The following is a 57671-nucleotide window of genomic DNA, read 5'->3' as shown; positions in this document are numbered from 1 at the left end:
CCGATGGCGCTGTATCACCATGTGCGGGACAAGGACGAGCTACTGCTGCTCCTGCTGGAGTCGCACGCGCAACACATCCCGCAGCGGGAGTTCCCCGATGACCCCCGTGAGCGACTGCTGGAGGCGGCGTTCACGCTCTACGAGGGTCTCGCCGAGCGCCTGTGGATCATCGAGGTCCTGGCCACCGACCCGGTCATCGTGCCCGCGGCAATGGGAATGGTCGAGATGATCATCGCGGCGGCCGTGGACTACGGTTGCACCCTCGAAGAGGCCGTCGACGTGTACCGCGCTATCTGGTACTTCATCGTCGGCGATCTGACCGTCCGGGCGAGCAGAGATCGCCGACGGGCCCGACTGGCGGCTTCGTCTGCCGCCGAGCCGGGCATTGATCAGCTCGACCTGGCCGAGCTCCCCACGCTGGCCGCCATCGGCGACCAGTGGGTCGAGTCGACCTCCCGCGATATCCATCGGAAGGGCTTGGAGGCCATCGTGAACGGCCTCTTGCCGCAGCGTTAGTCGCTCACCACACCACGACCGAGCGCAGCACGTCGCCATGATGCATGGCGGTGAAGGCCTTCTCGACCTCGTCGAGTGAGATGCGTTCGGTGACAAAGCGTTCCAGGGGGAGTCGGCCCTGCCGGTAGAGGTCGATCAGCATCGGGAAGTCGCGTTCGGGCAGGCAATCGCCGTACCAGGAGGACTTCAAGGCGCCGCCGCGCGAGAACAGATCGATCAGCGGCAGGTCCAGGGTCATTTCCGGGGTGGGGACGCCGACCAGCACCACGGTGCCCGCCAGATCGCGGCCGTAGAAGGCTTGCTTCCAGGTTTCCGGACGACCGACGGCATCGATGACGACGTCGGCACCGAAGCCGTCGGTGAGTTCCTGTATCCGTTCGACGACATCCTCGGTGCTTGCGTCGATACGGTGGGTAGCGCCGAATTCACCGGCCCAAGCCAACTTTCGGGTGTCGCGGTCGATGGCGATGATGGTCTTGGCTCCGGCGAGGCGGGCTCCGGCGATGGCGGCATCACCCACACCACCGCAGCCGATCACCGCGACACTGTCACCGCGCGAGACGTTGCCGGTGTTCATCGCCGCGCCGATACCCGCCATGACACCGCAGCCAAGTAACCCGGCGATGGCCGGGTCGGCCTCGGGATCGATCTTGGTGCACTGCTTTTCGTGGACGAGGGTCTTGTCAGCGAAGGCGCCGATGCCCAAGGCGGGTGTCAGCTCGGTGCCGTCGGTGAGGGCCATCCGCTGGCTGGCATTGCTGGTGTCGAAGCAGTACCAGGGGCGGCCGCGCCGACACGCTCGGCATTCGCCGCAGACCGCCCGCCAGTTCAGCACGACGAAATCACCGACGGCCACATGGGTTACCGCCGCGCCGATCGTCGCCACGATTCCGGCTGCCTCGTGCCCGAGCAGGAACGGGAATTCGTCGTTGATGCCGCCCTCGCGGTAGTGCAGGTCGGTGTGGCACACCCCGCACGACTGGACGCGCACCACGACATCGTGCGCCCTGGGGTCGGGGATGACCACGTCGACGATCTCGACCGGCGTTCCTTTACTGCGAGCGATGACGCCGCGCACGGTTTCGGACACGAATCCTCCTACAGGGTTGCGATGGCCGCGGGCCGCCGCTCGATCTGCTTGCGGTACCGGGTGAACAGGCGGGCATTGTCGATGGCGAAGACGGCCACCGGCTCGCCGTCACGTTCATAGAGGGCGGTGCACGACGGCGTCGACGGGTCGCCGTCGATGAAGCGCACCGCGTCGTCCGGGCGGCGGTGGCCCGCGAACTGGATCATTCGGCCGTACTGCCGTGACCAGAAGTAGGTGGATGGGATGTGCGCGAACGGCGCACCCATGATGGCCGCCGCCGCGATGCGGGCCTGGGCGGTCGCGTTCGACCAATGCTCGCTGCGGTGGTGGGTACCCAACGCGTCCTGGTAGGCGCGGGCGCAGTCGCCGATGGCGTAGATGTCGGGAATCGTTGTGCGGCAGAGGGAGTCGGTGACGAATCCGTTGTCGATGTGCAGCGGGGAATCCTGCGCCCATTCGGTGTTGGGGATCGCACCGATACCGATGATCACCGCATCGGCGGCGAGCAGCGTGCCGTCGGTGAGACGCACCGCGCTGACGTGTTCGTCGCCGAGGAACTCGGCCACGGCGACCCCGGTGCGCAACCGGACACCGTTGGCCGTGTGTAGATCCGCGCACAGCGCCCCGAGCTGTGGGCCGAAGACGCCGGACAGCGGATCGATCGCGAGTTCGACAATGGTCGCCGCCACTCCGAGAGTGGCTGCGGTCGAGGCGATCTCGGCACCGATGAGACCCGCACCGATGATGACAATGGTGCGCGCGGTGCGCAGTGCGGCGCGGATCGCGCGTGCATCGTCGATGGTGCGCAACGTGTGGATGCCATGTAGGCCTCGCGCGCCCGGTAGCGAGCGGGCGCGTGCTCCGGTGGCCAGCACCAGCGATTGCCCGGCGACTGCTGTCCCGTCGTCCAGGGTGACGCCGGGACCTATTGCGGTGGAGGTGATTCCGACCGCGCGGCGTCCGAGAATCCAGCGTGTGCCGGGATCTTCGGTGTCGCCCAGCGCGATATCGAGATCATCGTGCAGGAATTCCTTCGACAGCGGCGGCCGGTCGTAAGGCGGGTGGATCTCGTCGCCGACCACGGTGATGCCGCCGTCGTAGCCACATTCGCGGAGGTCTCGTACCAGGGAGAATCCGGCCAGTGACGCGCCGACGACCACAACACTCATGGCGTCACCTCACCTGGCTCTGTCGCGCGCGACACCGCGGTTCGCGCGTTCATGACGGCACCTCGGTAACCACGACGTCGCCGTCGAGCACCCGCACCGCATACGTGCGCACCCCGACCTTGGCGGGCGGCCCGGAAACTCGGCCGGTGCGCAGATCGAAACACGACTCGTGCAGCGGGCATTCGACAGTGCAGTTCTCCACCCACCCGTCCGCGAGAGACGCGTCCTGATGGGTGCAGGTGTCATCGATCGCGAACAAGCCCTCCTCGGTATGGAATACCGCGATCGGCGTCCCACCGTCCGGCCGTACGGTGGCGGCCTCGCCGACCGGCAGGTCCGCAAGGCGTGCGATGAACAGTTCGGTCCCGGAGGTGGCCGTGTGCTTCGCAAGGGATTCCATAAACCCTCCATGAGTTGCTTAGAGCGCAACAGGTATCGCGATACGCAACAGTGTGCATCGGCGCCGAGTCGCCGTCAACCCCTGAATCGCCCTGTTAACAAGTGGTTTCCAGTGGTTGACAGCGTGCCACGACAGGCGGACTATTTGTTGCGTAATACGAATTCGTTGCGCTACTAGCAACAACGGAGGCACCCTTTGGCTCACCCGAAAGTCGTCATCATCGGAGCCGGGATCGTCGGGGCATCGCTGGCCGACGAAATGGCTGCCCGTGGTTGGGCCGATATCACCGTGCTCGACCGGGGACCGCTGTTCAGCACCGGTGGATCTACTTCGCACGCACCAGGTTTGGTGTTCCAGACGAACCCGTCCAAGACGATGACCGAGTTCGCCCGGTACACCACGGAGAAGTTCGGCGCGCTCGATCATCCGGCCGGACCCGCGTTCGATGCGGTCGGCGGGTTGGAGGTGGCGACCACGCCGGCGCGCTGGCGCGATCTGCACCGCAAGTTCGGCTGGGCGCAGTCGTGGGGGATCGAGGGGCGCCTGCTGGATGCGTCCGAATGTGCGGCCTTGTACCCGCTGCTCGATATCGACCATGTTATCGGCGGATTCCACACTCCCGCAGACGGTTTAGCGAACGCGGTGCGCGCGGTCGAGGCCCAGGCGCGGTCGGCGACCGCCCGCGGTGCGCGGTTCCTGCCCAACCAGGAGGTGCTCGGCATCGCCGAGAGCGGCGGCCGAGTGGTCGGCGTACAGACGGCCGACGGTGTCATCGACGCGGACATCGTCGTGTGCGCCGCCGGATTCTGGGGTGCGGAGCTGGCGAAGAAGGTCGGACTCGTGCTGCCGCTGGTGCCGATGGCGCATCAATACGCCAAGACCGGGCAGCTGACGGCCTTGATCGACCGCGCTCCAGGCGCAGCGCGCCTGCCGATCCTGCGACATCAGGACCAGGACCTCTACTTCCGCGTGCACGACGACCGGATGGGCATCGGCTACTACGGCCACCGGCCGATGCCGGTCGACATGTCCACGCTTCTGTCGGACACCGCGGGCGAAGAGATGCCCTCGATGTTGCCCTTCACCGATACCGACTTCGCCCCCGCCTGGCGCGAATCGATGGAACTGCTGCCCGCACTGAGTGATTCGAAGCCGGAAGAGGGATTCAACGGGATCTTCTCCTTCACCCCCGACGGCTTCTCCATCATGGGCGAGCACCGCGACCTCGCGGGCTTCTGGGTCGCCGAGGCCGTATGGGTCACCCATTCGGCCGGGGTGGCCAAAGCGACGGCGGAATGGATCATCGACGGCGCCCCGAGCACCGACGTACACGAGTGCGATCTCTATCGTTTCGAAGACGTCGCGCGCAGCAGCGAATTCATCATGGAGACCAGTTCGCAGGCCTTCGTCGAGGTGTACGACATCATCCACCCGCACCAGTTTCGGACAAAGCTGCGCGGTCTGCGCACCAGTCCCTTCTACGCCCGTCAACAGGAGCTGGGCGCGTTCTTCTTCGAGGGCGGCAGCTGGGAGCGCCCGGCTTGGTACGAGGCCAATGCCGCACTGACACAACGTCTTCGCGACGACGGGCTCCCGTTCCCGGACCGGGACGAATGGTCGAGGAACTTCTGGTCGCCGATCTCCATCGCCGAGGCGCGCTGGACCAGAGAACGCGTCGCGATGTTCGACATGACACCGCTGACCCGGTACGAGGTGTCGGGTCCCGGCGCACTCGACCTCTTGCAGCGGCTCACCACGAACAATCTGGACAAGAGCGTCGGCTCGGTCACCTACGCGCTGCTGCTCGACGAAACAGGCGGTATCCGTAGCGATGTCACCGTCGCCCGGCTCGATCCGCAGCGTTTCCAGGTGGGCGTGAACGGCCCGATGGACTTCGACTGGATCACCCGGCACCTGCCCGGCGACGGTTCGGTGACGTTGCGCGACATCACCGGCGGCACTTGCTGTATCGGCGTGTGGGGGCCGAATGCGCGGGACCTGTTGCAGCCCTTGTGTTCCGACGACCTTTCGCATCAGTCGTTCAAGTACTTCCGGGCGCTGCACACCTACCTCGGCGCCATCCCGGTCACCATGATGCGTGTCTCGTACGTCGGCGAACTCGGCTGGGAGATCTACGCGACCGCCGAATACGGCAACGCCCTCTGGGATCTGCTGTGGGCGGCCGGCCAGGCGCACGAGGTGATCGCGGCGGGCCGGATCGCGTTCAACAGCCTGCGCATCGAAAAGGGCTACCGCAGTTGGGGAACCGACATGACCGCGGAACACCAGCCAGCCGCAGCCGGTCTCGACTTCGCGGTACGGATGACCAAGCCCGACTTCATCGGCAAGACCGCGCTCGAGCAAGCCGAGCCACCGGCAAAGATGCTGCGCAGCATCGTCTTCGAGGACCCGTCGGCGGTCGTCCTCGGCAAAGAGCCGGTCTACGTGTACGGCCTGCTCGGCGGGTATGTGACCAGCGCAGCATATTCGGCCACCATCGGACGCAGCATCGCCTACGCGTGGCTGCCCGCGTCCGTCGTCGTCGGCGACGCGGTCGAGGTCGAGTACCTCGGCGACCGCTACATCGCGACGGTGCACGCCGAGCCGGTGGTGGATCCCGAGATGTCCAGGATCAGGAGGTAGCGGCATGGCCACGGCGACAAAGGGTTACGACGTCATCGTGATCGGCGTCGGCGGGATGGGCAGTGCCGCCGCCGATCACCTCGCGGCGCGCGGGCAGCGGGTGCTCGGGCTGGAGAAGTACACCCCCGCGCACGATCGCGGCTCGAGCCACGGCGGTTCGCGCATCGTCCGGCAGTCCTATTTCGAGGACCCCGCCTACGTTCCGCTGCTGCTGCGCTCCTACGAGCTCTGGGAGAAGCTGGTCGCAGATGCCGACCGGGAAGTCATCCGGCTCACCGGCGGCCTGTACCTCGGCCCGCCGGACAGCCTGACGGTCGCGGGCAGCCTGCGGGCGAGCCGCGAATGGTCACTGCCGCACGAGGTCCTGGATGCCGCCGAGATCCGGCGGCGCTTCCCGAACTTCACCCCCGCCGACGACGACATCGCGGTGTACGAGCCCAACGGCGGCTTCGCCCGCCCTGAACTGACGGTGCAGGCGCACATCGACCTGGCACTGCGAGCAGGTGCGACGCTGTCGTTCGGGGAGGAGGTACTCAGCTGGGCCGAAACCGATTCCGGCGTCACCGTGACAACAGCCCGGGCCACCTACCACGCGGACCAGCTGCTCATCTGCCCCGGCGCGTGGGCGCCGAAGTTGCTGGCCGACTTCGGCATTCCGATCACCATCGAACGCCATGTCCTGTACTGGTTCGATCCGATCAGCGGCCCAGCGGCTTTCGAGGGCCAGCCGATCTACATTGCCGAGGACGACTCAGGGATGCAGATATACGGCTTCCCCGCCATCGATGGACCGGCAGGCGGGGTGAAGACGTCGTTCTTCCGAAAGGGCACCGTCTGCACGTCCGACACCATCGATCGCGTTGTCCATCCAGACGAGATCGACGCGATGCGAGACCGCGTCGCCGCCTTGATCCCGGCGATGGCCGGACCGTGCGTCCACACCGCGACCTGCATGTACTCCAACACCCCCGACGAGCACTTCGTCATCGCCCGTCACCCCGGCGGCAACCGCATCACCATTGCCTGCGGCTTCTCCGGCCACGGCTTCAAGTTCGTCCCGGTGGTGGGGGAGATCCTGGCCGATTTGGTCATCGATGCGACGACCAAGCACCCCATCTCGCTCTTCGACCCGCAGAGGCTGGTGACCAATGAAGACAGCATCGCATAGCGATTCCATGGGGGGTGGTGGCCGGGCGACGGGTGGGCCGACGGCGGACATGCCGGTGACTACACCGGCCCTGATCCCCACCCTCGGTGGCAAGTGGTACGTCGACGACGCCATCTTCACGGCCGAACAGGAACAGCTCTTCGAGCGAATGTGGTTCTGCGCCATCAGAACCGGCGATCTCGCCCAAGCCGGTCAGTTCAAGCGGGTCCAGGTCGGTCGGGAGAGCGTCCTGATCGTCCGCGGCCGCGACGGCGCCTTACGCGCGTTCCTGAACATCTGCCGCCACCGCGGCGCGATGCTGTGCACCGAGGACCAGGGCCAGGTACGACGCAACCTGCAATGCCCGTACCACGCCTGGACCTACGGCCTCGACGGCAAATTGCTCGCAGCACCGAACATGGCCGCCCTGAAGGACGCCACCGGCGCCGACATCGATCGGGTGGCCTACGGACTGGTCCCGGTCGCCCTGCGCGAATGGCTCGGTTACGCCTGGGTCTGCCTGGCCGACGAGCCGCCGGTGTTCGAGCACGAGGTGATGGGCGCGGTCACCGAACGCCTCGGCGACCCGGCCGCGATCGACGCCTACGAGATCGACACGCTCGAAGTGGGCCGGCGAGTTGTTTATGACGTCGCGGCCAACTGGAAGCTCATCGTGGAGAACTTCATGGAGTGCTATCACTGCGCGACCATCCACCCCGAACTCACCGAGGTGCTCCCCGAATTCGCGCAGGGACTGGCCGCGCAGGTGTTCGTCGGCCACGGCGCGGAATTCGGTGCCGATATCGCCGGATTCACTGTCGACGGTTCGCCGGGTTTCGATCGGCTGCCAGGGGTTACTCCGGAACAGGACCGTCGCTACTTCGCGATCACCATCCGGCCGACGGTTTTCGTCAATCTGGTCCCGGACCACATTATTTTCCACCGGATGTTCCCGATGTCCGCGGACCGAACTATCGTCGAGTGTGATTGGTTGTACACCAAGGATGTGGTCGCCGCGGGACGAGATGTGTCCCGTTCTGTCGAATTGTTCCACCGGGTGAACGAGCAGGATTTCGCGGCATGCGAGCGAACGCAACCCACAATGTCGTCGCGCGCCTACCGTAAGGGCGGGGTGTTGGTGCCCGCCGAGCATCACATCGCGGAGTTCCACGAGTGGTTGTCCTGTCGTATCGGTGACGTGAGGTGACGTGAGATGAATGGTGATCCGGATCTGCTGATCGGCGGTCGATGGGCGCATGCCGCGGACGGCGGGGTACGGCAGATCATCGATCCGGCCAACGGCGCCGTCGTGGCGACGGTGGACGAGGCAACACCGGAGGACGCGCGCGACGCCGTTGCCGTCGCGCGGACGACCTTCGACGAGGGGAGCTGGGCCGCGACGCCGGTCGCCGAACGCGCGGCGTTACTGCTGCGGATCGCCGACCTGCTGGCCCGCGACAAGGATCGGTTGGCCCGGCTCGAAACAGCGGACACCGGAAAGACATTGGTGGAGAGCGAGATCGACATCGACGATGTGATCTCGGTGTTCCGCTACTACGCGGGCGCCGTCGCGGTGCAGGCGGACCGGCTGATCGATGTCGGCGATCCGGCGGTGATCAGCCGGGTGATCCGCGAGCCGATCGGCGTGTGCGTGCTCATCGCACCGTGGAACTACCCGCTGCTGCAGATGTCGTGGAAGGTCGCGCCCGCGCTGGCCGCGGGCTGCACCATGGTGCTCAAGCCGAGCGAGGTCACCCCGCTCAGCACCATCGAGTTCGCGCGGCTGGCCGAGGAGGCGGGCGTACCCGCCGGGGTGCTCAACCTGGTCCAGGGCAGCGGCGCGGTGCTGGGCACGGCGCTGACCGACAACCCGGCCGTCGACTTCATCTCGTTCACCGGCGGTCTCGCCACCGGCCGGACGATCAGCAAGGTCGCCGCCGAACACGTCACCAAGGTGGCAGTGGAGCTCGGCGGCAAGAACCCGCACATCGTCTTCGCCGACGCCGACTGGGAAACCGCCGTCGACCATGTGCTGACCGGCGTGTTCCTGCACTCCGGTCAGGTCTGCTCGGCGGGCACCCGGTTGATCGTCGAGGAGTCGATCGCGGAGGACTTCGTCGCGGAACTGGCGAGCCGGGCCGAGCGGATCCGGGTCGGCCCCGGCCTCGACCCGGCGACCGAGACCGGACCGCTGGTCTCCGAGGAGCATCGCGCGAAGGTGGAAGCCTATGTCGCGCTTGGTATTTCGGAGGGCGCGAAGCTGGTGACCGGCGGTGCGCGGCCGAGCGACCCCGCATTGCAGGAGGGCAGCTACTACCTGCCGACGATCTTCGATCGGTGCGACCGATCGATGCGCATCGTGCAGGAAGAGACCTTCGGCCCGATCCTGACGGTGGAGCGATTCCGCACCGAGGCCGAGGCGATCCGGCTCGGCAACGACACCGAATACGGTCTGGCCGCGGGTGTGCGCACCTCGGATTCGGCCCGCGGCGAGCGGGTGGTGCGCGCGCTGCGGCACGGCACGGTGTGGCTCAACGACTTCGGCTATTACACCGCTGGTGCGGAATGGGGCGGGTTCAAGAAGTCCGGCAACGGACGTGAGCTCGGCCCGACCGGATTGGCCGAATATCAAGAAATCAAACACATTTGGCACAACACGGCACCTAAGCCGGCGGAGTGGTTCAAGGGCGTCTGATCGTAAGTAACAATTCTCGGCCGGACAGCCCGTACGGCCGCCCGCGGAAGGCACGGTAAGCAATGGTGGTCAAGGAACAGGGTCTGTCCGACGACAGCGGAATGGAGGATTTCGGATATAAGGAATCCCTCGACCGAAGTATCGGCAAATTCGCCAGCTTCGCGGCGGGGGTCAGCTATATCTCGATCCTCACCGGCACGTTCCAGCTGTTCTATTTCGGTTTCGGCAGCGCGGGTCCCGCGTATCTCTGGTCGTGGCCGATCGTTTTCGTCGGACAGCTGGCCGTCGCACTGTGCTTCATGGAGCTCGCCGCGCGCTATCCGGTCGCCGGGTCGGTATACAACTGGTCGAAGTCGCTGGGCAGCAGAATCGTCGGGTGGTCGTCGGGTTGGTTGATGCTGACCGCCTCGATCGTGACGCTGGCAGCGGTGGTGCTCGCGCTCCAGCTGAATCTGCCACGGCTGTGGAGCGGCTTCCAGATCATCGGTGACGGCACCGGCGAATACGACTACGCCACCAACGCGGTGGTGCTCGGCACGATCATGATCGTGTTCACCACCACGATCAACGCGCTCGGCGTCCGGCTGATGGCGATGATCAACAGTGCGGGCGTCTTCATCGAGCTCATCGCGGCGGTGCTGATCGCGATCATCTTGGCGGCCAACGCGACTCGTGGTCCGCAGGTGTTCTTCTCGACGCACGGTTACGGTGCGGGGGAGTCCGGTGGTTATCTCGGCGCGTTCCTGGTGGCCTCGCTCGCGTCCGGCTATGTGATGTACGGCTTCGACACCGCGAGTTCGCTCGGCGAGGAGACGGTGGAGCCGCGGCGCACCGCGCCCAAAGCCATCCTGCGCGCCGTGCTCGCTTCCTTCGTGATCGGCGGCGCGATTCTGGCCTTCGCGGTGATGGCGGCCCCCGACCTCGACGATCCGAAGATCGGCAGCTCCAGCGGCGGCCTGCAATACATTGTCGAACAGGTGATGTGGGGTCCGCTCGGCACGATCTTCCTGTGCTGCATCGTGATCGCGGTGACGGTGTGTTCGCTCGCCGTGCACACCGCCGCCATCCGGTTGACCTTCGCCATGGCCCGCGACAACGCGCTGCCCTTCGGCGAGCGGCTCGCCAAGGTGCATCCCAAGACCCAGACGCCGGTGGTTCCCGCCATCCTGATCGGCGTGCTCGCCGCGCTCATCCTGGTGGTCAATATCGGTCAGCCGAAGATCTTCACGGTGCTCACCTCGATCGCGATCATCATGATCTACCTGGCCTACCTGATGGTGACCGGGCCGATGCTGAAGAAGCGGTTCCAGGGTCAGTGGCCGCCTAAAGAGCTCGCGGCGGGTGGCTATTTCACGATGGGTCGCTGGGGGATGATCGTCAACATCATCGCCGTGGTGTGGGGCGTCGGAATGGCATTGAATCTGGCGTGGCCACGCGAATCCGTTTATGGCACACCCTGGTACAACACCTGGGGTGCGTTCGTCTACATCGGCGCGATCCTCGGGGCCGGGCTCGCCTGGTATGGGATCAAGGGCCGCAAGCGAATCGGCACTCTTGCCTCACACGCCGCGGAGGTGCGCAGCAATGTCTGACACGGTGTTCGACTATGTGATCGCCGGTGGCGGGACGGCCGGGTGTGTGCTCGCCGCCCGGCTCAGCGAGGATCCGACGGTGTCGGTGTGCCTGCTGGAGGCAGGTCCGTCCGACGTCGGCGATCGCGCCATCCTCGAGCTCACGCAGTGGATGCATCTGCTCGATTCCGGCTACGACTGGGACTACCCGGTCGAGCCGCAGGAACGCGGGAACAGCTATCTGCGCCACGCTCGCGCGAAGGTGCTCGGCGGATGTTCCTCGCACAACTCCTGTATCGCGTTCTGGCCGCCCGCGGAGAATCTGGACGAGTGGGCCGCACTGGGCGCGAAGGGCTGGGGCGCGGCCGATGTGCTGCCCTACGTGACCCGGCTGGAGAACAACGACGCACCCGGCGATCAGCACAGCCGCACCGGCCCGGTCCGGCTGCGCGACGTGCCGCCGGACGACCCGTGCGGCGTCGCGGTGCTCGAAGCGGCAGCGGCGGTCGGACTGCCGACGGTGCAGTTCAATCGGGGCGCGACTGTGCGCAACGGGGCGGGCTGGTTCCAGATCAATGCGGCGGAGGACGGCACGCGCATGTCGACATCGCACGCGTACCTGCACCCCGTGCTGGATTCACGCCCCAATCTGGAGGTGCGCACCGGCTGCTGGGTCAGCGAGATCCTGTTCGACGACGCACGCGGCGCGACCGGAGTCCGGTACCAACGTCCCGACGGCATCGGCTACGACACGGCCTCGGCGCGGCGCGAGGTCATCGTCACCGCCGGTGCCATCGATACGCCGAAGTTGTTGATGCTGTCCGGGATCGGGCCCGCCGAGCACCTGCGGGAGATCGGGATCGAGGTGCTGGTCGATTCGCCCGGCGTGGGCGCCAACCTGGACGATCACGTGGAAGGCCTGGTGTTCTGGGACGCGGCGCGGCCGATGGTCGAGACCTCGACGCAGTGGTGGGAGATCGGTCTGTTCGCCACCACCGACGACGCGCTGCGCGTGCCGGACGTGATGATGCACTACGGCAGCGTGCCGTTCGACATGAACACGCTGCGTCGTGGCTACCCGACCACCGACAACGGCTTCTGCCTGACACCCAATGTCACGCAGGGCCGGTCGCGGGGCACGGTCCGGTTGCGCAGCCGCGACTTCCGGGACCGGCCGAAGGTGGACCCCCGCTACTTCACCGATCCGGACGGCCACGACGAACGGGTGATGCTCGCCGGAGTTCGGTTGACGCGCAAGATCGCCGAGCAGGCGCCGCTGCGCGAGTGGGTCGCCGCCGAACTCGCCCCCGGACCGGACGCGACCACCGACGACGAGCTGATCAGCTACATCCACGCCACCCACAACACTGTGTACCACCCGGCCGCGACGGCACGGATGGGCGCGGTCGACGATCCGCTGGCGGTGCTCGATCCCGAACTGCGGGTGAAGGGGGTGTCGCGGCTCCGGGTGGTCGACGCGTCCGCGATGCCGAAATTGCCCGCGGTGAACCCGAACATTACTGTCATGGCCATGGCGGAGAAGTGCGCGGATCTCATCAGGACAACGTGAGTCGGCCATGTCTGCGGAGGGCGAACTACAGCGTGGCTCCCATTCGGTGAGGTTTGGAAGGCACCGTCCTTCTCGGACGTCCTCGGCTCACACTAGTACAGTGTGAGTGTTGGTTTCCGCGTCATCCGGGCTGGTTTCGCCCACACAGGTGTGTTGGCCAGTGCCTTCCTGTCGGCGGACGTTGGTGACCGGGGCTCGTGCTTCGGGCTCCCGGACCTAGGAAGGGTGATGTTGTTCGCCCCAGGTGGCGAGGTTGACCGCGGCATTGTGGTCGCGGTCGAGTTCGTGTCCGCATCCGCACCGGAAGACCCGGTCGGTGAGAGTCAGTGTGCTGTTGCGGGCGCCGCAGCGTGAACAGAGCTGACTTGACGGATACCAGCGGTCCGCCACGACTACTGTGCCGCCGCGCCAGGCCTGCTTGTAGGTGATCATGCGTGCGAATTCGGCCCAGCCCGCGTCGCTGATTGCCCGCGCCAGACGTCGGTTGTGCAGCATCCCCGCGATGTTCAGGTCTTCCAGGACGAGCCGGTCGTGGGTTTTGACCAACTCGGTGGAGACCTGGTGCAGAAAATGCTGTCGGATATTGCGGACACGTGCATGGTGACGACCCAACCGGGCCACCGCCGCACGTCTGTTGTTGGAGCCCTTCGCCTTCCGCGCTACCTCCCGCGCGAGACGGCGCTGCTTACCGAGCCCGGCCACCAACGCTTTGGGCGGATCCACGATCCGGGCGACCTCCCGGCCGTCACCTGTCGCGGCGACCAAGAACGCCGATAATCCTCGATCGACCCCGACCCAGCCACCACGATCGGTGCCCCCGCGAGTCCGGTGACACATCTGCGGATGCAACTCGGCGGCTTCCACGTTCACCGTGACCCACCACCGCCCAGCCCGCCAACTCACTGTGGCGAACAGGATCTTCGCCCGACCAGACGCCACCATCCGCCGTAACCGGCGCGTGTCGTCATGGACCCTGACCGTCCCGATCCCCGGCAACGCCACCGATCGCGCACAGTCGTTGTTACCCACCCGGATCGACGGCCGTCTACCTCGGGAATCCTTGTTGCGCAGGCGGAATGATCGGTCCGATGTGCCCTTCCTCTTGAAGCGAGGGAACCCGACCCGGCGCCCCTTGCGGGTGCCGCGACGCGAGTTCGACCATGCTGCCAGCGCTCGACCGCAATCGATGGCCGCTTCCTCGAATACCTGCTGGGATACTTGAGCGCGCCAGGCGAGTCCGGTCACCGCGACTTCGGTGGTACCGGTCCTATCTACGGTGAAGACCCGTCCAGCGTCCTCGGTTTTCTTCCATCGGTTGAAATGGTTGATCAGATCGAACCCCGACCACGGTATTGACACGGCTGGGTCGGTTGTGTGGACGGTCAAGGCTGATTTCACCGCACCCAGGCACTGATTGAACGCAAACCTGGCTGCCCCGGCATGCCGCGACAGCACCTTCTGCTGCTCGACCGTGGGGTCCAAGCAGAACTGGAATGATGTGTGCCGCACCACACCCGGCAGTATCCCACCAGCCACCGACAAGAACGGCAGGTGGCGGTCCCGTCCCTGTCCGGCGACGGCCACGTGATCGATACCGCCGAGGTCCGATGAGATCCTCGGCTGTGTGCGCCGAGGCGCCGAGCGAACGGTTCGCCTGGTGGCCCCTCGGCAGGGTGCCTGTCGTGAGGCACTGCAGCCCTCGGATGTGGACAGCGCGCTGGCCTGGGCCGATGAAGTATCCAACGCCAGTCGATGACCGGGAGATCGCGGGTGTGCAGCGACGCGTCCGCGGCATCGCGATGACGTCGGCTTAGAATGACGGCGTCATGGCGAAACACGATGGTGAGGACACAGGCCGGACCGCTGCGGTGCAGTCGGTCGATCGCGCACTGCTCGTACTGGAGATCATCGCCAAGCTGGGCCAGGCCGGGGTCACGGAGATCGCCGCCGAACTCGGTGTACACAAATCTACCGTCTCCCGGTTGATCGCCGTGCTGGAATCGCGCGGTTACGTCGAGCAGCTTTCCGACCGCGGCAAGTACCGGCTCGGCTTCTCCATCGTCCGGCTGGCCGGATCCACCAGCGCGCAGGTCGATCTCGTCGGGCAGAGCCAGGGCGCGTGCAACGCGCTGGCCGCCGAAACGGGGGAGACCACGAATATCGCTGTGCTGGACGGTAATCGGATAATCAACATCGTTGAGGCGGCCGGGACGGGCTCGATCGCGCTGCGGTCCTGGGTGGGGCAGAGTTGTCCGGCGCACGCCACGTCGAGCGGCAAGGTGCTGCTGTCCGGTCTCGAGCCAGCGGCGATGCGCAAGCAGGTGGGCCCGAAGCTGGAGGTCTTCACCGCCAATACCCTGACCAAGGTCGCCGACCTCGCCGCCCAGTTGGTGGATGTCCGTGAGCACGGATGGGCAAGTGTGCGTGAGGAACTGGAGATCGGGCTGAATGCCGTCGCGGCTCCGGTTTTCGACGGTAGTGGGGAGATCGTTGCGGCATTGAGTGTTTCGGGCCCGTCCTATCGGCTCGGCCCGGATCGCTTCGCCGCGACGGCCGAACAGGCGATCGCGAGCGCCGCGGACATCAGTCGCCGGCTGGGCTACTTCGGCTGACGAGCCAGAGCGCGGTTCGCCATTGACAACGCGAGCGGCCGCCGACAATACTGAGTCCCGTGTCGCGCGATTGTTGCGCAATACGCAACAGCTGGTAAACAACTGCATACTCGCCGCACACGCAGCGGGAGATCTTCATCCAGGTGATGAAGAGCCGAAGGAGCAACACCTCCCGGGAATCTCTCAGGCCCAGTACCGCTGCGCATAAGGCAACTCTGAAAAGTAGTGCACCACGCACTCGCCGACGGGGCAAACGCGAATGCGTGAATCTCTCAGGCCCTAGGACAGAGCGGGAGGAGCCACACCCAACGCGCGCGCGTGCGCGTCGACGAAAGGCTCCCCATGGCTGATCCTGACTCCGCCCTTCGTACCGAACTGGACGTTTCGCTGCGCGAATTCGACCCGGTCGTCGCCGCACTGGTCGATCAGGAGACCGGCCGCCAGCAGCGCGGACTGGAAATGATCGCCTCGGAGAACTACGCGCCGCTCGCGGTGATGCAGGCCCAGGGCACGGTGCTGACCAACAAGTACGCCGAAGGGTATCCGGGACGCCGGTACTACGGCGGCTGCGAGTACGTCGACGAGATCGAGACGCTGGCCATCGAACGGCTGCGCGGGCTGTTCGGCGCCGAGTACGTCAACGTGCAGCCGCACTCGGGTGCGCAGGCGAACGCCGCGGTGATGCACGCGCTGCTGCGGCCCGGCGACGGCATCCTCGGGTTGGCCCTGGACCACGGTGGTCACCTCACCCACGGCATGAAGGCCAACTTCTCCGGACGGCTGTATAACGTTGCGGCATACCATGTTCGGGCCGAAGACCAGTTGGTCGACATGGCCGAGGTGGCGCGTCTCGCCCACGAGCACCGGCCGAAGCTGATCGTGGCGGGCTGGTCGGCCTATCCACGGCACCTCGACTTCGCCGAATTCCGGCGTATCGCCGATGAAGTCGGCGCGTACCTGATGGTAGATATGGCGCACTTCGCCGGACTCGTTGCGGCGGGGCTGCATCCGTCGCCGGTGCCGCACGCGCACGTCGTCTCCTCGACCACGCACAAGACACTGGGCGGGCCGCGCGGTGGATTCATCCTCGCCACAGCGGATTTGGGGAAGAAGCTGGATTCGGCGGTCTTCCCCGGCCAGCAGGGCGGGCCGCTCGAGCATGTGATCGCCGCCAAGGCGGTCGCCTTCAAGATGGCGGCCGAGCCTGCGTTCCGCGATCGGCAGGAGCGGACCCTCGCGGGCGCGCGGCTGCTCGCCGACCGGCTGCTTGGCGAGGATTGCCGGGCCGCGGGTATCGGCGTGGTCAGCGGTGGCACCGACGTGCACCTGGTGCTCGTCGATCTGCGCGATGCCGAACTGGACGGCAAGCAGGCCGAGGATCTCCTGCAGACCTTGGGAATCACGGTGAACCGCAACGCGATTCCGTTCGATCCGCGGCCGCCGATGATCAGCTCCGGGCTGCGGATCGGCACACCCGCGCTGGCCGCGCGCGGCTTCGATACCGCCGCGTTCACCGAGGTGGCCGACATCATCGCCTCGGCGTTGTGCGGCGGGCCCGCCGCGGAGCTGACCGCCCGGGTGGACGCGCTGGCGAAGCAGTTCCCGCTGTACCTCGGGATGCGGAACCCGGCGTGACGATCAGCGTCTTCGACCTGTTCCGGGTCGGCATCGGGCCGTCGAGCTCGCACACGGTCGGACCGATGCGTGCCGCGGCCGCGTTCGTTGAGCGGCTGAAGGACGCCGACGTGCTGCACGAAGCGGTCGCGGTTCGGGTTCAGCTGTACGGATCGCTCGGTGCGACCGGGCGTGGGCACGGCAGCGTCGAGGCGATCGTGGCCGGGTTGTCCGGTGCGCAACCGGAGAGCATCGAACCGGACACGATGAGCGCCATTGTTGCCGCGGCGCGCGATACCGGTCGGCTGTATCTCGGCGGTGCGCGTGGGATCGTGTTCGCCGTTGACAGTGACGTCGAGCTGCTCGGACTGACTCGGCTGGCATTCCACACCAACGGGATGCTTTTCGGTGCGTACGACGATGCGGGCAAGGTGCTGCTCGAGCGTCAGTACTTCTCTGTTGGTGGCGGTTTCGTCCTGGACGAAGAGGAGATCGACGGTCGCGTGGGCGACGCGCCGGTCGCCGTCGCGCACCCGTTCCGCTCAGCAGACGAACTGCTGGAGATCACCTCGGCAACCGGCCAGTCGATCAGCGAGGTTGTGCTGGCCAACGAACTGTCTTGGCGCAGTGCGGATCAGGTTCGAGCGGACCTGCTCGACATCTGGCAGGTCATGCGGGGCTGCGTCGAACGCGGGATGTCGACGGGTGGCGTACTGCCCGGGTCCCTGCGGGTGCGGCGGCGCGCGGCGACCCTGGTCCAGCGGCTGGACGCCGAGGCGGAGGAGAACGACCCGCTGCGCGCGATGGAGTGGGTCACGCTGTACGCGATGGCGGTCAACGAGGAGAACGCCGCGGGCGGCCGCGTCGTCACCGCGCCGACCAACGGTGCCGCGGGCATCATTCCCGCTGTGCTGCACTACATTCAGCGTTTCATCACCGACGACGAGGACACCGTTGTCGAGTTCCTGCTGACCGCGGCCGCCATCGGCCAGCTGATGAAGGAGAACGCCTCGATCTCCGGCGCCGAGGTCGGCTGCCAGGGTGAGGTCGGATCCGCCTGCGCAATGGCCGCCGCCGGACTTGCCGCCGTGCTCGGCGGGACGCCGCAGCAGATCGAGAACGCCGCCGAAATCGGGATGGAACACAACCTCGGCCTCACCTGCGACCCGATCGGCGGACTCGTCCAGATCCCGTGCATCGAACGCAACGGCATCGCCGCGGTCAAGGCAATCACCGCCGCCCGCATGGCGATTCGCGGTGACGGTATGCACCACGTGTCGCTGGACCAGGTCATCCAGACCATGCGCGCGACCGGCGCGGACATGCTCGACAAGTACAAGGAGACCTCGCGCGGCGGCTTGGCGGTAGCGGTCGTCGAGTGCTGACCCGCCTCAGCGGGCCGGGAAGCGGATGATCCGGTCGTCGCCTGTGCGGACATCACCGCGACCATCGGTGTTGGAAGTGGTGAGCCACAGTGCGCCGTCCGAGGCCACCTGCACGGTGCGCAGCCGACCGTACTTGCCACGCAGCTGCGCCACGGGAGTGCCCAGCGTGCCGTCTGCTCGCTGCGGTATCGTCCACAACCGCTCGCCCCGTAATGCCGCGACGTACAACGTGTTCGCGGTGATCGCGAGGCCGGACGGCGAGGCTTCACTGGTGGTCCAGGTGATCAGCGGGTTGGTATAGCGGCCGCCCTGGGTGTCGCCCTTGCCTTCGACGACGGGCCAGCCGTAGTTGCGCTTCGGCTGGATCAGGTTGATCTCGTCGTAGGTGTCCTGACCGAATTCGGCCGCGTACATGCGTCCCGTCTGATCCCACGCCAAGCCCTGCACATTGCGATGACCGAGGGTGTAGACCGGCGAATTCGGGGTGGGGTTGCCTGGCGCGGGTTTACCGTCCGGGTCCAGCCGGAGAATCTTGCCATTGGGACTCGCCGGATCCTGTGCCCGATTCGACTGCCCGGCGTCGCCGACTCCGACATAGAGCATGCCGTCCGGCCCGAATGCGATTCGGCCGCCATTGTGGATAGTGTTCTTCGCGATGCCTTTGAAGATCACTTCCGGCTGCCCGTCGAGGCGGAATCGCACGATCCGATTGTCCCCACTGGCGGTGAAATAGGCATAGACGTAACCATTTGCGGCGTACTTCGGGGACACCGCGATACCGAGCAACCCACCCTCGCCGCGCGCGACCACCCCCGGCACCCGATAAGCCTGAGTGGGCTTGGAACCGGGCGTGATCCGCGAGATCACACCGGTATTCCGCTGTGCGACCAGCGCATCACCGCCCGGCAGGAACGCCAGCCCCCACGGCACAGCTATGTCACGAGCCTGCTCCTCAGGAGCATTGAGGTCAGGAACACCGGCCACCGGTTGCGCGACAGAACCGGGCATGGCAACCAGAAATGTCGCCGTCAACGCGATTACGGCGGCACCGGCGAAATGGGCCGCACTTCGAAATGCCGAAGTCATAACTAGAGTAGAACCCCCTTCAGCTGATCAACTCGACTGGAGAACGACTGGGGAGCAGATGAACGTGATGACACGCCCGAGTCGGTCGCCACACCGGGAGCGAACCAGATGTTTGCCGGGACGGCGCGGGTACCGGTGTTCAGCGTCTACCGTTTTTGTACGTTGTTCGACCGAGGATGAGGGGAATCTTGCATGAACGCTAGAGAATTCACGCCCGTCCGGAATCCGGGCAAGCCGGTGTCGCCGACTCCGTACCAACAATCCATCGGGCCGAGGGGCGTGGGCACTTCGGCCGCGCAGACACTCCTGTCCACGCTGCCGAAGGGCCTGGGCACTTCGGCAGCGCGCGCATTCCGGTCCACGCTGCCGAGGGTGTTCGACCACGAACCGGATGAGGGGTACATCGATCGGTCGTGGGGTGATGGGTCCGGACCGCCGCTGTACCTTCCCGCTCCGGAGCGGATCGACACAGCACTCGGCGATCTGCTCGACGCACGGGTGGGCGAATGGGGAGCCGAGTGCGGGTTCGACAAGGAGGGGTCCGAGGAGTTGCGCGACAACGGGTTCGGTCGCCTCGCGATGCTCGCCCACCCGGATTCGGACGATACGGATCAGTTGATGATCGCGGCCTGGCTGAACGCCGCCTGGTGGGCCGCCGATGACCGCTACGCCGACGACACCGACAAGGGTGCACTGCCGGAGAAGCTGCCGCCGCGGCTGATGGTGGCCATGATGGCGTTGGATCCCCTTGCGCCCGTTGGTGAATTCGACCCTCCGCTGGCAGAGCGGATCCGATCCGAACCAGTGCTCGCGGCGTTGCAGTCCGGAGTGCGATACCTGGCCGAGCGTGGCACCCCCGCCCAGGTGCAGCGCGCCTGCTACGCCAGTTTCGCGATGTTCGTGTCGTGGACGGCCTACGCCGCCTGGCGGCATACGGAGAAGTATCCCCCGACGTGGGAGTATCTGGCCGCCCGCCAGCACGACAGCTTCTTCACCTCCATGACGCTCGTCGACCCGGTCGGCGGATATGAGTTGCCTGCCAACGTTTTCTACGACCCGGACGTGCGGCGATTGGCCAATCAGGCGGGCCTGGCATCGGTGGTACTGAACGACCTGGTTTCGGTGACCAAGGATGCCGCCGACGAGAAGCCGTTGCCCAACATGGTGTTACAGATCGCGGCCGACCGACGCTGTTCGCTTTCCGACGCGACCGAGATCACGGTCGATCTGCACAACCAGCTCGTGCGCGACTTCCGTGACGGTCACCGGCGCATGCGGGAGGTCCCGATGCCGGAGTTGCAGCGCTTCCTGCGCGGTGTGCGTGCCTGGATGGGCGGGGGTGCCGAGTGGCACATCACCGCCGCACGCTACCGCTGAACGGCACCTGAGCGCGTTCGGTGGACAACGTTGCGGCGGTAGCGCACGGCGAACACGAGGAGGTTCAGGACTGTGGGTCCGGCACGATGACGACCTTGCCGGTGACGGTGCCGGACTCGGCGAGTTCGAGGGCTCGTGCGGCCTGGGAGAGCGGGATGCGGGCGGCGACCTGGGCGCGCAGGGTGCCGTTGACGGCGAGGTCGAAGACTGCGGCGAGGTCTTCGGTGAGGTGGTTGCGGAAGCGGGTGAGGTTGCGCTTGCCTGCCCAGATGTTGTAGAAGTGCGCATTTCGCTTGTTGGGCAAAGTGTTCCACAGCATCAGCTGCCCGAACAGTTTCAGGACGGGCAGGCGCGAGTTGCCCGTATCGTCCTTGGTCGACGCGGTGCCGTAGGACACCAGTGTGCCGTGCGGGGCGAGCAGGCCGAACGAATCGTAGATGCCGGGGCCGCCGACGTGATCGAACACCGCGTCGACGCCCTCGGGGGCCAGCGCCCGAACCTGTTGCGCCACATCGCCGCGGTAGTCGACGGCGGTGGCGCCGAGCGCCTCGACGGCCGCCGCGTTCCGGGCGGACGCGGTGCCGATCACCCGGATGCCTGCGGCACGGGCGAGCTGGACCAGAGTGGAGCCGACGCCGCCGTTGGCGCCGTGCACGAGAATGGTCTGACCCCGCTTGACCTTGGCGATCCGGTACAGCATCTGCCACGCCGTGATCCCGTTCACCACAAAGGTTTCCGCCTCGGCCGGGTCGAGCGCCGACGGCACCGGGACGAGATCCGCTGCGTCCAGCACGATGTGGCTGCTCCAGCCACCGACCTTGGTCAGCGCGGCGACCCGGCGGCCGATCAGCGCCTGGTCGACTGCCGAGCCGGCCGCGGTGACCGTGCCGACGAGGTCGTAGCCGGGCACGAAGGGGAACGGCGGCTGGTCGTAGTACTTGCCGCGACGCATCTGCTGTTCGGCGAACGAGACGCCGGACGCCTCGACGCGGACTAGGACCTGGTCCGGTCCTGGGGCCTGCAGCGGACGCTTGGTCACCAGCAGGCCGTCCGGCTCTACCTGGCCGGGCAGGATGATCTGTACTGCGGTGACGGGCTGCGTGGGGATGGTCATCGGAAACTCCTAGTGCGTGACTGGTCAGTCACTCGTTGGGCTGAAGATGAGCCCCTGCGTAGGGGCTGTTTTTGTGGATCTAGTGAGCGTTGGGGTGGCGCATGCCGTCGGTGAGTACCGCGGCCCAGTCGCCATCGTTGCTGTCGAGGTCGAGGGTGACGATCAGGTGGCAGAGCTGGCCGTACGCCATGAATAGTTGGACAGCGCCGTCCCCGGCGCCGGATCGCGTCTTGGCGAAGCTCGTCACCCGGGCAATGCCGCGCCGCATCGCGTCCGCGATCTCCGGAATGTCCGAGGCCGAGAGTGCGTGCACCTGCAGCATCAACAGGCTCTTGTCCGCGATGAGTTGTGCGTACGCGCCGCCCATTTCGTGCAGGACTGCGTCCGGGTCGGCACTGTCGGCGCGGACGGCGCCCGCCGAAAGGGCCTGTTCGACCAGTTCGAAGCAGCGGTCGAGCGCCGCCACGAACAGAGCGATCTTGCCTGGGAACAGCTTGAACACGTAGGCCGGTGAGATCGCCGCCTTCGCTGCCACGTTGTTGATCGGCGTGCCGTGGTAACCGGTCCGCGCGAATTCGGTGATCGCGGCATCGACAACGGCATCCCGTCGAACCTCCGAGGTGGAGAGTGTTGCTCCGCGCCTTGTCATGTGAGTGACTGTACACTCACTCTCGATTTCCGGTCAAGCGCTGGCCTGGAATTCACGCTTCGGGGGAGCGAATGTGCTGGCAGCGCAGCTATGTTCGGCTAGCGCGATGCGCGTCCCCGCCAGCCCCACACGGCCAGCAGCACCCCGGCGATCAGCACGATGGGGCCGATGATCGACCAGGTGACGGTGTTGCTCATCGGGCTTCCCGAGACCACACCGAAGCCTTGCAACGACCAGAGAAGTCCGGCGAGTCCGATGATGACGCCGAGCGCGACGAGAATAGGGCTGCGCATGAGGCTGCCTTTCGTATGTACCGCTTGATGGCGGTTTCGACGCAACAGTAGCGCCGGTTGGGCCGCGGTCGGGGGAGTCGGTGGATAGTAGAGGTGTGCCCGTCGACGAGAGTTCCGATCAGGAGCGCCTCGGCGCGCCTGTCGGGCGCCGGGTGGTGCTGGGATTGCTGGCCGCCGGTGCCGCGGGAGTGCTCGGCGGCGCCTCGCTGCAGAAGGGGCTGGCGGCGGTGCTCGGGCCGATCGGCAACCGCGATCCGACCGGGCTGGTCGGACTCTTCCCACTGGGCAACACCTTTCGCTTCTACTCCGTCACCAGCAGCGTTCCGAAGCGGGACGCGAGCGACTATCGGCTCGACATCACCGGCCTGGTAGACGCGCCTCGCAGCCATACTCTCGGCGATCTACAGGCGATGCCGCAGCAGGAGCTGGTGCGCGACTTCCAGTGTGTGACCGGTTGGCGGGTGCCCGAAGTACGGTGGCGCGGTGTTCGGCTGGCCGATCTGCTCGACGATGCCGGGGTGGACAGCGCCGCGAAGGCGGTGCGGTTAACCTCCTTCGACGGCGCGTATTCCGAGAGCCTCACCCTCGAGCAGGCCAGGCGTGCGGATGTGCTCGTCGCACTGGAGATGCTCGACGGTCCGGTCACGCACGATCACGGCGGACCGGTTCGGCTCTACGTCGCGCCGATGTACGGCTACAAGAGCTGCAAGTGGCTCTCCGGAATCGAGCTGACCAAGGACGTCGTGCCCGGCTATTGGGAGCATCGGGGCTACTCGATCGACGGATGGGTCGGCCAATCGAATGGGCGCAACGATGACCCGACCAGCTGACTCGACCGAGCGCGACCTGCACCGGTTCAGCCGGGCCGAGCGCTGGGTGCATTGGCTGACCGGCGTGCTCGTCCTCATCTGCATCGTCACCGCGGCGATCCTCTACAACGGCTCGCTCGCGGTGCTGGTCGGCAACCGGCACATCGTCGAAATCGTGCACGTCTATTGCGGTTTCGCGCTGCCGGTGCCGATCGTTGTCGGCCTGGCTTCCCGCGCGTACCGCGCCGACCTGTCGAGGCTCAACCGTTTCACCCGATCCGACTGGCTGTGGCTTCGGTTCAAAGGCCGTCGCCTGTCCGGCGAAGACGTCGGGAAGTTCAATGCCGGACAGAAACTCAACGCGGCGTTGAGCGCCGGATCGATCTTCGTGCTGCTCGGCACCGGCGTGATCATGTTCTTCCCGGACTGGACCCGGCTCGCCTGGCGCACCGGTGCGACATTGATGCACGACTGGTTCGCGCTCGCCTTCGGCATCCTGGTGGTCGGCCACCTGATGTACGCGCTACGCGACGCCGAAGCCATGCGCGGCATGCTCACCGGGAAGGTATCGAAGCGGTGGGCAGAACAGGAGCACGTGCGGTGGGCGGCGGAAGACGACACTGTCGAATGATGTAGCGGGACTCAGGATCTCGTGCCGGTGCGGCGGGAGCGCGCGTACTGTGCGCAGTCGCGGGTGAGCGTGAGGATGTGGTTCAGGAGTCCGGGGCTGACACCTGCGGTCCCCGTCGAGTATCGGGAATCGTCGGTGTACGCGCCGCCTGCCAGCAGATTGTGCGTGGTGCGAAAGGTGACCAGGCCGTTCATGATTCGAATGACGCCGTCCATCGCGTCGGCGACCCTGGTCGCGGGTGGCCCTGCGGGGTGGTCGAATTCGCGCACGAGCCGGGTGACCAGGGACGGGGCGCGCTCGGTGTGCTGGAACAAACGCCGCCACTGCGGTAGCCCGTATCTGACCAGATCGTTCTGGAAGTACCGCAGGTCGGCGTCGCCGTGGTCGGACGACCACACGAGACGGTCGATCAAGTAGAGCGGGACGTGCACGGGTGCCGGACCGTAGTACTGGCGGTCGGCGACGACCACGTCCGTCATGAACGGTCCCAACCGGGAGGCGTAGAACTTGACCGGATCGACGTTGCGGTAGACGTCGTTCATGATCTCCGGCAGCGTTTCCAGCTGGTCCGCTGCCGCGTGGCAGATCTCGCCGAACGCGACGTCGCGCGGGTGCAGCTGGGCCAATCCGGCCAGCGTCGGAGCGATCTCGTCGATCAGCATCGTGCCGACCCGGACGGCGTCGATCAGCACGTTCTCCTGACGATCGCCGAGGAACATCCGCTGACGCTTGCCCGCGGGGTTCCAGACGCCGTAGTGCAGCACGGTATCGCGCGGGACCATATCCACCGAGAGACCCCACGCCAGCAGCATGTCCGTCGCTTCGGGCACCGCTTCGAGGGGCTCGACGCCGTGGCGCTGCAAGGACGAGAGGAACATGCCGACATCGCGCATTGCCGCCAGCCGGTCGGGAACCCGCAGCAGTTCTACTTCACGGGCGCGCCACACCAATTGCCGAAACGCTTTGGCGAGTTCGCGCACATCGGCCGCGGCATTCATTGCGGGCAGGTTCGCCAACAATGCGTCGGCCGACAATGGATCTTGGTTAGCGACCTGGCGGCATGCCGATTCATCGAGGCGTATCGAGCGGGCTCCGCTACTAACTGGATCGACATGCGGCGACGGCCGGGACCGCTTTCTCAAGGCTGGCATCAGGTCCTATCTTCGTGCTGCGAGTGAGCGTGTCTCGCAGGTGGTCGTGCGTGGATGCCGTCACCATCGTGCGGTCCGAAGGGATTGTGTAGCAAAGCAAAGAAACATCCCATGAGTTGTCGATTGGGAATTGGGCAAACATCCGGTAAACGGCGTTGGTTGAATCTTGGATTTCCCCAGACGACTGGGGAAGTCGAGGCAACTATGTTCGCTTGAACTGGACGTGTGACCATTAAGCCCGTTGTCGGTCACGCGAGCGGAGATGCCAATGCGCAGATTCATGAGAACGACATTGGCCGGGGTGCGGGCGCGCGGGCGACGATGGATAGTCGGTGCCGCGGTCGCGGCGATCGGCAGCGCGGGCCTGGTCGCGCTCCCCGCGCCCGCGCAGTCCGCCCCGGCGGTGCCGTCGATCAGCCAGGTCAAGGCCGAGGGGAGCTATCTCGTCGATGCGCTCGGGCGCAAAGTGCTGCTGCACGGCGTCAACAACGTCGACAAGCAAGCCCCGTACGTCGAACCCGGCGACGGCTTCACGCTGACCGATGCGGACGCGGCGCTGCTGGCGGGGCACGGATTCAACACCGTGCGGCTCGGCGTGAGTTTCGACGGGCTGATGCCGACCCGCGGCGTGGTCGACACCGCGTACCTCGATCGCATCGGCACGGTGATCGATACGCTTGCGGCGCACGGCATTTACACCCTGCTCGACCACCACCAGGACGGATTGTCGAAGATCTGGGGTGGCAACGGTTTTCCGGAATGGTCGCTGAAGTCGCGGCCTCCCGTCTGGGAGCCGAATCCCGGTTTCCCGCTGTACTACCTGATGCCGAGCATGAATCGCGGCTGGGATGAGGTGTGGGACAACAGCAATGGGGTGCTCGACTATCTCGGCCAGGCGCTGGCGGCGCTGGCCGCGAGGACGAACGGACGGGCCGGGGTGCTCGGCATCGAGCTGATGAACGAGCCGTGGCCCGGATCGGCGTTCCACACCTGCTTCCCGAACGGCTGCCCCGGCTTCGACGCCAAATACCAAGCGGCCATGCAGAAACTGACGGACGCGGTGCGGGCTCGCAACACCGGAATTCCGGTCTTCTGGGAGCCGAACGTGACATGGAACGAGACCATGCCGACGAACCTGGGCAAGAACCCACCGATCACCTCGCCCGATATCGTCTTCGCCCCGCACGACTACTGCATCCCCAGCCAGCTGGCGATCTATCTGGGCCTGCCCGAAGAGCTACGCGGAGTGTGCCCGGTGCAGCAGGACAAGACCTGGGGCAACATCGATGCATTCGCCCGTCGTACCGGAATCCCCACATTGGTAACGGAATTCGGTGACGGCGACGCGACGGTGCTGCGCAACACCCTCGTGCGCGCCGATGAGCGATTCATCGGCTGGCAGTACTGGCATTACGCGTCCAGTTTCGGCCCAGGCGGGCCCAAGCCCGACCCGTTCCTCGGCGACATCGGCCGCGACCTGGTCCGCACGTACCCACGAGCGACCGCGGGCACCCCGGGTCGGCTGGTCTTCGATTCCGCCACCGGCGATTTCGCCTATCGCTACACGCCGCGCGCTCTCGCCGCGCCGACCGAAATCTACGTCTCCGACCGGCACTACCCGAACGGCTACGAGATCCGCGTCGACGGCGGCAAGGTCACCTCGCCCCCCGGAGCGCGGGTAGTGACCGTGGAAGGCACCGGTTCCGCACCGGTCACGGTGTATATCAACAGACCCGGTTCGGCAGGCGCGAAAGTGCCAACCGGGCCAGTCAGCGGCGGCTGACCGGCCTGGCCGCTACCGTCATTCGAGTGAGCACCGACCGCGTCGACGGCCGTCGCCTTCGCCATCAGCAGCGACGTCCCGAGTTGCTGAACATGGTCGCCGACTTTGTGCTGGAGCACGGCGTCGGCGGCCTGTCGCTGCGTTCGCTGGCCACGGCGGTCGGCGTCAGTCACGGAACCCTGTTGCACCACTTCGGATCGAAGGAGCGGCTGCTCACCGAGGTGGTCGAGCTGCTGCGGCAGCGGATGGCCGACACGGCGGACGCGGCAGGCACACCGCATCACGTCGAACGGCTGCGGCAATGGTGGCAGCGGACGACAGCGTCGCACAACCTGCCCGTCTACCGGTTGCTGTTCGAGATCTACGCCCAAGCTGTGCGTGAACCGGCCACCTACGAGCGGTACCTACAGCAGGTGGTTCGTGACTCATTGACGCTGATGCAGGACCTCGTCATCGCGGAGGGCTGCCCCGCCGAGCAGGCGCCGCTGGTGGCGTCGATGATCGTGGCTCAGGCACGGGGCCTGCAACTCGATCTGCTGGCCACGAACGATCGCGAACGCGTGGATCAGAGCTTCGCGATGTTCGTCGAGCTACTGACCGAGCTGAAACGTACGTGGCAGCAATGACACTCACCGGATCGCCCGCCACAGGGTGCGGTAGAAGTCGAGGTAGGTGCGTTCGACGTGGACCGCGCGCTGGCGGACCTCGTCGTGCCGGGCGGGTAATTGGTTGAGCGGCACCGACATTGCCGCGTGATGTTCGATGTGCAGGTTGTTGCCGTTGGTGAACCAGGTGGACAGGCGGCTGCCGCGGATGGAGCGGGTGTTGCGGAGGACGTCGGTCGTCTCGGTGTCGCAGAGGATGTGTTCGGGGAGTTCGACCAGGAAGTGCATCGGGACCGCGAACAGCAAGGGTAGCAACCAGAGTCGGAGGACGAGGTCGTGGTGTCCGGCTACGGCCAGGGTGCCGGCACCGAGCAGTAGCGCGCCGAGGATCAGGTGTTCGGTGATGGTCCGGCGGCGCATCGTGCTGCTGATGTCGCCGTGTTCGTACTGCCAGCGTCCGGTCGCCGCGCGCAGCACGTCGCGGACGACCACCACGAGTCGCGCGTAGTCGAACATGCCGCGCAGCAGCAGGCCGATGGTCAGCGGCTTGCGGGTGTCGAAACCGAAGAACTCGGTGTCCCTTGGTGTTCCGAGGTGGCGGTGGTGCTGCAGGTGACGGACGCGGTAGTTGGTGTAGACGACCAGCAGCGGCAGGCCGAGCGGTACGCCGACCAGCCGATGCGGCCATGCGGTGCGAAAAGCGGAGTGGTGCAACGCCTGATGTTGCAGCTCGACGGCGTGAGTGTACATGGCCGCCAACAGCAGCACGCCGACGATCAGCGCGATCGGTTCCGGCCGCAGCGCGAGCACGACGCCGAGCGCGGTCAGCACGGCGAGCAGCGCCAGTTTGGCGAGGAAGACGCGCTCGTCGGCGACAGTGGTCCGGGCACGGGCGAACAGCAGGCCCGGAGCATGGTGGGTCATCTGATCTTCTCGACTCAGGTCAGCGGCCGCTGAGCAGGACTACGTGGGTTCCGGTGAGGGGATTGTTGCGGGCGTGACCGAGCAGTCCGGCGAGGGCGACCGCGCCGGAGGGGGTCGGGTGAGCACCGTGTTCGGCCAGCAGGTCCCTGGCGGCGAGCAGTTCGGCATCATCGGCTCCGAACACCGCACCACCGGACTCGGCCACCGCAGCCATTGCCTCGGGGCCTTGCAGCGCATGCCAATTGACGAGCGGCTGATTGTGATCGGTGGTGACGACACCCTCTGGTGGCAGCATCTGGTACGCACCGGGCCAGCTGGTCACCACGGGATTGTTGGCGGCGGAACCGACGCCGTTGATCGGCACCGACCAGCCGATCGCGCGCAGCTGCCGGTGCACCGCGATGATGGTGGTGCCGTTGCCGACCGGAATCCACAGCGCGGCAGGCGGTTCCGTGAGCGCGACGCGCAGGGCGTGCACGACGACACCGTGACCGTCGAACACCGAGTCCACGTACGGCCCGTCGACGTTCCCGTCGATCGAGCCGTCGATGCGGGCGAGGAGACGGGATTCGTCGACGGCGTCCTCATAGTTGCCCGGAACAAGGTGCACGTCGGCACCGGCATCCCGCATGAACGCACCACCGTCGCTCCACCCGGTGGGCAGCACCACGGTGCAGGCGATGTCGGCCGCGGCACACGCCATGGCCATGGCGCGGCCGTAGTTGCCGCACGTCGCGATGACGACCCGCTGGTAGCCGTCGGCAATGGCACGGGCGACGACCGCGCGGGCGGCCGGCTCCTTGTGACTGCCTGAGGCGTAACGGGTTTCGTCCTTGATCAGGATTCGGGTTCCCGGCACGAGCTCACCGGCATCGATGAGGGGTGTGGCGTACGCGTCGGTCGGCGCGGTGGTCAGGGGTGAGGCGGGCACGGTCGGCCTTTCAGCGGAGAAGTTGAGCGTCGGCGAGGCGTTGCAGGTCGTCCCGGGAGTCGATCTCGGCGGGTGGCAGGGCGTCGGGCAGGTGGTCTTCGAGCAGGCGCAGGCGGGTATCGAGCCAGCCGCGCACCGCCCAGGCGAGTTGCAGCAGGCCGCTGAGGACGACGAGCATGGCCAGCCCGCGTCCGGGACCCACACCGATCACGTGGCCCACGGTCGCGGCCAACGGGCCGTCCGGCTCGAGCAGCGGGCGGATGTGTCGTTCGGCGAGCGGGCCGACCAGCAGGTAGCCCAGCGGCATGGTCAGCATCATCACGGTGATGAAGATGGACAGCACCCGGCCTTGCAGTTCGAAACCGACCTTGGTCTGCACCACGGCAATCCAGTGCCCCTCGGCCAGGGATTCGCCGAAGGTCAGCAGGAACATGCCCGCGATGACGAAGGTCGGGGAGCTACCCAGTCCGACGACGGTCATGCCGAGGCTGCCGATACCCATGAAGATGATCAGTCCGTTGGTGCGGCGAACGGTGCCGCCCCACAGGCCCATCACGAGACTGCCCGCCAGACCGCCGAATCCGCCTGCACCCAGGGCGATTCCGAGCACCGTAGGGGACTGTTCGATCAGCAGCATCGGCGTGATGACGGCGAAGCCGAGGGTGTAGAAGGCGTGGTCGATGACGAAGAAGCGCAGGGCGGCACGCATTCCGGGGCGGCGGGTGATGTAGCGCCAGCCGTTGACGATCTCGCTGCGGAAGGTTTCCTCCCGACGGTGGAACATCAGATTCGGGAACCGGACCAGCAGTAGGGTGACCACGCCGACGGTGAAAGTCAGCATGTCGAGCAGGATTACACCCGCGATGCCGATCAATCCGATCAGCCCGGCCCCGAGCATCGGGGCGAACACCAGTCCGACCCCGACACCGAGTTGGCTGATGCCGTTCGCGTGCCCGAGATAACGCTTGGGCACGAGTTGGGCGACGGCGGCGAGATAGGCGGGCCGCTGGAACGCCCCGGCGATCGAGGTCACCGTGACGGCGAGATAGATCTGCCACAGTTGCAGACCGCCGGTAAACACAAGCACCGCAAGCACACTCATTGCCGCCGCGGCGGCACCATCGCTGATCAGCATCACCCGGCGACGGTCCCAGCGGTCGGCGGCGGCGCCCGCGACCGGGCTGACCAGGATGCCTGGCAGCAGTCCGATCGCGTTGACGACGGCGAAGTCGGTGATCGATCCGGTCTGCTGGAACACCCAGATACTGAGCACCAGGGCGCTGAGCCCGCTGCCCACCATCGAGATGAACTGTCCCAGCGCGACCAGTGCGAACCTGGACAGGCTGGGTGGTGAGCCTTCGGCGGGAACCGCAACCGGCGCAATGGGTTCGGCGTCACGATCGGCGAAATCGACCAGTGCCTCGGCCAGTGGTTCGGCGTGGCTCTTCACGAAGAAGTGCCCGGCTCGGGGTAGCACGGCAAGGTCGAGAGCGCCGTCGCTGAAGTGCCGCCATTCGTGATGGCGTTCCGTGTAGTGCTCGGTGACACGGTCTTTGGCGCCGACGACCGCCAGTACCGGCGTGCGTAGCGGTTTCTGCGGGTCGGTGTACGCGGCGGTGAAGTACTCCTCGGCGTCGCGTGCGTCATGGCGGACATTGCGCAGCACGAATGCCTGCTGCTCCGCGTCGTCGACGTCGACGAAACCGCCGCGACCACGCAGATAGGTCAGGTACTCGCGATCCGAAGTAAACCGATCGGTCGGTACGAGTCGATAGAACCAGTCGAAGAACCGGCCGGGCAGCCGCGCCGTGGGGAACCCCGCGCCCAGTGCGACGCCGACCAGGTCGATATCCGCCGCTTCGGCTTGCCGCGCCAGCTCGACTGTCAACGCGACACCGAGGCAGTGGCCGTACAACAGGATCGGCCCGGTGATCGCCGGTAGCTCGGCGAGAATCAGCTCGGCGACCACCGTGCCCGGCAGCAACTCCTCGTCCGGGCGGGTGCGGTCATGGCCGGGCAGTTCCGCCGCGTACAACGCCCAGTTCGCCGGAAGTGCCTCGGCGAGTGGCTGATAGGCGACGGCGCTGCCACCGGAATACGGCACCGCGACCACCGTGATGCCGTCGGTCGTGGCGTCAGTGTCGGTGAGCCGGTGCAACATTCGGCGTTCCGCGACCAAGCCGGGGGAGCGGCCGTCGAGCAACGCGGCCAGCCTGCGAACCGTGGGGTACTGATACAGCTCGATCAACGCGGGCGCGGGCTCGATCCGCCGGATCACCTTCAGCGCGGCGAACGAGTCACCGCCGAGCGCGAAAAACGTGTCGTCGATACCGAATTCGGCGACGCCGAGTACCTCAGTCCATACGGCCGCGATGTGCTTCTCGGTCGGCGTACGCGGCGCAGGCCCCGCACTCGATCCGAGGTCGTCGGGCGGGACAGGTAGTCGAGGACGATCGAGTTTCGCGTTGGGCGTCAGCGGGAGCGCGGCCAGCGTGAGCACCCGAGCGGGCACCATGTGCGTCGGCAACTCGGTGGCGAGGGCCTCGCGAATCGCGGCCTCGTCGGCGTCCGCGCCATCGCGGGTGACGACGTAACCGATCAGCCGCGCGAGTCCGGACGACGGCGTATGCATCGTGACCGCACACCCGACCACCTCGGGCAATGCGCCGAGCGCGGCCTCGATCTCACCGATCTCGACCCGGTAGCCGTTGACTTTCACCTGACCGTCGAGACGCCCGAGGAAGTCGACCTGTCCGTCGAGCCGCCAGCGCGCCGCATCGCCCGTGCGATACATCCGCGCACCGGGTTCCGGCGCGAACGGATCGAGCACGAACCGGTCGGCGGTCAGCTCGGGCCGATCGTGGTAGCCGGGCGTGACACCGTCGCCGCCGAGGAACAGCTCGCCGACGATTCCGGCGGGCACCGGCGCGCGATGTGCGTCGAGGACGTAGACCCGGTTGTTCGAAAACGGCCGGCCGATCGGCAGCGGAGCATTGCCGGGCAGATGCTCCACCGACCCCGCGAACCAGACGTTGTCGACGCTGACCTCGGTGACGCCGTACGCGTTGACCACCGAGTTCTTCGGCCCGACCAGGCGCTGGGCCAACTCGTATTCCCGTACCCGCCACTCCTCGCCGCCGCCGATCAGCACGCGGACGAAGTCCAAGCTGTGCCCGATCTGCTCGACATGGGTGAGCAAGGTGCGCAGCACAGCGGGAACCAGTTCCGTGCACTGCACGCCTTCCGAACGCATCAACGTGTACAGGTCGGCGGGGTCGAGCAGGGTCTCCCTCGGCACGATCACCAATCGACCGCCGGTGGTCAGCGCGCGCAGCGTCTCACCGACGAACATATCGAACGAGAAGCTGGCCGCCTGCTGATACGTCCACTCCGGGCGGAGATCGTAGGCGTGCCGCCACATTCCGACCGCGTGCACCAGGTTGCCGTGATTCACCACGACGCCCTTGGGTTTGCCGGTGGAGCCGGAGGTGTAGATCAAGTAGGCCGGGTCGTCCGCGGTGTTGCGCAATGGCAAATCGCTACCGTCGTCCGGGGTTTCGCCGTCCAGGTACGCGGCGTCGATGACGAGCTTCGCGCCGCAGTCGGCGAGCATGTAGTCGAGGCGATCCCGTGGATACGCCGGGTCGAGTGGCACGTACGCGGCACCGGCTTTGAGGACCGCCCACATCGCAGTGAACAGGTCGAAGCCGCGATCGAGGCAGATCGCTACCCGCTCGCGCTGCGCGACACCCTCGGCGCAGAGCCGCCTGGCCAGGCGGTTGGCCCGTTGGTTGAGTTCGGTGTAGCTGATCGTGCTGTCGCGGAAGGTGAGTGCCGGAGCGTCCGGAGTTGTTGCGGCACAAAGTTCGAACAGCTGATGTAGGGCGGTCGCATCGATGTGGGGGCGGGCGCTGTCGTTCCATTCGTGCACGATGCGACGGTGTTCGGCATCGGTGAGGATGGGCAGCCGGGCGACCGGGGTGAGCGGTTCGGCGATGGCGGCGGCCAGCACGGTCAGTAGGTGGCCGAGCAGTGCTTCGATTCGTGCGGCGTCGAACAGTTCGGTGGCGTAGTCGATGCTGAGCACCGCGCCGTCGGACGGGAAATCGAGTCCGACGGCCAGGTCCACCATCGTTGCGGCGGGGGCGATTTCACCCGCGTACCGCACGGTGTGGTCGCCGGGCTCGGGCGTGTTGTGCACGGTCAGCATGACCGGGCTGAGCCGATTCCGGTTCCCGCTGCCCGGGCGGGCTAGGGCTTCGATCAGGTCCGGCAAGGCCAGGTCTTGATGGTCCAGGTCGAGCAGTACTGCGTCGCGGACTCGGTCGAGTAGTTCGGCGAATGACGGATCGCCGGAGACGTCGCCGCGCATCGGCAAGATGTTGAGCAGCGGGCCTACAAGCGATTCGAGACCGCTCGCGGTACGGCAGGCGACCGGAGTCAGGATGGTGACGTCGGTTCGGGATGTGTAGCGGGACAGCACTGTCTGCAAACTTGCCAGCAGCGCCATGAACAGGCTGGCTCGTCGGCTCTGCGCGTAGGTCCGCAGGCGATCGAGCAGCGCTGGGTCGAGGCGGGTGGCGACGCGGGCCGCCGCGAACGATCGGGCCGTCGGGCGTGGGCGGTCGGCGGGTAGTTCCACATCGAGATCCGCGCCGTCGAAACGTTCGCGCCAATAGGCGAGCAACGAGGGATCGGCCTTGGCTGCGGCAGCTAGCTCGGCCAGGTCCGGCATAGGTGTGGCCGATGGCAGCGCACGGGGGACGCCGGTGCGGGCGGCCCGATACAGCTGTGCGAGTTCGTCTCCGACGATGCCCGCCGACCAACCGTCGAACGCGAGGTGGTGCACGACGAGCACCATTTCGTCCGCATCGTCACCGCGAACCAGGAATGCCCGCGCGATCGGGCCGGTGCGCACGTCGATGCAGTCGGTGTGCGGAGCGGAATCGAGCAGCGGAATCGTCGCGTCGGGATCGATCACCATGCTCGGTTCCGCGCCGTCGTCGAGGAAGCGGGATCTGAGCAGGGGATGGCGGCGGGCGAGGTCGGCGAGAGCGGTGGCCAGGGCCGCCGTGTCGACGTGCCCGTGCCACCGGTATCGGATGCCCAGCGTGTGCGCGGGCAGTCCGGCGCAGACCTGTTCGGCGACCCAGAAGTCGCGTTGCAGTGGATTCAGCCGCAGCGGAACGTTTTCCGGCAGATCGGTGATCCGAGTCGGGGTGGTGGGGACGTGCCGATCCAGTCGCGCCGCGATCGCCGCGACAGTGGGCGCCGCGTACAACTCGCGCAGCGTGAGCTCGACACCGTACTCGTGGCGGAGGGCGGTGCTGAGACGTACGACGCTGAGCGAATCGCCGCCGAGCGCGAGGAAGTCGTCGTCGGGGCCACTGACGGATACGCCGAGCAGCGACTCCCACAGCGCGGCGATCTTCGCCTGATCCGCGGTGCCCGCCCATGGTGCGGTGCGGACCCGTCCGTTTGCCGCGGCCGATGCCAGTGCCGCGCGGTCGATCTTGCCCTGCGGTGTCAGCGGAAACCGAACGTGCCGAACGATATCGGCGGGCACCAGGTAAGCAGGCAAGGTCCCACGCAGTGCCGTGCGAACCGCGTCCAGGTCGGTGTCGGGCTCGGTCACGACATGGCCGATCAGCACCGACCGCCCGGCGCGCTCATCGACCGATACCACGGCATCATCGATCGACGGGATGGCGCGCAGTGCCGTCTCGATGTCGCCGGGCTCGACCCGGAAGCCGCGAATCTTCACCTGATCGTCGAGCCTGCCCAGGAATTCGAGCTGGCCGTCGCGCCACCGGACACGGTCACCGGTCCGGTATTCCGTACCGTCGGGCCCAGGGCGGAATCGCTCCGCGGTGAGTTCGGGCCGGTTCAGATAGCCCTCGGCGACGGTGTGTCCGCCGATGAGCAGTTCACCGGTCTGTGCCGGGTTGCCGTCGGCGTCGACCACTCGGCAGGTCACCCCGGACAGCGGTGTGCCGATCGGGACCACCTCGCCGACCCATCGGGTCAGGTCCGCGACGGTCGCGACGACCGTGGTCTCCGTCGGCCCGTAGGTGTTGAGCAGCCGCGTTGCACTGCCGACTGCCCGCTGCCAGCGGCGAACCGCTTCCGGCTGGGCCGCCTCGCCGCCGATGATGGTGAGCCGGACCGTCGCGGGCAGCGTGGCCTCGCCCCGGTCGAGGGCGGTGACCAGCTCGTGCCAGTAGGCGGTCGGCAGGTCCAGGACGGTCACGCCCAGCGCCGCGCAGCGATCGAAGAACAGGTCCGGACGGCTGATCATGTCTTCGTCGCGAAGCACCACTGCCGCACCGCAACTCAGCGCCGGGACGAGCTCTTCGATGCTGGCGTCGAAACTCAGCGACGCGAACTGCAACACTCGATCATCGACGCCGAGGCCATACCGGTCCACCGCGGCCGCGCTGAACGCCACGAGCGCCCGTCGCGAAACCACGACACCCTTGGGTCGTCCGCTGGTTCCCGACGTGAAGATCACGTACGCGGCCTCCGGCTGCGGCACACTGCCCGCCAAGGCGACGACACAACTCTCGGTGACCAGTGCGCGGGGCCGGGCATCGTTGATCATCGCGTCGAGTCGCGCCGCCGGATACGCCGGGTCCAGCGGCACATACGCCGCCCCCGCTCGCAGCACGGCCAGGATCGCGACGACTGCGGCTCGGCCGCGGGGCAGCTGGATCCCGATGAGATCCCCGGCCTGAATTCCGCTCGCGCTCAACGATTCCGAGCAGTCGTCGACGAGATCGGCGAGTTCGGCATACGTCAGGCTGCCGACGTCATCGATGAGTGCCGCCGCTCCCGGCCGGCGGCTCACTTGCCCAGCAAAGGACTGCCACATCCCGTCTGTCACATCGGATCGGAATGCCTCACCGGCAGCACTCACCGGATCTCCTCGCCTCGGTCGAACTCCGGGGCAGATGTTATGGCTGGAAGTATCCGCGGCGGCTGCGGCGGAAAGCCGCGATGATGTTCTGATGACGCCCCATGTCCGGCGGATTCGGGGCATTTTGACCATTCCGCATCGGCCATGAAGACGGCTCGATCACCGCTCCACGGCGCGTGAAAAGCGGTGGGTACCAGGCAATTGCGCGATACGCATTCAGGTCGTTACCGCTCGATCGGTTGATGGCTATGTCGCCATTCCGGACAGCCGCCGATGATCCAACGATGATGGATCCGAGCCGCCGCCCCACCTCGCGCGCTCGAAAACGCGAGTGCCGCAGGGATGTTCGGCCGGTTCTTCAGCACGGCAAGCAGCTCCGGACGTTTCGGTACGGTGGGTGGCGTGCGACCGCCGTTCGCGGTGCACGGGTGGGCGCGATCGATCCCGGTCGCGAGACGTAGGGAGGGCCGCATGACCGACATCGACGCGCAGGATCGGATCGAAACGCTGGGCAAGGACTTCTTCGACGACCCGCAGGCGTATTACCGGCGGTGGCGCGAAGCGGGTCCGGTGCGCCAGGTGCGGTTTCCCAAAGGCATACCGCAGTGGGTGGTCATCGGGCATGCGGAGGCGCGGGCCGTGCTCGCCGATCCGCGCATGCACAAGAGCCTGGCCGGGATCGTCGAGGTGACTCGCCAGAAAGATCCGACGACACAGCTGGATTCGCAGGCGATGACACTGGCCGGCCACATGCTCAACACCGATCCGCCCGACCACACCCGACTACGCAAGATGGTCAACAAAGCCTTCACCACCCGCCGGGTAGCAGCCTTGCGGCCGCGCATCGAAGAGATCACCGCCGCGTTACTCGATCAGATGGCCGAACACGACGAGGTCGACCTGTTGGAGGCCTTCGCGGTGCCGCTGCCGGTCACCGTGATCTGCGAACTGCTCGGCGTGCCGTTCAGCGATCGGGAGGACTTCCAGCGCTGGACCAAGATCATGGTCGGGGTGAGCAGCGACCTGGATGAGCGCAGGCGCTGCTCGGCCGAGATGGGGCAGTACCTGGCCGCCCTGGTGCAGACGAAGCAGACCGATCCGGGCGATGATCTGCTGTCCGGTCTGACGGAGACGCGCGAAGACGGTGACCAGCTCAGCGAGCAGGAAATCATCGCCATGGCGTTCCTGCTGCTGATCGCGGGGCACGAAACCACGGTCAATCTGATCGCCAACGGCACGTATGCGCTGCTGCGCAACGAGTCCCAGTTCCGTGCGCTGCGGGAGGATCTGTCGGGAGTGCCCGCCGCGGTGGAGGAGTTCCTCCGCTTCGACAGCCCGGTCGACTGGGCCACCGTGCGCTATACGGCGGAACCCGTGCAGGTCGGCGACACCGAAATCCCGGCAGGGCAGTTCGTTTACGTCGCCCTCGGTGCCGCGAACCGCGACCCCGCTCGATACCACGACGCGAACGAACTCGACGTCAACGGCGATACCTCCGGCCACGTGGCCTTCGGGCATGGCATCCACTTCTGCGTCGGCGCCCCACTGGCGCGGGTGGAAGCGGAAATAGCGTTCACCGCACTACTACAACGATTCCCGGACATGACGCTTGCGCCGCAAGCCGCCCCGCTGCAATGGCAGCCCAGCCTGCTGATTCGAGGGCTCACCGCATTGCCTGTGCGGTTACGCGGGTAGGCGGCAAGGACCGCTGGTCCGTCGTCCTTCTGCCCATGGTGGAGTGTCAGGTATGACGGACGAGAAACGAACGGTGGGCGCGCTGTCGGGGATTGTGGTGGCGGACTTCGGGAGGATTCTTGCCGCGCCCTATCTGACCATGTTGCTGGCCGATTTGGGGGCCGAGGTCATCAAGGTGGAGCGGCCTGGTCCGGGGGATGACACTCGAGGGTGGGGGCCGCCGTTCGTGGATGGGCAGGCCACCTATTTCCAGTCGGTGAATCGGAACAAGACGTCGGTGGCGCTCGATTTGCGGAGCGAAAAGGGGCAGCGGTACGCGCGGGAATTGGTGCGGCGCGCCGACATCGTGGTCGAGAACTTTCGGCCGGGGACGATGGCGAAGTTCGGGTTGTCGTATGAGCAGGTGCAGGAGCTCAATTCGGGGATCATCTACTGCTCGTTGTCCGCGTTCGGTGCAGGGAAGGGGGCGGAGCTGCCCGGTTATGACCTGCTGATTCAGGCTGCGGGCGGGTTGATGAGCATCACCGGGCCAGGAGAGGGGGAGCCGACGAAGGCCGGTGTGGCCGTGGTGGATGTGCTCGCCGGTCTGCACGCGACGGTGGGAGTTCTTGCCGCGCTTCGGCATCGAGAGGCGACCGGCGAGGGGCAGCTGGTCGAGGTGAATCTGCTGTCGAGTCTGCTGGCGGGCATGGTGAATCAGAGCACGGCCTACGCGGTGGCCGGGGTCGTGCCGACCATTCTTGGCAATCGCCATCCGTCGATCGCCCCGTACGATGTGTTTCCCACCGCTGACCGGCCATTGGCGGTGGCTGTGGGCAGTGACGGCCAATTCGGCGCGCTGTGCCGGGCCATCGGCGCCGAACGTCTGGCCGACGATCCGCGATTCGCCGACAACACCACCCGAGTCGCGCATGTCGAGGTGCTGGCAGCGGAGCTCGGGGACATCCTGAAAACCAAGTCCGCCGCTGACTGGGAAGCGCTGCTCACCCCGCTCGGTGTTCCGTGCGGTCCCGTCAACGACATGGCGGGCGCGTTCGCGCTTGCTGACCGGCTCGGGCTGCAACCCCGCATCCCATCGGACAACGGCCTGCCACCTCTGGTTGCCAACCCGATCACGTTGTCACGCAACCCGGTTCGTTACCTCAGTGCACCGCCTGAGCTCGGCTCCGGTACCGATCGAATCCTCGACTGGCTGGACGAGCCCGGAATCAGTTCGCGCTGACAGCCACGGGCAGCCGGGTCGCCATCCGCTTCGCCAACAGGATCACCACATGTGCCCGCATCATTCCGATGGTGCCCGCGCAGATGTCCGCGCGGGCCATCGCGGTGTAGTCGTGCACGTTCTCCGGATCGCTCAACAGTTCGTCGAGTTCCATTCCGGCCCTGGCCTGTTCGAGGGTGAGCGCCCGGTCGGGCAGCCAGCTGAGCCGCCACACCGCCCGGCCCCGATCGCCGATGCGCGACGCGCATTCCGGACTGGCATCACTGGTGATCGACCACTCGGTGAAGTAGAGCGCCATTTGAAACTCCTCCAGGCAGCATCATCGAATTCGCAGGCGCTGATTCACATTCGGCGCGCACAATCGACAGACGGGAAGCTCGAGGCGAGGCAGCCTTATTCGGTCTATCTCGTCGGTATCGACGGATTGTCGATCCCAGATCCAAGGTAGAACTTGCCGACCCGATATACGACTCGTGTGCCGCATTCTAAAATCGAGTTCAGGTCCGATTAACTGGCATATCACGGCCGATCACAGCAAGATTACGTCCTGATCATGGGTGATGTCGTCCCAGGCCCCACCTGTGGCAGCCGGGCCGGGTGGTCGTGGTTCGAAAGCTATAGCCATACGTCATCACTAGCCCGCACGACGTGCCCGTTGGCGTCATCGCCGCCCTGATGTTCGTGCCCGGCCGTGGGACGAACCCTCGGTGATCTGGCTACGGCCAACGATTCTGGACCAAGGGTTAGCCGACCGGTGGCCGTGGTCGTCGAATTGAACTGCGATTGATTCCTCTGGTGTCTTCGTATTTGGATTTGCTGCGCGCATTCGATCTGTTTCGGATATTCGAATCACTGTGCCACTGCCAGTCGGGGAATTCATTTCTATTTCGTCGGCCAGATGGCCTGCCCGGCGGTCGGAAGACCGGATTGCCGAGTGGCTCAGCATGATTCGCGAGGAGGGCGCGGCGAACTGTGATCTTGGCGCATGTGCGGAAAGTTGCTCGGTTCCGGGCGATTGTCGGCGGCACGGTAGTTGGGACATCGCACACTCCGGTTCACCACGATCGTCGAACGATGACCGTGGGTTATTGACTGGCCCTCTGGCGGGGAGTCTCATTGATGCACGGTGCTTTATACGAACAACAGGGAGGCGCACCGATGGACGCCCAGCAATCACGCACGAGGATCGCCAACTACGCGGCAGTCGCCGAGGAACCCGGATTGGAGCCGGCGGCCGCACGCGCCGCGCTGGAGAAGGCCTTGGCCAGCATCCCGGACGAAGAACTACGCAACTTCCGGGGCGGGCAGATCCTGATCGTCATGTAATTGCCGCAAGATCTGTGGTCGGCGGGCTGGCTGACGGACCTGGGCGCGCTCGCGCTCGATGATGTTTCGCCACCCGCCGATCCGCTGCTGTGCCGCCGGTGGGTGCTGGACTGGCACGACGCGGTGCGTAGCGCGCGGGCGTGGCGCGAGCGGCGGGTGTTGTTGAATGCCGCGCGCGCCCCGGAACAGGCCTTCGCGGCGGCCCTGCGGTGGGCTCGTCACGAGGTACCGCACTATCGCGACCTGGATCCGAACTTGCCGCCCGGGGAACTGGAACCGTTTCAGCGCGGCGACTACGACCGGGATCCGACGCGATTCCGCGCGGCCGAGTTAGCGGCTCGGCCGAAGAAATCCAGCGGCACCACGGGCACGTCGCTCACCGTATTCTTCGACGACGCGGCCTGGTTCGAAGCGAACCAGGCAACGTTTTCCATCCTGCACGAGTGGTCGCCCGCACCGCCGGGGCCGCCGGTCGTCGTGCTGGTCACCTTCCGCACCGATGCCGAACGGTTCGTGGTGCCGATGCCACTGCTGCGGGGCACGCACCGCAGGGTCTCGATCGGTCGCGATGGCGACGAGGACGATGCCGTCGTCGCTCAGCTGCGCGCGCATCCGCCCGCGATTCTGCACGGCAAACCATCCGCCCTGCTCGCGCTCGCGCGTGCGGACGCGACGCCCACCGGCGAACACATCAGGCCCGTGCGCATTTTCACCAGCGGTGAGAACCTCTTCGCCGACGACATACGCACTCTCGCCGACTGGTTCGGCAGCCCGATCACCGATGCCTACGCCAGCGTCGAGGGCGGGCTGATCGCGCTTCAGTGCCCGCTCGGTTCCGGTCTGCACGTCCCGCCGGAGCGGCTGCTCGAAGTCGAGCCGGAGCCAGGACAACTCCGAACCCGTGGCAGCGGCAGACTGATCCTGACCAACCTGACGAACCGGGCCACCGTCTTCCTCCGATACCGCACAGACGATTCCGGCACCCTCACGGATGGCGCCTGCACGTGTGGCCATCGGGGACAGACGATTTCGGAGTTCCACGGCAGGGAGGCGACCGAGTTCCGCGACGGCAGCAGGACTGTCGAGGTCACCGCGCTCACCGCGGCAATGGATCGGCTCGGCGTGCCGGGCTTTCAATTCTCCTGTCACGATTCGGGATACGTCCTGCGCCTGGCCATCGACGATGGTGAGCCGGATCTCGACACCGAAATCCGCACCGCGCTGCGCCCCGTTCTCGGCGCCGCCCACCTCGACATCGTGCGCGCACCGGCACTGACCCCGCCGCCGGGCGGCAAGGCGTGGCGCTTCCGCGACTACTCGTCCGCCGCCTTCGATGTCCCGCGACGGTGAGGTGCCCGCATGGCGATCTACCTGCCCGCTACCGACACGTTGCTGCTCGAGGTGCCCAAGACCGGCAGTAAGTGGCTGCGCGCTGCCATCGCCGCCGCTGGTGTCGAGCATCGGCAGGTCGGACCCGAATCCTGGCGCGGGCACGGCGATCTCACGGTGCATCCGGAGCCGCACGTGATGGTCGCCTGTTTCGTGCGTGATCCGGCGCGGTGGTACCGGTCCTACTTCGCCTGGCGTACCGAGCGTGGCTGGCGGCCCAAGTACGACCTCGACCGACTCTGCGCCGCAGACTCTTTCACTTGGTTCGTCCGCCGGTCCGCCACCACGTTGCCCGGATTCCTCGGCGGGTTCTATCGCCGCTACACCGGACCGCCCGGTGCACAGGTCGATTTCGTCGGCCGGACCGAGCGGCTCGCCGACGACCTGGTCCGGCTGCTGCGACTGGCGGGCGCGGATTTCGACGAGGCGGCATTGCGAGCCACACCACCCGCCAACACCACCAGCATCAGACCGCCGATCACCGCGGAAATCGAAGACCTGGTGCACATTTCGGAATTCCACGCCATTGCCCGGTTCGGGTACGAGGACGGGTATCCGGATCCGCTCGGACTGCGCGAACTCGCCAGCGGCTATCCGGAGCATCTCGATACCTTCCGGCGACTCGCGCTGTGGGCAGAGCAGAATCACTGGAAGTACGACGATGCCAGATCGCCCGACCGGCTCGCCGCTGCGAATGGCACGCGGCACGCCCGCAACCTGACCAACTTCGGTCTGTACGCCCAGTTCGAGTTGAGCGATGTCGAACTCGCGGGCAGGCTCTACCGCGGCGCCGTCGCCGCAGATCCGGCGCACCCGCGCAGCCTCGGCACCCTCGCCCTGTTCCTGGAGCAGGTGGAAGCCGATCTCGAAGCGGCCGACCGATGCTTCCGCGAGGCCCTGCGAGTGCGTCCGCGTCATCCGGAGATACTGGGCAACTACGCGTTGTTCCAGAAGAACGCGCGGCAGGACTTCGCCGAGGCGGAGGCGCTTTTCCTCAGGGCGATTGCCGCTAAACCCGACCACGCCCGCAACCTCGGTAACTACGCGACGTTCCTACACACCGTGCTGGCCGACTACGTGCGTGCCGAAACCTACTATCAGCGCGCGATTGCCGCAGATCCCGACCGTGCCTCGTTCCGGAACAACTACGCCCAACTCCGCCGAACCATTGCCCAGTCCGACCTCGAGGCGTAAGAGCCGACAAGCGTTGTCGCGGAAGCAGTTTGCCCCGGGCGGTCAGTTGTTCGGCTCCGGGAGGGTGACGGAGGCTCGATAGTTGGGGCACTGTTCGAGATCGCCTTCATGTGGGCAGGTGAGTAGCCAGTGGAGGTAGTGGCGGGCCGTTTCCAGTTCGTGCATGCGGTCGTCGATCGCTGCCATGTGGGTGGTGACGGTCGCGCGCCAGTCGCCGGTGGCCGATCTCGCGGTGAGCAGAGTGACGATCTCGTCGAGGCTCATCAAGCCCGTGGTCTGCCACTGCTTGATCAGCGCGATTCGGTAGAGCTGGTCCTGGTCGTAGCAGCGGCGGCCGCCGCGGCGGTGGGCGGTGAGGAGTCCCCGGCGCTCCCAGTAGTGCAGCGTGGACAGGGGGATGTCGAAGTGGTCCACGACGGTCGCGATCGGTGTCAGCTGCGGCATTTCTCTAGTTGACCTCAACCCGAGTTGAACAGGCAAGGTAAGCCTTGGCTTTGTTCTGATCAACTTTGGAGGACGAGACGTGCCAGTAGAGCCGTATTCCATCACCGCCGCCGCCCGCGCTTTACGTGCGGGGGAGACGACCAGCGTCGCGCTCATCGAGTCCGCGATCGCGCAGGCCGATCGGCACGACAGCGACCTGGGTGTCTACCTCGCACGATTCGACGAGTCGGCCATGCGGCAAGCGCGACGAGCCGATGCGGAGCGTGTCTATGGCATTGATCGCGGTGTGCTGCACGGCATTCCGGTCGCGGTGAAGGACACCATCGCGGTGGCCGACGGCGACACCACCGCGCAGAGTGTGGTGCACGATCGCGCGTGGGCCGCGGGTCGGGACGCGCCGGTGGTCGCGCGGTTGCGCGCGGCGGGCGCGATCATCACCGGCAAGACCACGACGATGGAGTTCGCCTGTGGCATAACGAATTCGAGCGAGCCGTTCCCGCTGCCACGGAATCCGTGGGACCCGAGCCGCTGGGCAGGTGGCTCCAGTTCCGGCACGGCCAGCGGCATCGCGGCGGGGCTGTTTCCGGCCGGTCTGGGCTCGGACACAGCGGGCAGCATTCGGATGCCCGCGGCGTTCTGTGGCGTCACAGGCCTGATGCCGACATTCGGCCGCGTCCCCAAATCGGATTGTGTGCCACTGGGTTACAGCGTGGATCGCGTCGGACCATTGGCTCGTACGGTGCAGGACTGTGCCGCGCTGCTGGCGGTCATCGCCGGTCCGCATCCGAGCGATCCGGACAGCACCGCCGCGCCCGCCGATGGGCGTTCGATCAGCGAGTTCCGCACCGAGGCAGCCGACTTGACCGGATTGCGCGTCGGGGTAGCGCGTGCAGCGCATCTTCCCGCTGATGGTGATCCTGCGCTGTCCGGTGTATTCGACCGTGCGATAGGCGTTCTCGCGGACTGCGGTGCCGACATCGACGAGGTCACCCTGCCGTATTGGGATGAGACCATCCTGGCGACGTTCGTGACCGCGACCAGTGAGGGGCTCGCCTACCACCGTGCCACGCTGTCGCAGCGATGGGACGACTACTTCGTGTCCTCGCGGGGCTTGCTGGCCAAGGGTGCACTGGTGTCAGGGGCCGATTATGTTCAGGCCCAACGGATCCGGCGGGTCGCGCAGGCCGCGATCGGTGAACTGTTCGATGGATTCGGTGTGGTGGTTTGCCCCACGGCGTCCGTCGGCGCCCCGCGATTCGATGAAATGGTCGATGAGGCGGGGTTCCAGGATGACGAGCGGCTCTTCGGGAAGTTGTACACCCCTTACTGGAACGGACTCGGTAACCCGGTGCTGGCACTGCCGATGGGCTTCGGCGCGGCCGAGTTGCCGCTGTCGCTTCAGATCGCGGGTCCGGCGTTCGGCGAGGCGACGATTCTGCGGGTCGGCGACGCCTTCCAACAGCACACCGAATGGCATCGACAACTGCCCTCGGCGTACCGGACGGTGGCAGCGGCATGAGCGAACCTCTGGAAACCATCCGTACGCTGCTGGCCGCCGCCGGGCTACCCGCGAGTGAGGCCGAAATCGCCGGTCTGGCAAGGACATACCCGGCCTATCGTGCCGCGATCGATGCACTCTATGCCGTGCCCGCCGCGCAGTACGCCGATCCGGCGACGCGGTTCCACGCACAGGCACGAATCGTGGAGTGGGACCGATGAGTGCCTACCCGACGACCGCGGACCGGGCCCGCGACCGGATACAACGGTGGGAGCCGCAGCGGTTGGTCCTGGCCTTGGCCTGCATCGGATCGTTCTCCGTCGTTCTGGATGCCACCATCGTTTCGGTCACCCTGCCCGACCTGCGCGCCGATCTCGGCTTCACACCCGCAGCCCTGCCCTGGGCGGTCAACGCCTACACCCTCGCCTTCGCGGGATGCCTGCTGTTCGGCGGACGCTGCGCTGATGTGTTCGGGCGCCGCCGGATCTTGCTCATCGGGATGGGGATCTTCGCGGTGGCCCGGGTGGCGGTCGGGCTCGCCGAGTCACCGGGGTTCCTGTTGGCGGCCCGAGCGGCGCAGGGGGTTGGTGGTGCACTGCTCATGCCGGTGACATTGTCCATGCTGACAACGACTTTCGTGGAGCCGGTGGCCCGTGCGCGGGCGCTCGCGTTGTGGAGCGCGGTAGGTGCCGCCGGTGCCGCGAGCGGGCCGGTGATCGGTGGGCTGCTCACCCAGGTGGCCGGGTGGCGCTGGGTGTTCTTCGTGCTCGCGCCGTTGGGTGCGGTGGGTATGGTCGGCGCGATTCTTGTACTGCCCCGACAAGTTTCGGGTGTCGGCCGGGCACGACTGGACATTGTCGGCGCGTTGCTCGTCACCGCGGGCATCACCGGTGCGGTGCTGGCGATCATGCGCTCGGCGGCCGTGGGCTGGGCCGACGCCACGGTGCTCGGCTCGCTACTGGGCGGGTTCGCGCTGATCGGCGACTTCGCGGTGCACCAAACCTACTGGGCGGCGGATCCGATACTGCCGCTCGATATCTTCCGGGTTCGCTCGGTGAGTAGCGCGAACGCGGTGATGTTCCTGCTCGGTGCGGGCTTCCTCGCCAGCCCCGTGCTGCTGTCGCTGTATCTGCAAGACGTGCACGGCTATTCGCCGCTGCTGGCCGGGGTCGGCTATCTGCCGGTCGGTGCGGCAATGATCACGGGCTCCCGATCGGCCGGTTGGTTGACGGTCCGATTGGGCGCGCGCCGCGCGACGATGTGGTGTTGCGCGATAAGCGCGACGGGCCTGGTCTGCACTGCCGCCTGCATCGCCCTCGACGCGTCGTATCTCTGGACGGTACTGGTGTCAGGCGCGATCCTCGGATTCGGCACCGCCGCCGCCTTCACCCCGATCACCGTCGCCGCAACCGACGGAGTCTCACCCGAACGCAGCGGCCTGGCCGCCGGAGTACTCAACACTGTCCGCCAGACCAGCGGCGCAGTAGGCCTGGCCGCGTTCAGCGCGGTAGCACTGTCCGCGGGTTACGCGGCGAGCTTCGGTGCGTCCGCCGTGTGTCTCGTCGCCGCCTGCCTGGTCGCGATGGTCACTATGCCCCGCCGATGAGTTGAATGATCACGGGGACAGGTCAGCGCAAGTCGGTGACGAGGCGGAAGCGTTGGAGGACAACGATGGTCTCGTCGTCGACGGTGAACGTTTCGTCGTCCAGCGCTCGCCGCATTTCCGCACTGTGCCAGTACGTTTCGTGGACTGCTCGCCACTCGGCCAAGGTGGTGAATCCCTCGCCCTCATCGATGGCGTGCGCTAGGTCGACCTCCGCGAGCCGGGCGACCCGAACGTCGGTCACTTCGATCACCGCGACCCGACGCTCGTCCGAATCGACCACTGCCGCACGCGAACCGACCTCCGGCAGTGGGTCGCCGCAGTGCTCGTAGTCGGCCAGCACGCCGGTCGTGGAGGTCTTCGTGCCGTCGAGGATCGCGGCAACGAGCTGATCGCACACCGGGCCGGGGAACGCGAACTCGGCTTTCGGTAGCGCGTCGGGGTCGGTCGTCATTCGGCAAGCCTATGACGAAGCGTCTAATGCGTTGTGCGACAGGTGTGGTCGTGAGGCTATGAACGGACTGTGTTTTCGGAGATGTCGACGCTGCTGCTGATATTGCCGCGCAATGGCATGAATGTTCCGTCGCGCAGGGATTGTTCGATGTCTTCCAGTGAATGTCCCTTTGTTTCCGGGACAAAGAAGAATACGAAGACCAAGGACAGGAGGTTGAAGACGGCGTACATGACGAATGCGGGGCCGAGCCCGAGGCTGTCGATGGTACTGAGCGCGGTGAGGGTGAGGACGAGATTCGAGCCCCAGAGTGCGACCGCGTGCAGGCTGGTGGCGCGATCGCGGATGCTCAGGGGATAGAGCTCGGAACCGAGGAGCCAGCCCACGGCTTGCAGTCCTGCGGCGTTGCATGCCATGTAGGCCAGCATCAAGGCCAGGGTGAGGTAGCGGTTGGGGTGGTCGGCGAGGACGAAGAGCAGGCCGAAGCCGAACAGGAAGAGGGTCGCGCCGGGGATCAGCATGAGCATCAAGCGGCGGCGGCCGACCTTGTCGACCAGGCGCTCGCCGACCGCGGTGAAGATCAGGTAGACGGCGGCGATGCCGAGACCCGACCAGACGACCAGTCCGGTGCTGAAACCGGCGGCGCTGCCGAGGATGGTGTGCGAGTAGTAGATCATCATCTCCAGCCCGGACAGCTGGGTGAACGCCGCGATGCCGAGGCCGGCCACCAGTGCGGGGCGCGCCCACCGCTGGGTCAGGTTCGCCCAGCCGCCACGAGACGCCTTCTGCTCCTGCTGCGAGATGGCCCAGATCTTCAGGGTTTCGTCGACGGCGGCCGAGCGGTTCGGGCGCATCCAGCGCAGCACCACCCTGGCCTTACCGACCGTGCCGTTGTCGATGAGCCACCGCGGCGTTTCGGGCAGCTGCAGCATCGCCGCGGCCAGCACGAGCGCCGGGATGACCGCGATACCGATCATCCAGCGCCAGTCGTCGCTGGCCTCGAACGTGCTTTCCGAGGCCGCGACCATGCTGACCAGGTTGGCGAGGAAGATGCCCACGCCGATCGCGATATTGAAGAACGTCACCATCGCGCCCCGGCGATGCGGTGGCGCGAGCTCCGCGATGTAGGTCGGCACGATCTGCGAGCAGGCGCCGACCGCGAGGCCGAGGAAGAGTCGGCAGGCCGTCATCATCCACGCGTCCACCGCCAGCGCGCAGGCCACGACACCCACGGCGAAGACGCAGGCGATGATGAAGATGGTCTTGCGCCGCCCCAGCGACTTCGACAGCGAGCCGCCCACCAGCGCGCCGACCACCGCACCGGCGAGGATCGCTGCGGTCAGGATCTCTTGCCGGGTGTGGTCGATGCCCCACTGTGCCGACATCTTCGGCAGCGCACCGGAGATGATCCCGGTGTCGTAGCCGTAAAGCATGCCGCCGAGCGCGGCGAACACCGCCACGATGACAACATTGCGATCGGCGCTCTGGTTTTCGTCCGCCGTCGGTTTCTCCGGTGCGGAGACGACCATCTCGTAGCCATCGAGGTTGCGACGGCGCAGCCGAGGAATGAAACTCCTGCGTCTGCTTATTGTCGTATTCTCGGTGGGCATGCGATCCAGTTGATAGTGCCGGAACCGGCAGCGCAAACTTAACGGTCTTGTTTGTGAATAGAATTACTTTCCGGTTTGGTCCGGTGCGTAGTTTTCCGGTTTTAGGAGGTTCCTCCGAATTCGCCTTCCGCGCGCATCGGTGTCTCGTCGAAACGGTTGCAGTGCAGCGGTTCTCGGGCGCGCCGATCGAATTCAGCTTCCCCTTAGGCCGAGACCACGCAATTCCAGGGCGGCCAGCTTGCGCACGATGGTGTCGTCGCCGCGTCGCCAAGCATCCACCACGTCCGTGTCGATCCGCTCCAGTTTGCGCAGCGGCTGGTTCGCGAGCGCGCGTAAGGCGAGCAGCTCCCGTCCGCCCGACACGGCCCGGAGGTGCACCGCCGCCGCGGCTCGGCGCATCCACCGCACCCGCAGCGGTAGCCAGAGGAACAGCACCAGTCCGAGCGGGACGATCAGCACCCCGATGGCGAGGGCCATGGCGAGATCGTTGATGAGGGCTTGCTGGTCGTGTCCGGCGTCGGCTATCGAGCGGGCGGCGTTGGCGGCCTTCTCGAACGGGGAAGTCAGGTCGTCGCCCACCATCGGGACGCGGCCGACCTTGCGGCCGACATCGCCGAGGCTGTCGGCCATGCCGTCGCCCGCACCTTCCAGCTTCTGCCCCGGTACGGCGAGCTTGTTCACTAGATCGTGCAGCCACAGCGCGGCCATGACCGAGCCGTATACCCAAGCCACTACCAACAGATCCGTAACCAATTGGCGGGCGGCGACGGGGGCCCGATCGGCGTAAATCTTCACGCGTCCAGAATCCTCGGTCCGCTGAGCGAAAACAGGGCTTTCGCGGTCGATCGCACGCTCGCGCTGGGCATCGACGTGGTCAACCCGACGATCTGAGTCGGCGTCAGAGGGTGCCTTGGCGCGCCGATCGCCACAGATCGACTTCGCCGTCGTCATCGAGGAGTGCGTCGATGTCGGCGAGTTCGTCGGCGGTGAACTCGAGCGTGCCGAGCGCCGCGACGTTCTGCTCGAGCTGGTCGACGGTGGACGCGCCGATCACCAGCGAGGTCACCCGGTCGTCGCGCAGCGCCCAGGCCAGGGCGAGTTGCGCCAACGTCTGACCGCGCTTGTCCGCGATCGCGTTCAGCTTGCGCAACCGATCGATCATGTCCGGGGTGAGCAGTTCGTTCTGGAACGACTTGTCCTGGGCGGCACGCGATTCCGGCGGAATACCGTCGAGGTACTTCGCGGTGAGCAGGCCCTGCGCGAGCGCCGTGAACCCGATGACACCGAACCCTTCCTCGGTGGCGGCGTCGAGCAGCCCTTCGGTCTCGATCCAGCGGTTGAGCATCGAGTAGGACGGCTGGTGGATGAGCAGCGGCGTGCCGAGCTCACGCAACAGCTTCGCCATCGTGACGGCGTCCGCCGCGGTGTACGAGGAAATCCCCACGTACAACGCTTTCCCTTGGCGGACAGCGGTATTCAACGCCGCCGCGGTCTCCTCCAGCGGGGTCGTCGGATCGAACCGATGCGAGTAGAAGATGTCGACGTAGTCGAGCCCGAGCCGGGTCAGTGACTGATCGAGCGAGGCGAGCACGTACTTGCGTGAGCCGCCACCCTGCCCGTACGGCCCGGGCCACATGTCCCAGCCCGCCTTGGTGGAGATGACGAGTTCGTCGCGATACGGCGCGAGCTCCTCCCGCAGAATGCGTCCGGCGTTGATCTCGGCCGACCCGTACGGCGGGCCATAGTTGTTCGCCAGGTCGAAATGGGTGATGCCGAGATCGAAAGCGCGCAACGCGATTTCGCGCTGAACGAGGTAGGGGCGATCGTCGCCGAAGTTGTGCCAGAAGCCGAGCGAGAGCAGCGGCAGATCGAGACCCGATCGGCCCGAGCGCCGGTAGCGCATCGCACCGTCGTACCTGGTTGGTTCCGGAACGTATGTCATTCAGACCTCCTCGTCACCTGTGCCGACCGTCCCATACTGCCCGACCGGCGATCGGCGTCGACCGTTACCGGCAGGTCTCGCCCATCTAGTCAGGTGAGGGTTGTGTCGCCGAGGGCGTGCAGCAGCGTGCGCAGTCCATCGGCGAGCTGCTCGACCTGGGCACGGTCGAGGGAAGCTATTTCACCGATCTGGTCAAAGGGCCCGCATCGACTTCCTGGTCCAGTAAGTCGTTCAAGACTCGATAACCCGGACTGGGCGGCCGTCTTTTTCCCCAGTTAATCCTCAGTCGAGATGGCCGCCCAAATGTGGTTCCTTGGTTAGGAATTCGACAGGCCGAAGTGCGGCACGCGCCGTCCGGGTCGAATTCGTGAACCACTCGAGGAGCTTCGCCATGCCCTTGTTACGACGCATGTTCGCAATCATGCTCGGCGCGTTCATCATTGCCGGAATGTCCGTGGGTGTCGGCTCGGCCGGGCCGACCGAGGAGCGGGAGGTGTTCTCGCCGGACGGCACCATCAGCCGAGTCGTCACGCCCGTCCCCGAGGCGAGCCCGGCGCCGCGATCCGCGGTGCAGGCCGACGTTATCCCGATCCAGCAAACCGGACCGTCCAATCAACGGTTCGATCTGGTGTTCGTCGGTGACGGCTACACGTCGAGTCAATTGGGCACCTACAAGCAACACGCGATCAATCGGTGGAACGAGATCATCAAGGTCGAACCGTTCAAGTCGTACAAGAACTCGTTCAACGTCTGGGCGGTCAACGTGGTCTCCCAGCAGTCCGGCGTGGACAACGATCCGCGCGGCACCTACCGAAATACCGCGCTGGACATGACTTTCTGGTGCGGCGGCACCGAACGCCTGCTGTGCGTCAACGAGACCAAGGCCTTGCAGTACGCCCGGTTGGCGCCCGAGGCCGATCAGGTGATCGCGCTGGCCAACACCACCAAGTACGGCGGCGCTGGCGGGGGAGTGGCGACGTCGTCCGGCGGGAACGCCCAGGCGGGACAGATCGTGCTGCACGAACTCGGGCACTCGGTCGGCGGCCTGGCCGACGAGTACGACTACCCCAACGATCGCTACACCGGTCGGGAGCCGCGCGAGGCCAACGCCTCGATCTACACCAGCGCGCAGATGCAGCAGAACCGCACCAAGTGGTACCAGTACCTGGGCAAACAGTCCCCGGACGGCGGCGTGGTCGGCAGCTACGAAGGCGCGGTCTACTACAAGCGCGGCGTGTACCGGCCCACCGAGAACTCGCTGATGCGGGCGCTGGGCCGGGAGTTCAACCTGATCGGCCTGGACGCGATGAAGGCCGCGATCGAGCGGAAAGCCCCGCCGAGCCAGTCCTGATCCAGCACCGGATGCCCGGCCGTCGCGGCCGGGCATCCGAGGCAATTCCCCTGAGCCAGCAGGTATTTCGAGTCTCGCACGGGAGTGCCTCGTGATGAGCGGTGTGACAAGGAGAAGGCTATGGCGTTCAGACGGCAACAGCATCGGCGCGATCGGCGGGGTCCGCGAACCCGGGTGGTCCGGGCCGTGATCGGTTGGGCAGCAGTGCCTTTGAGGCGTCTATCGGAGCTCGCACTGCTGGTTCTCGCGGCGGCGCTACTGCTGTCCGGTGCGCCCGCGCTGGCCGACCCGCAGACCGGACCGAGCGTCTCCGGCGGTGAAGCGCAGCCGGTGTTCAACCCGGCCGCGCCGGTCCGTCAGGACCTGTGGGTGCGCGCTCCCGTGGACAGCGACGCGGACGGCAAGGACGACGAGGTGCACGTCCAGGTCGTCCGCCCGTCCGGGGCCACCGGGAAGCTGCCGGTGGTGTACCAGGCGAGTCCGTACTTCGCCGGCGGCAACGACGTCACCAACCACGGCGTCGACGTGGAGCTCTACGTGCCGAACGGGGTCGACGCGCGACTGGCTCCGGCGCCCGGTGAAATGCGTGCGCGGGTGGCCGAGGATCTCCGGGTCGCCGGCATCACCCTCGACAAGGGCCAGATCACTTGGCAGTACGAGGAATTCTTCCTGGCCCGCGGGTTCGCCGTGATGTACGGCGAGTCGCTCGGCACCGGCACGTCCACGGGCTGCCCGACCTCGGGTGGGCGCAACGAGACCATCGGTGCGCGGGCCCCGATCGACTGGCTCAACGGCCGCGCGAAAGCCCGTGACGCACAGGGCAAGAACGTCGTGGCCACCTGGGCCAGCGGCAAGGTCGGCATGATGGGCGTGTCCTACAACGGGACCCTGCCCAACGCGGTCGCCTCCACCGGCGTGCCCGGCCTCGAGGCCATCGTGCCGATCGCGGCCATCAGCAACTGGTACGACTACTACCGGGCCGCGGGCGCGGTGGTCGCTCCCGGCACCTACCAGGGCGAAGACACCGACGTGCTGGCCAAGTACGTCTACACCAGGGCCGACCGGAAGATCTGCACGCCGGTCATCGACAAGGTCGAGCAGGACCAGAACCGGGTGGACGGCAACTACACCGCCTTCTGGAACGAGCGCAACTACCTCAACGACGTCAGCAAGGTGCATGCCGCGGTGCTGGCCGTGCACGGTCTCAACGACTTCAACGTCAAGACCAAGAACGTCGCCCAGTGGTACGAGGCGCTGAAGAAAGCCGGTGTGCCGCACAAGATCTGGCTGCACCAGTCCGGCCACACCGATCCGATCGGCCTGCGCAAGGACGAGTGGCTGCGCACCGTGAACCGGTGGTTCAGCAAGTACCTGCTCGGCCAGAACAACGGCATCGATCGGGAACCGAAGGCCACCATCCAGCGGGAGGACAAGTCCTGGGTGAACGAGGCGGAATGGCCTGCTCCGGCCACCGCCGGCGCAACCGCGGTCTTCCAACCAGGCGGTCGCAATGTCGGCGGGCTGGCCTCGACCGGGGCCGGGAAGGTCACCGAATCCCTCGACGACGACGCGACCAAACTGGCCGCCGACCTCGTCGCCGCACCGAGCTCGCCGAACCGGCTGGCCTACTTCTCCAAGCCGACCACGACCGCGCTGCGGATCAGTGGTGCGGTCGACGTCGCGTTCAAGGTGAGCTTCCAGCGCCCGGCCGCGAATGTGACTGCGCTGCTGGTGGATCGCTCGCCCGACGGCAGTTCCCGGATCGTCACCAGGGGCTGGGTGGACCCGCAGAACCGGGACTCGCTCAGCAAGACCAGCCCGATCACCCCGGGTAAGGAGTACGCGGTCAACCTGTCCATGCAACCGCACGACTACGTGCTGGCGCGCGGGCACAAGCTGGGCGTGGTGGTGCTGTCCAGTGACAACGAGTACACCTTGCGGCCCAAGCCGGGGCCCGGTTTCGGGGTGAACCTCGCCGAAACCAAGGTCACGTTCCCGGTGGTCGGCGGACAAGCCGCCCTCAACGCCGCGATCGGTTAGCGAACCGAAATCCGGTCACGCCCGAAACCGTTGGGCGTGACCGGATTTCCGGTGTCTACTTCTCGGCAGCCAAGACGATCAGATCGCTGACCACGCCGGGCATGGCGACGCTGACCGCGTGCGAGGCCGGGACCTCGACGGTGTGTGCGGACGCGCGGTCGGCCATGAACCGCTGTGCCGCAATCGGAATGTTCTTGTCCTCGGTGGTGAGCAGTGCGAAAGCGGGGATCGTCTGCCACGCCGCCGCTTCGGCCGGTTGCTGCAAGGCGTCGACCGCGACGGGCCGCTGGGTCGCGGCCATCAGTTCGGCAGTGGCGGCGGGGACATCCGCGGCGAACTGCGCGGGGAACTCGTCCTGACGGATGTAGAGCTCGATGCCCGTATTGCCGTCCGCGAGTGGGTAGTTCGCCGGACGGGTGGTACTCACGATTGCTCCTTCGGGGTGGTGGCTCACGCCGGGTAGAGGGCGGAACGCAGCACCGCAACAGCTTGGGCGACAGCGGCTTTGGCGGCGTTGGTGTCGTGCATCGAGTTGACCATGACGAAGTCGTGGATGATGCCGCCGTAACGCGCCTGGATCACGCGCACGCCCGCGGTCCGCAGCTTCGCCGCGAAAGCCTCACCCTCGTCCCGCAATACGTCGTTCTCGGCCGTGATGACCAGCGCGGGCGGCAGGCCGGACAGCTGCTCGGTGGTGGCGCGCAGCGGCGACGCGGTGATCTGCGCGCGATCCTCGGCGCTGGTGGTGTACTGGTCCCAGAACCACTTCATGCCTTCGCGAGCGAGGAAGTAGCCCTCGGCGAACCGCTCGTAGGATTCGGTGTCGAAGTTGGCGTCGGTCACCGGATAGAACAGCACTTGCTGCACGAACGAGACGTCGCCGCGTTCCTTGGCCATCAGCGTGAGCGCGATGGCCATGTTGCCGCCGACCGAGTCGCCCGCGACCGCGATGCGCGACGGATCGAGGTTCTTCTCGGCGCCCTGGGTGGTCACCCACTGGGCGACGCGATAGGACTGCTCGTTGGCCACCGGGTAGTGGACGTCGGGCGAGCGGTCGTACTCGGGGAACACTACCGCCGCGTGCGCACCGACGGCGAGGTCACGGACCAACCGGTCGTGGGTGTGCGCGTCGCCGAAGACCCAACCGGCACCGTGGGTGTAGACGATGACGGGCAGGGTCTCGGTGACGCCCTGCGGCTTGACGATCCGGGCGCGCACCGAGCCGGTCGGCCCGCCCTCGATGGTGATCCACTCTTCATCGATCTCGGGCTTGAAGATGGGGGTGTCCTGCACCGAATCGACGGCCTTGCGGCCCTCTTCCGGCGCCAGCTGGTAGAGGAACGGGGGCGTCGAGGTCGCGTCGACGAACTCTTGGGCGGCCGGCTCCAGTGCGACACCGTGCGGGTTTCCGGTCATCGTCGTTCCTTTCGGTAGGGCGGAGAAATGGTGTGGTACTGCTATTTTCGAGAGTTCAGGCGAGCTCGGCGAGTGCATTGGTGATAACCGCGGCGACCTCATCAGGGTGGGTCTGCATCACGAGGTGCGGTGCGTCGATCTCGACCACCGACCGCAGCTCGGCCCGCTGGTAGCCGAATCGTTCGACCTCGGGATTGATCGTGCGGTCCGCACTGGAAACGATCCCCCAGCCCGGCTTGGTGCGCCAGGCCGCGGCTGTGGCGGCCTCGCCGAACGCGATCGCCGACAGCGGTCGTTGGGAGACGGCGAGCACTTGCGCCCGCGTCTTGTCCAAGCCCGCCGCGAAGACCTCGGGGAAGGCGGCGACATCTACTGAGACGTCGGTTCCCGGCTCGCCGTCGGCGACCGGATAGGGCGCGTAGACGAGGTTGGCGGCCAGATCGGAGTCCGGGAAACCACCCTGCAGCTGGCCGAGGCTCTCGCCGACCTCCAGGACATAGCCGGAGACGTAGACCAGACCGACGACATTGGCGGCCACCCCGGCGACGGTGATGACCGCGCCGCCGTAGGAATGACCCGCCAGCAGGACCGGTCCATCGATCTGCTCGACGAAAGACTTGATGTACGCCGCGTCCTCGGACAGACTCCGGTTGAACACCGGCGGCGCCAGCACCCGGTGCCCCTCGGCGAGTAGCCGCTCGGTGACCGGGCCCCAGCTGGCGGCATCGGCGAACGCGCCGTGCACGAGAACAATGGTTGTCGCGGAAGACATAGAGTTCCTCTCTCGATCACTGGGATCGATGGCGTTGTGCCGCACTCAGTTTCCGATGCGCGACGCACCCGGCGCCCCTCCGCACGGGCCGCAAAAGCCCCCGATCAGGACACGGCGACCGAAATCGGTTCGAAGGCGGCGGCCGAGCCGGTGGTGCGAAAACGCTGCTGGTACTTGCGCGGTGAGATGCCGAGCCTGGCCACGAACGCGCGACGCAATGCTTCGCTGCTGCCGTATCCGGCGATCATCGCGGCCTCGGTGACGCCGTGTCCTGCGTGCAGCAGGTCCCTGGCGACCCCGAAGCGGATGAACGCGACGTATTCGGCGGGGGAGCGCTCGAGCTCGGCGCGGAAGAGCCGCGTCAGATGCCGGACGCTGACCATGGCATGCGCGGCCAACGTCTGGACGGTGTGCGGGAACGCCGGGTCCGCACAGATCAGGTCGACCACCTTGCGAACGAGTGGGCTGCGCGGCACCGGCCCGCTCAGCGACGCCGAGAACTGCGATTGCCCGCCCGCGCGCTGCATGTATACGACCAGCAACTGCGCGACCCGTCGGGCGGCGTCGGCACCGTAGTCCTCTTCGACCAGGGCCAGCGCCAGATCGACGCCCGCCGCGACGCCTGCGGAGCTGTAAAGGTTTCCGTCGCGCACAAAGATCGCATCCGGGTCGACCAGCACGGCGGGGTACCGCCGCGCGAGGTCGGCGGCGAACTTCCAGTGGGTGGTCGCGCGTCTGCCGTCGAAGAGACCGAGCTCGGCGAAGACGAAGGCACCGCTGCAGATCGAGGCCAGCCTGCGGGTGTTCCAGGACAGGTGCCGGGCCGCGGCGATCAGCTCGGGCGTGACGAACTTCGCGGGCGGCAGTTCGCTGCCTGGGATCACGACGGTGTCGAAGCGACCCGCGTCGGCGGCTGCGGCACCCACCTCGATCCGCGCGCCGATCGAGGTCTGCACGTTGCGGCCGTCGGCCGAGACCAGGACCACCTCGTATCCGGGCACGGTCTGGTTCGCCTCCACGAAAACTTCGGCCGGACC

At 66.5% G+C, this 57671-nt stretch carries 48 protein-coding genes and 1 riboswitch (2 of these 49 running past the window's edge); of the genes, 26 read left to right on the top strand and 22 right to left on the bottom strand.

What is annotated here, in order from left to right:
- Positions 1-516, top strand: partial view of a TetR/AcrR family transcriptional regulator gene (locus ACQPW1_RS26665; RefSeq protein ID WP_433654284.1) — the 3' portion only. Its footprint begins 150 nt before the window's first position; only the last 516 of its 666 coding nucleotides appear in the window; the start codon falls outside the window, past its left edge; it ends in the stop codon at positions 514-516.
- 4 nt (positions 517-520) lie between these two features.
- On the opposite strand, the gene ACQPW1_RS26660 is transcribed toward ACQPW1_RS26665, so the two are convergent.
- The 3 genes from ACQPW1_RS26660 to ACQPW1_RS26650 are packed head-to-tail and all read right to left on the bottom strand — an operon-like array spanning position 521 to position 3175.
- Complete coding sequence (locus ACQPW1_RS26660) at positions 521-1606, bottom strand: S-(hydroxymethyl)mycothiol dehydrogenase (RefSeq protein ID WP_433654283.1); 1086 nt, start codon at positions 1604-1606, stop codon at positions 521-523.
- 8 nt (positions 1607-1614) lie between these two features.
- Positions 1615-2775: an NAD(P)/FAD-dependent oxidoreductase gene (locus tag ACQPW1_RS26655; RefSeq protein ID WP_433654282.1), complete on the bottom strand. Its 1161-nt coding sequence runs from the start codon at positions 2773-2775 to the stop codon at positions 1615-1617.
- A 49-nt stretch (positions 2776-2824) separates the two neighbouring features.
- A complete protein-coding gene (locus tag ACQPW1_RS26650; RefSeq protein WP_433654280.1) occupies positions 2825-3175 on the bottom strand; it encodes a bifunctional 3-phenylpropionate/cinnamic acid dioxygenase ferredoxin subunit in 351 nt (116 codons plus the stop codon).
- A gap of 195 nt (positions 3176-3370) precedes the next feature.
- On the opposite strand from ACQPW1_RS26650, the gene ACQPW1_RS26645 reads away from it, so the two are divergent.
- The 6 genes from ACQPW1_RS26645 (at position 3371) to ACQPW1_RS26620 (ending at position 12801) form a co-directional block, all read left to right on the top strand.
- Complete coding sequence (locus ACQPW1_RS26645; RefSeq protein ID WP_433654279.1) at positions 3371-5818, top strand: GcvT family protein; 2448 nt, start codon at positions 3371-3373, stop codon at positions 5816-5818.
- A gap of 4 nt (positions 5819-5822) precedes the next feature.
- The gene (solA, locus tag ACQPW1_RS26640; protein WP_433654277.1) at positions 5823-6986 is read left to right on the top strand and encodes an N-methyl-L-tryptophan oxidase; all 1164 of its coding nucleotides are present in this window, start codon (positions 5823-5825) and stop codon (positions 6984-6986) included.
- 49 nt (positions 6987-7035) lie between these two features.
- Positions 7036-8172, top strand: coding sequence for an aromatic ring-hydroxylating oxygenase subunit alpha (locus tag ACQPW1_RS26635; RefSeq protein WP_433665342.1), 1137 nt, complete (start codon positions 7036-7038; stop codon positions 8170-8172).
- 6 nt (positions 8173-8178) lie between these two features.
- Positions 8179-9660, top strand: a complete 1482-nt coding sequence (locus tag ACQPW1_RS26630; RefSeq protein ID WP_433654275.1) for an aldehyde dehydrogenase family protein — start codon at positions 8179-8181, stop codon at positions 9658-9660.
- Between the two features lie 62 nt (positions 9661-9722).
- A complete protein-coding gene (locus tag ACQPW1_RS26625; RefSeq protein WP_433654274.1) occupies positions 9723-11252 on the top strand; it encodes an APC family permease in 1530 nt (509 codons plus the stop codon).
- The gene (locus ACQPW1_RS26620; protein ID WP_433654273.1) at positions 11245-12801 is read left to right on the top strand and encodes a GMC family oxidoreductase; all 1557 of its coding nucleotides are present in this window, start codon (positions 11245-11247) and stop codon (positions 12799-12801) included. Before ACQPW1_RS26625 ends, ACQPW1_RS26620 begins: the two co-directional genes overlap by 8 nt.
- 216 nt (positions 12802-13017) lie before the next feature.
- Here the strand turns inward: ACQPW1_RS26620 and ACQPW1_RS26615 are convergent, their stop codons facing one another.
- The gene (locus ACQPW1_RS26615; protein WP_433665341.1) at positions 13018-14310 is read right to left on the bottom strand and encodes an RNA-guided endonuclease InsQ/TnpB family protein; all 1293 of its coding nucleotides are present in this window, start codon (positions 14308-14310) and stop codon (positions 13018-13020) included.
- Between the two features lie 317 nt (positions 14311-14627).
- Here ACQPW1_RS26615 and ACQPW1_RS26610 point away from each other — a divergent pair, with 317 nt between their 5' ends.
- The 3 genes from ACQPW1_RS26610 (at position 14628) to ACQPW1_RS26600 (ending at position 18412) form a co-directional block, all read left to right on the top strand.
- Positions 14628-15413: an IclR family transcriptional regulator gene (locus tag ACQPW1_RS26610; RefSeq protein WP_433654272.1), complete on the top strand. Its 786-nt coding sequence runs from the start codon at positions 14628-14630 to the stop codon at positions 15411-15413.
- Between the two features lie 205 nt (positions 15414-15618).
- Positions 15619-15711, top strand: a riboswitch (glycine riboswitch).
- 44 nt (positions 15712-15755) lie between these two features.
- Entirely contained in the window at positions 15756-17048 is a 1293-nt protein-coding gene (gene glyA, locus ACQPW1_RS26605) for a serine hydroxymethyltransferase (RefSeq protein WP_433654271.1), read from the top strand.
- Complete coding sequence (locus ACQPW1_RS26600; protein ID WP_433654270.1) at positions 17045-18412, top strand: L-serine ammonia-lyase; 1368 nt, start codon at positions 17045-17047, stop codon at positions 18410-18412. The genes glyA and ACQPW1_RS26600 overlap by 4 nt, the downstream gene beginning before the upstream one ends.
- A 6-nt stretch (positions 18413-18418) precedes the next feature.
- Here the strand turns inward: ACQPW1_RS26600 and ACQPW1_RS26595 are convergent, their stop codons facing one another.
- Entirely contained in the window at positions 18419-19498 is a 1080-nt protein-coding gene (locus tag ACQPW1_RS26595; RefSeq protein ID WP_433654268.1) for a PQQ-dependent sugar dehydrogenase, read from the bottom strand.
- A 192-nt stretch (positions 19499-19690) separates the two neighbouring features.
- Here ACQPW1_RS26595 and ACQPW1_RS26590 point away from each other — a divergent pair, with 192 nt between their 5' ends.
- The gene (locus ACQPW1_RS26590) at positions 19691-20875 is read left to right on the top strand and encodes a family 2 encapsulin nanocompartment cargo protein terpene cyclase (RefSeq protein ID WP_433654267.1); all 1185 of its coding nucleotides are present in this window, start codon (positions 19691-19693) and stop codon (positions 20873-20875) included.
- Between the two features lie 64 nt (positions 20876-20939).
- Here the strand turns inward: ACQPW1_RS26590 and ACQPW1_RS26585 are convergent, their stop codons facing one another.
- The 3 genes from ACQPW1_RS26585 to ACQPW1_RS26575 form a co-directional block, all read right to left on the bottom strand.
- Entirely contained in the window at positions 20940-21989 is a 1050-nt protein-coding gene (locus tag ACQPW1_RS26585; RefSeq protein WP_433654266.1) for a medium chain dehydrogenase/reductase family protein, read from the bottom strand.
- 79 nt (positions 21990-22068) lie between these two features.
- A complete protein-coding gene (locus tag ACQPW1_RS26580) occupies positions 22069-22638 on the bottom strand; it encodes a TetR/AcrR family transcriptional regulator (protein WP_433654265.1) in 570 nt (189 codons plus the stop codon).
- Between the two features lie 98 nt (positions 22639-22736).
- Positions 22737-22931, bottom strand: coding sequence for a hypothetical protein (locus ACQPW1_RS26575; protein ID WP_433654264.1), 195 nt, complete (start codon positions 22929-22931; stop codon positions 22737-22739).
- Between the two features lie 95 nt (positions 22932-23026).
- Between ACQPW1_RS26575 and ACQPW1_RS26570 the strand changes: the two genes are divergently transcribed.
- Positions 23027-23761, top strand: coding sequence for a molybdopterin-dependent oxidoreductase (locus ACQPW1_RS26570; protein ID WP_433654263.1), 735 nt, complete (start codon positions 23027-23029; stop codon positions 23759-23761).
- Positions 23745-24371 carry a cytochrome b/b6 domain-containing protein gene (locus ACQPW1_RS26565; protein WP_433654262.1) on the top strand — a complete coding sequence of 209 codons (627 nt, stop codon included), beginning with the start codon at positions 23745-23747 and terminating at the stop codon, positions 24369-24371. Before ACQPW1_RS26570 ends, ACQPW1_RS26565 begins: the two co-directional genes overlap by 17 nt.
- An 11-nt stretch (positions 24372-24382) precedes the next feature.
- On the opposite strand, the gene ACQPW1_RS26560 is transcribed toward ACQPW1_RS26565, so the two are convergent.
- Positions 24383-25405 carry a monodechloroaminopyrrolnitrin synthase PrnB family protein gene (locus ACQPW1_RS26560; RefSeq protein WP_433654261.1) on the bottom strand — a complete coding sequence of 341 codons (1023 nt, stop codon included), beginning with the start codon at positions 25403-25405 and terminating at the stop codon, positions 24383-24385.
- Positions 25406-25802: 397 nt separating this feature from the next.
- Here ACQPW1_RS26560 and ACQPW1_RS26555 point away from each other — a divergent pair, with 397 nt between their 5' ends.
- Positions 25803-27305: a cellulase family glycosylhydrolase gene (locus ACQPW1_RS26555; RefSeq protein WP_433654259.1), complete on the top strand. Its 1503-nt coding sequence runs from the start codon at positions 25803-25805 to the stop codon at positions 27303-27305.
- Positions 27306-27331: 26 nt separating this feature from the next.
- The gene (locus ACQPW1_RS26550; RefSeq protein WP_433654258.1) at positions 27332-27931 is read left to right on the top strand and encodes a TetR/AcrR family transcriptional regulator; all 600 of its coding nucleotides are present in this window, start codon (positions 27332-27334) and stop codon (positions 27929-27931) included.
- Positions 27932-27934: 3 nt separating this feature from the next.
- Here the strand turns inward: ACQPW1_RS26550 and ACQPW1_RS26545 are convergent, their stop codons facing one another.
- The 3 genes from ACQPW1_RS26545 to ACQPW1_RS26535 are packed head-to-tail and all read right to left on the bottom strand — an operon-like array spanning position 27935 to position 36681.
- A complete protein-coding gene (locus ACQPW1_RS26545) occupies positions 27935-28834 on the bottom strand; it encodes a fatty acid desaturase family protein (protein WP_433654257.1) in 900 nt (299 codons plus the stop codon).
- A 19-nt stretch (positions 28835-28853) separates the two neighbouring features.
- Positions 28854-29765, bottom strand: coding sequence for a pyridoxal-phosphate dependent enzyme (locus ACQPW1_RS26540; protein WP_433654256.1), 912 nt, complete (start codon positions 29763-29765; stop codon positions 28854-28856).
- Between the two features lie 10 nt (positions 29766-29775).
- Positions 29776-36681, bottom strand: coding sequence for an amino acid adenylation domain-containing protein (locus ACQPW1_RS26535; protein WP_433654255.1), 6906 nt, complete (start codon positions 36679-36681; stop codon positions 29776-29778).
- 471 nt (positions 36682-37152) lie between these two features.
- On the opposite strand from ACQPW1_RS26535, the gene ACQPW1_RS26530 reads away from it, so the two are divergent.
- Together ACQPW1_RS26530 and ACQPW1_RS26525 are read left to right on the top strand one after the other, a co-directional pair.
- Positions 37153-38376 carry a cytochrome P450 family protein gene (locus ACQPW1_RS26530; RefSeq protein ID WP_433654253.1) on the top strand — a complete coding sequence of 408 codons (1224 nt, stop codon included), beginning with the start codon at positions 37153-37155 and terminating at the stop codon, positions 38374-38376.
- Positions 38377-38428: 52 nt separating this feature from the next.
- Positions 38429-39598 carry a CaiB/BaiF CoA transferase family protein gene (locus ACQPW1_RS26525; protein ID WP_433654252.1) on the top strand — a complete coding sequence of 390 codons (1170 nt, stop codon included), beginning with the start codon at positions 38429-38431 and terminating at the stop codon, positions 39596-39598.
- Here the strand turns inward: ACQPW1_RS26525 and ACQPW1_RS26520 are convergent.
- Positions 39585-39896 (bottom strand): hypothetical protein, encoded by a 312-nt coding sequence (locus ACQPW1_RS26520; RefSeq protein WP_433654251.1) that lies wholly within the window; start codon positions 39894-39896, stop codon positions 39585-39587. The genes ACQPW1_RS26525 and ACQPW1_RS26520 overlap by 14 nt on opposite strands.
- A gap of 860 nt (positions 39897-40756) precedes the next feature.
- On the opposite strand from ACQPW1_RS26520, the gene ACQPW1_RS26515 reads away from it, so the two are divergent.
- Genes ACQPW1_RS26515 through ACQPW1_RS26505 form a run of 3 tightly spaced genes read left to right on the top strand, consistent with a single transcriptional unit; the run spans position 40757 to position 43507 of the window.
- A complete protein-coding gene (locus ACQPW1_RS26515; protein ID WP_433654250.1) occupies positions 40757-40924 on the top strand; it encodes a hypothetical protein in 168 nt (55 codons plus the stop codon).
- The gene (locus tag ACQPW1_RS26510; RefSeq protein WP_433654248.1) at positions 40925-42274 is read left to right on the top strand and encodes a hypothetical protein; all 1350 of its coding nucleotides are present in this window, start codon (positions 40925-40927) and stop codon (positions 42272-42274) included.
- A 9-nt stretch (positions 42275-42283) separates the two neighbouring features.
- Complete coding sequence (locus tag ACQPW1_RS26505) at positions 42284-43507, top strand: hypothetical protein (protein ID WP_433654246.1); 1224 nt, start codon at positions 42284-42286, stop codon at positions 43505-43507.
- 42 nt (positions 43508-43549) lie between these two features.
- On the opposite strand, the gene ACQPW1_RS26500 is transcribed toward ACQPW1_RS26505, so the two are convergent.
- A complete protein-coding gene (locus ACQPW1_RS26500) occupies positions 43550-43951 on the bottom strand; it encodes a MerR family transcriptional regulator (protein WP_433654245.1) in 402 nt (133 codons plus the stop codon).
- A gap of 79 nt (positions 43952-44030) precedes the next feature.
- On the opposite strand from ACQPW1_RS26500, the gene ACQPW1_RS26495 reads away from it, so the two are divergent.
- Genes ACQPW1_RS26495 through ACQPW1_RS26485 form a run of 3 tightly spaced genes read left to right on the top strand, consistent with a single transcriptional unit; the run spans position 44031 to position 47055 of the window.
- Positions 44031-45470, top strand: coding sequence for an amidase (locus ACQPW1_RS26495; RefSeq protein ID WP_433654244.1), 1440 nt, complete (start codon positions 44031-44033; stop codon positions 45468-45470).
- Entirely contained in the window at positions 45467-45670 is a 204-nt protein-coding gene (locus ACQPW1_RS26490; protein WP_433654243.1) for a hypothetical protein, read from the top strand. The genes ACQPW1_RS26495 and ACQPW1_RS26490 overlap by 4 nt, the downstream gene beginning before the upstream one ends.
- Positions 45667-47055: an MFS transporter gene (locus ACQPW1_RS26485; RefSeq protein WP_433654242.1), complete on the top strand. Its 1389-nt coding sequence runs from the start codon at positions 45667-45669 to the stop codon at positions 47053-47055. Before ACQPW1_RS26490 ends, ACQPW1_RS26485 begins: the two co-directional genes overlap by 4 nt.
- A gap of 22 nt (positions 47056-47077) precedes the next feature.
- Here the strand turns inward: ACQPW1_RS26485 and ACQPW1_RS26480 are convergent, their stop codons facing one another.
- The 4 genes from ACQPW1_RS26480 to mgrA all read right to left on the bottom strand — a co-directional run bounded on the left by ACQPW1_RS26480 (position 47078) and on the right by mgrA (position 51055).
- A complete protein-coding gene (locus ACQPW1_RS26480) occupies positions 47078-47506 on the bottom strand; it encodes an ASCH domain-containing protein (RefSeq protein ID WP_433654241.1) in 429 nt (142 codons plus the stop codon).
- 56 nt (positions 47507-47562) lie between these two features.
- The gene (locus ACQPW1_RS26475; protein WP_433654240.1) at positions 47563-49113 is read right to left on the bottom strand and encodes a sugar porter family MFS transporter; all 1551 of its coding nucleotides are present in this window, start codon (positions 49111-49113) and stop codon (positions 47563-47565) included.
- A gap of 192 nt (positions 49114-49305) precedes the next feature.
- A complete protein-coding gene (locus tag ACQPW1_RS26470; RefSeq protein ID WP_433654239.1) occupies positions 49306-49908 on the bottom strand; it encodes a hypothetical protein in 603 nt (200 codons plus the stop codon).
- A gap of 103 nt (positions 49909-50011) precedes the next feature.
- Positions 50012-51055 (bottom strand): L-glyceraldehyde 3-phosphate reductase, encoded by a 1044-nt coding sequence (mgrA, locus tag ACQPW1_RS26465; RefSeq protein ID WP_433654237.1) that lies wholly within the window; start codon positions 51053-51055, stop codon positions 50012-50014.
- A 116-nt stretch (positions 51056-51171) separates the two neighbouring features.
- Between mgrA and ACQPW1_RS26460 the strand changes: the two genes are divergently transcribed.
- From ACQPW1_RS26460 to ACQPW1_RS26450, 3 genes are all read left to right on the top strand, one after another.
- The gene (locus ACQPW1_RS26460; RefSeq protein ID WP_433654235.1) at positions 51172-51300 is read left to right on the top strand and encodes a hypothetical protein; all 129 of its coding nucleotides are present in this window, start codon (positions 51172-51174) and stop codon (positions 51298-51300) included.
- A 146-nt stretch (positions 51301-51446) separates the two neighbouring features.
- Entirely contained in the window at positions 51447-52406 is a 960-nt protein-coding gene (locus tag ACQPW1_RS26455; protein ID WP_433654234.1) for a M64 family metallopeptidase, read from the top strand.
- 204 nt (positions 52407-52610) lie between these two features.
- Positions 52611-54446: a Xaa-Pro dipeptidyl-peptidase gene (locus ACQPW1_RS26450; protein ID WP_433654233.1), complete on the top strand. Its 1836-nt coding sequence runs from the start codon at positions 52611-52613 to the stop codon at positions 54444-54446.
- Between the two features lie 55 nt (positions 54447-54501).
- Here ACQPW1_RS26450 and ACQPW1_RS26445 read toward each other — a convergent pair whose 3' ends face one another.
- The 4 genes from ACQPW1_RS26445 to ACQPW1_RS26430 all read right to left on the bottom strand — a co-directional run.
- Complete coding sequence (locus ACQPW1_RS26445; protein WP_433654232.1) at positions 54502-54873, bottom strand: alpha/beta fold hydrolase; 372 nt, start codon at positions 54871-54873, stop codon at positions 54502-54504.
- Between the two features lie 23 nt (positions 54874-54896).
- Positions 54897-55862 (bottom strand): alpha/beta hydrolase, encoded by a 966-nt coding sequence (locus ACQPW1_RS26440; protein ID WP_433654231.1) that lies wholly within the window; start codon positions 55860-55862, stop codon positions 54897-54899.
- A 55-nt stretch (positions 55863-55917) separates the two neighbouring features.
- Positions 55918-56634 carry an alpha/beta fold hydrolase gene (locus ACQPW1_RS26435; RefSeq protein WP_433654230.1) on the bottom strand — a complete coding sequence of 239 codons (717 nt, stop codon included), beginning with the start codon at positions 56632-56634 and terminating at the stop codon, positions 55918-55920.
- A 104-nt stretch (positions 56635-56738) separates the two neighbouring features.
- Positions 56739-57671, bottom strand: the 3' portion of a protein-coding gene (locus tag ACQPW1_RS26430) for a GlxA family transcriptional regulator (protein ID WP_433654229.1). The gene runs 81 nt beyond the window's last position; the window shows 933 of its 1014 coding nt (coding positions 82-1014); its start codon lies off the right edge, out of view; the stop codon is at positions 56739-56741.

This window comes from Nocardia sp. CA-128927 (genome assembly GCF_050955855.1).
GTDB lineage: Bacteria > Actinomycetota > Actinomycetes > Mycobacteriales > Mycobacteriaceae > Nocardia.
This window is presented reverse-complemented; position numbering and strand designations above follow the sequence as displayed.

What these genes read in the sequence shown, in the direction of transcription:
- ACQPW1_RS26655 (WP_433654282.1), bottom strand. Translation starts at nt 2,775, where the DNA reads ATGAGTGTTGTGGTCGTCGGCGCGTCACTGGCCGGATTCTCCCTGGTA.
- ACQPW1_RS26650 (WP_433654280.1), bottom strand. Translation starts at nt 3,175, where the DNA reads ATGGAATCCCTTGCGAAGCACACGGCCACCTCCGGGACCGAACTGTTC.
- solA (WP_433654277.1), top strand. Translation starts at nt 5,823, where the DNA reads ATGGCCACGGCGACAAAGGGTTACGACGTCATCGTGATCGGCGTCGGC.
- ACQPW1_RS26635 (WP_433665342.1), top strand. Translation starts at nt 7,036, where the DNA reads ATGCCGGTGACTACACCGGCCCTGATCCCCACCCTCGGTGGCAAGTGG.
- ACQPW1_RS26630 (WP_433654275.1), top strand. Translation starts at nt 8,179, where the DNA reads ATGAATGGTGATCCGGATCTGCTGATCGGCGGTCGATGGGCGCATGCC.
- ACQPW1_RS26625 (WP_433654274.1), top strand. Translation starts at nt 9,723, where the DNA reads ATGGTGGTCAAGGAACAGGGTCTGTCCGACGACAGCGGAATGGAGGAT.
- ACQPW1_RS26620 (WP_433654273.1), top strand. Translation starts at nt 11,245, where the DNA reads ATGTCTGACACGGTGTTCGACTATGTGATCGCCGGTGGCGGGACGGCC.
- ACQPW1_RS26610 (WP_433654272.1), top strand. Translation starts at nt 14,628, where the DNA reads ATGGCGAAACACGATGGTGAGGACACAGGCCGGACCGCTGCGGTGCAG.
- glyA (WP_433654271.1), top strand. Translation starts at nt 15,756, where the DNA reads ATGGCTGATCCTGACTCCGCCCTTCGTACCGAACTGGACGTTTCGCTG.
- ACQPW1_RS26595 (WP_433654268.1), bottom strand. Translation starts at nt 19,498, where the DNA reads ATGACTTCGGCATTTCGAAGTGCGGCCCATTTCGCCGGTGCCGCCGTA.
- ACQPW1_RS26590 (WP_433654267.1), top strand. Translation starts at nt 19,691, where the DNA reads ATGAACGCTAGAGAATTCACGCCCGTCCGGAATCCGGGCAAGCCGGTG.
- ACQPW1_RS26585 (WP_433654266.1), bottom strand. Translation starts at nt 21,989, where the DNA reads ATGACCATCCCCACGCAGCCCGTCACCGCAGTACAGATCATCCTGCCC.
- ACQPW1_RS26580 (WP_433654265.1), bottom strand. Translation starts at nt 22,638, where the DNA reads ATGACAAGGCGCGGAGCAACACTCTCCACCTCGGAGGTTCGACGGGAT.
- ACQPW1_RS26575 (WP_433654264.1), bottom strand. Translation starts at nt 22,931, where the DNA reads ATGCGCAGCCCTATTCTCGTCGCGCTCGGCGTCATCATCGGACTCGCC.
- ACQPW1_RS26565 (WP_433654262.1), top strand. Translation starts at nt 23,745, where the DNA reads ATGACCCGACCAGCTGACTCGACCGAGCGCGACCTGCACCGGTTCAGC.
- ACQPW1_RS26555 (WP_433654259.1), top strand. Translation starts at nt 25,803, where the DNA reads ATGAGAACGACATTGGCCGGGGTGCGGGCGCGCGGGCGACGATGGATA.
- ACQPW1_RS26545 (WP_433654257.1), bottom strand. Translation starts at nt 28,834, where the DNA reads ATGACCCACCATGCTCCGGGCCTGCTGTTCGCCCGTGCCCGGACCACT.
- ACQPW1_RS26530 (WP_433654253.1), top strand. Translation starts at nt 37,153, where the DNA reads ATGACCGACATCGACGCGCAGGATCGGATCGAAACGCTGGGCAAGGAC.
- ACQPW1_RS26525 (WP_433654252.1), top strand. Translation starts at nt 38,429, where the DNA reads ATGACGGACGAGAAACGAACGGTGGGCGCGCTGTCGGGGATTGTGGTG.
- ACQPW1_RS26520 (WP_433654251.1), bottom strand. Translation starts at nt 39,896, where the DNA reads ATGGCGCTCTACTTCACCGAGTGGTCGATCACCAGTGATGCCAGTCCG.
- ACQPW1_RS26515 (WP_433654250.1), top strand. Translation starts at nt 40,757, where the DNA reads ATGGACGCCCAGCAATCACGCACGAGGATCGCCAACTACGCGGCAGTC.
- ACQPW1_RS26505 (WP_433654246.1), top strand. Translation starts at nt 42,284, where the DNA reads ATGGCGATCTACCTGCCCGCTACCGACACGTTGCTGCTCGAGGTGCCC.
- ACQPW1_RS26500 (WP_433654245.1), bottom strand. Translation starts at nt 43,951, where the DNA reads ATGCCGCAGCTGACACCGATCGCGACCGTCGTGGACCACTTCGACATC.
- ACQPW1_RS26490 (WP_433654243.1), top strand. Translation starts at nt 45,467, where the DNA reads ATGAGCGAACCTCTGGAAACCATCCGTACGCTGCTGGCCGCCGCCGGG.
- ACQPW1_RS26485 (WP_433654242.1), top strand. Translation starts at nt 45,667, where the DNA reads ATGAGTGCCTACCCGACGACCGCGGACCGGGCCCGCGACCGGATACAA.
- ACQPW1_RS26480 (WP_433654241.1), bottom strand. Translation starts at nt 47,506, where the DNA reads ATGACGACCGACCCCGACGCGCTACCGAAAGCCGAGTTCGCGTTCCCC.
- ACQPW1_RS26475 (WP_433654240.1), bottom strand. Translation starts at nt 49,113, where the DNA reads ATGCCCACCGAGAATACGACAATAAGCAGACGCAGGAGTTTCATTCCT.
- mgrA (WP_433654237.1), bottom strand. Translation starts at nt 51,055, where the DNA reads ATGACATACGTTCCGGAACCAACCAGGTACGACGGTGCGATGCGCTAC.
- ACQPW1_RS26455 (WP_433654234.1), top strand. Translation starts at nt 51,447, where the DNA reads ATGCCCTTGTTACGACGCATGTTCGCAATCATGCTCGGCGCGTTCATC.
- ACQPW1_RS26440 (WP_433654231.1), bottom strand. Translation starts at nt 55,862, where the DNA reads ATGACCGGAAACCCGCACGGTGTCGCACTGGAGCCGGCCGCCCAAGAG.
- ACQPW1_RS26435 (WP_433654230.1), bottom strand. Translation starts at nt 56,634, where the DNA reads ATGTCTTCCGCGACAACCATTGTTCTCGTGCACGGCGCGTTCGCCGAT.